Source organism: Roseburia sp. AF20-18LB (assembly GCF_003461185.1).
In the GTDB taxonomy this organism is placed as follows: domain Bacteria; phylum Bacillota; class Clostridia; order Lachnospirales; family Lachnospiraceae; genus Roseburia_C; species Roseburia_C amylophila.
The window spans coordinates 1-57,671 of the sequence record NZ_QTWP01000004.1 but is presented as its reverse complement, the minus strand read 5'-3'; the positions used below and the strand labels follow the sequence as shown (position 1 = coordinate 57,671).

Below are 57,671 nucleotides of genomic sequence, written 5' to 3'. Positions count from 1 at the left end.
GAAGCTTAAGAAAGTAAAGCCAAAAAAGGAAAAGTTAAAGAAAGAAAAGGTAAGAAAACCGAAGAAAGAACGGATTAAGAAGGAAAGACCGGCAAAACAGACGGAAAGAAAGCCACAGCCGAAGAAAACAGGCAACAGTAGAAAGGCTGCGAAGGATAAGGGAATGGGGCTTCGTGGCATTCAGGTAAAATTAATCGGGGCATTTATGATTCCGGTTGTCCTGTTTGTTATCATCGGTTTTATGATTTATTCAAAGTGCAGTACTACCTTGAATAGTACATACGAGGCTTCTGCAAATACCAGTGTTGGTACATTGGAAGAGTATCTCGGACTTGGTTTTGAGAATATTGAACTGATGGCAACACGTCTTTCTATTAATTCTGCAATTACAAGTTATTATACAGGTTCAGAAGTAAAGTCAGAGTCTATGCTGATGGATGCAAAGGTTGCATTGAGCAATGAATCTACTGCAGACAAATTCATCGATCATATTATAGTTTGTGCGAAGAGTGGAACAGCATGCAGTGAAAAGGGTGCAATCCGTGGAGATGTATATAATGCGTTTGTTGAGTCGGAAGAAGGAAAGAATGTAGAGTCTGAGATTGGCATGGGAAGTATGTGGATCAGCAGCCATCCAGCCATTGATGAAGTCACCGGATATGACAGTGATGAGTATGCATTATCTCTTGTTACCGTTCTTAAGAATAATAGCAATAAATCTGTTGGATATATCATCATTGATGTTAAGACAAGCTTTATCCAGGATATATTAGACAATGCACAGATTAGTGATAACAGCATCAAGGGCTTTGTATTAGAGGATGGAAGCCAGGTGTTAAGTGGAGATAGTGATATAAAATTTACAGATACGGACTTTTATCAGGAAGCATTAACAGGAGAAAATCTGCAGGGTTCTAAAGAAGTGTCTTATGAGGGCGCAGATTATCTGTTTACATACAGCAGGATTGAAGGTACGAATATGCTGGTATGTGCCATGGTTCCGCAGAAAGAGATTATGGCAGGTGCACAGGCGATTCTCAGATATACGTTAATTGCCGTAGCAATATGTGCAGTTATTGCAATCATGGTAGGTTCCGTTCTTGCAAGCGGAATTTCCAAAGCAATCCGTAAGGTTAACCGTGTCTTAAAGAAGACCTCCGATGGAGATTTGACCGGACAGATTAGCATGAAGCGTAAGGATGAGTTTAATGTGTTGTCATCCAGCATTACCAATATGATTGGCAGTATGAAGGATCTGATTCTCAAGATGACCAATGTCAGTGGTCATGTTTCTGATTCGGCAGTCCAGGTAGGAACCAACTCCGAAGTTTTATTGGAAGTAACAAAGGATATCACGGAAGCAGTGGATTATATCAACAGTGGTATTTCCCAGCAGGCACAGGATACGGAAAGCTGCCTGGAGCAGATGAATGGTCTGGCAGAAAGAATCAATGTTGTACATGAGAATACTGATGAAATCAGCGAAATTGCCCAGGAAGCCCAGGGAGCAATTGAAAATGGTATGGTTATCGTAGCAAACCTGGGTGAAAAAGTTCAGGGTACAACGGAAGTAACAGAGACCATCATCCGGGAAATCAGAGAACTGAACAAAGAATCTATTGCAATTAACAGCATCATCGGAACAATCAATGAGATTGCAGAACAGACTAATCTTTTGTCCTTAAATGCATCAATTGAGGCGGCGAGAGCCGGTGAAGCAGGAAGAGGATTTGCAGTAGTTTCTGAAGAAATCCGTAAACTGGCAGAACAGTCCGGAAATGCGGGTAATCAGATTGGTGAGATTATCAATCATATTCAGGAACGTCTGGCAGCTACCATCGAGACAGCTGGACTTGCAGGCGAGAGCGTTGCATTCCAGACAGAAGCATTGAATAATACCGTTGATGTATTTAAGAATATCAGTCAGCAGGTAAGCAAGCTGGCAGAGGATGTTGAGAAGATTACCCAGAGTGTGGGTGGCATCGAACAGGCAAAAGAAGATACCATGAATGCCATCGAAAGTATTTCAACGACCTCTAACCAGACAGAATCTGCATCTGAAGAACTTGCCCGTAGTACAGAGAAACAGTTACAGGCAGTAGAAGTATTAAATGATGCGGTAAAACGGCTTCAGATGGATGCAGAGGATCTGGATACATCAGTAAGTATCTTCAAGGTACAGTAAGGAATATAATTTGGCAGTCAGGTTTCTGGCTGCCGTTTTTTTCGCAAAGAATCCGTAAGAAGCTGCCAGTGACAGGTTCTGTAGGGCGAGCTTGATATTATGGCATAGAATACATATAATAAAAGTCAGAGTATTTCAAAAGTTTGAGAAATCTAAGAAGTTGAGATAGAAAAGAGGAGAAATAAATATGCAGACAGGAAAAGCAATTTCAGTTCCGGCAATTCTGAAAGTCGGAAATGGCACGTTAAATCAACTGGGAAGTTATTTAAAGGGAGAAGGCTTAAAGCAGGTAGTCATTTTTCTTGGAAATGGTTTGATTGATATGTTTGGTGAGACTGTAATGGAATCACTGAAAAAAGAAGAAATTACAGTATTGGAGTATAGCGAACTGGATACCGTTGATATTGATGATATTATAACGCTTGCATTTTCCATGCCGAATAAAACGCAGGCAGTTATTTCAATTGGTGGCGGAAAAGTAATCGATGCCGGAAAATATGCCGCATTTTTAAGAAATATTCCATTTATCAGCGTGCCGACCTCCAGCTCCAGTGATGGATTTTCTAGTGCCAGCGCCTCCCTTTTGGTGCATGGCAAGAGAACTTCGGTTCCGGCAAAACTGGCTTATGGCATTGTGGTGGATACGCAGATTATCCGCACGGCACCAGAGAAATTTATTTATTCCGGTATCGGAGATATGATTTCAAAAATCACAGCATTATATGATTGGATTTATGAGGAAAAATGTGGTTACTCTACGGTAAATGATTTTGCGGTTATGATAGCGAAGAAAGCGGTGAACAGTTTTGTCCGGACTCCATATCAGAGCATCAAAGATGAATTGTTTTTAAAAGAACTGGTGGATTCTCTAGCCATGAGCGGAATTGCCAATGAAATAGCCGGAAGCAGCGCACCGACCAGTGGAAGCGAGCATTTGATTTCCCACGCACTGGACAAATTATTGGAAGTGCCACAGTTACACGGTATTCAGGTCGGTATTGCAACCTATATCATGAGCAAGGTGCACAATCACAGATATGTGCGGGTACAGACCGTATTGGAAGAGACCGGATTTTTTGATTTTGCAGCAACACTTCAGATGAAAAAGAGCGATTTCCTTGCGGCAATTGATTTGGCACCGTCTATTAAGCCATTCCGTCACACTTACCTTCACGAAGAAAAATACCGGGAAGAAGCAAAACGCCTGGTGAGAGAAGATGAAATCTTAAATCGTATATTGGTTGACTGACATTCATAAGGAACTGCCGGGCATCCGTAAGAAGCTGCCGGTGTATGTATAAAAGAAACAAGTTTTGCCATACTAAGAGAAAAATATTATATTATTTAGGAAGGTTTTAGCATGGCAAAAAGTGAATCAGAAAAAGATATGCGGCAAAAAAATGAAAATCTGAATAAAACAGTACAGGAGCAGGATGTTGCGGAAAGAAACCAGGCATATAACGAATATGTAAAGCAGGTAACACCAACGCATAATCTTGCCCTGAAAATGTTAAAAGCATTTGTGACCGGCGGAATTATTTGTTGTATTGGCCAGGTGATTTTAAATATTGCACAGAACGCAGGACTGGATAAAGATACTTCCGGTGGCTGGTGCAGTATGATCCTTGTCCTCATGAGCGTAATTCTTACCGGTCTTAATATTTATCCATCAATTGCAAAATTTGGCGGGGCAGGAGCCCTCGTTCCAATTACCGGATTTGCCAATTCAGTGGCGGCTCCTGCCATCGAATTCAAAAAGGAAGGTCAGGTCTTTGGTATTGGCTGCAAAATTTTTACCATTGCGGGTCCGGTAATCCTTTATGGAATCTTTACAAGCTGGCTACTTGGGGTCATATACTGGATATATCAGCTGATAGCGAGGTAAATTGGGCAAAATCGTTCAAAAACAAGAGAATTTTGCCCAAAAGAAGTAGAAAAGCAAGACTTTATCAAGGAAGAGGAGTCGTGTCCCGCGGTAAATTGGGCAAAATCGTTGAGGAACAAGAGAATTTTGCCCAAAAGGAGAAGAAAAGAGAGACTTCACCAAGGAAGAGGAGCCGTGCCCGGAGGCAGATTGGGCAAAATCATTGTGAAACAAGAGAATTTTGCCCAAAAGGAGAAGAAAAACAAATTCACAAAGTCAGCTTCCCGCTAATTCCCAAAATAGTAATGAATTAATTGCTCGGCATAAGCAGAATCAAAGGGATGCTCACTTGTTTCATAAGTAGTAATTAATTGAATGGATGGGATAATGTTATGTGCGGTGTAAAGCTGAAGCTTGGAAAAGACATTCTTTCGATAAGAAGGAAAATCCATCAGACCAAAATGCTCCCAGTAATAAAATGCTCCTGTTTTAGGATGACGAAGCGTGAAATCAGGGTGCAGGGTAGTTTTGCCTAAACACAGTGCACATTCATAACGAAAAGGAATACGGTTATGTGAGAGCAGTGTTGCAATCAGTGCTTCTGATTTGGAACGGACCATCAGACCGGAAGCAGATTTGTGAATCCGTTGTTCCGGGTATTTGATATTGTATTCAAAATCAGCATTCATCCATTGATTTAATTCTGTGGAAATGGGTTGGAGGACAGTGTGAAATAATTCACAATAGGGAGAAGATTCTTGAAAAAGAGTTTCAATTTTAGAAGGATGTGAGGCAAGGGTGTCAATACAGGTGCGGATTGTCTGTCGCTCAAAAGAGAGGGACTGCAGTTTTAGTTCTAAATATTTTTTCCGGGCCATGACTTGAGCAAAATTTTTCTCTTTCTTGGGAATATAAAACTGTTGGGATAGAAGTTGATGATACCACTTGGTATAGTTGCCATTGTGGGTACAATAAAGAGTGCCGGGTGGCAGAGTGGAAAGTTCATCCTGAATGGCAGAGATTTGCTCCGTAAGATTCTTATAATGAGATAATAGTTTATTATAGATGTCAGTTTCTCCTTTCTCAAAAAGTTCAATGGAAATATTGAAAAATGTTGAAATTAATTGCTGCCATGGATTTATTACAGCATAACCGTAGATAGAAGTAAAGAAAAGAAACATGAAAAATTTCTGAAAAATACATAAAATGCCAGAACCTGGACATGCTAATCACAAAAAGGAGTGATGACATGTCTGAGGTAAAGGGAAAACAGAGTCTTCGCTTTGCGAAGACTCCTTTTATTTTAAATTCGGCATCAGTGGTCGGAAAGAAAGAAGGAGAAGGACCACTGGGAGAGTATTTTGATGTGATTGGAAATGATGACAAATTTGGATGTGAGTCATGGGAGGAAGCAGAAAGTACCTTGCAGAAGGAAGCAGCAACCCTGGCATTGGGAAAATCTGGGCTTACGCCGGAAGAAATCCGTTATATTTTTGCAGGAGACCTGTTGGGTCAGACTATAGCAACATCCTTTGGACTTCTCGACTTTGAAATTCCGCTGTTTGGTGTGTATGGAGCCTGCTCTACGGCAGGGGAATCCATGTCACTTGGAGCAATGTGCGTGGCGGCAGGATTTGCAGAAAATGTCCTGACGATTACATCCAGTCATTTTGCCAGCGCGGAGAAACAGTTCCGATTTCCGCTGGAATATGGGAATCAGCGTCCCATGTCGGCTACCTGGACGGTTACCGGAAGTGGTGCCTATGTATTGTCCACCCAACGGACTCATGTAAAAATCAGTGGAATCACCACCGGAAAAATTGTGGACTATGGAATTCATGATTCCTTAAATATGGGAGCAGCGATGGCTCCGGCAGCAGCAGATACCATAGCAGCACATTTTACGGATTTTGGAAGCAAGCCGGAAGAATATGACCGTATTATAACAGGGGATTTAGGAACTGTCGGACAGGAAATCCTATTTGATTTGCTAAAGAAAAAGGGCTATGACATCGAGAACAATCATTCAGATTGCGGAATCGAAATTTTTGATGCAAAAGAACAGGATACGGATGCCGGCGGAAGCGGCTGTGGCTGCAGTGCTTCTGTTTTATCTGCTTATTATCTGCCGAAGATTATTTCAGGGGAATGGAAAAAGGTGTTATTTGTGCCAACCGGAGCATTGCTTTCCACAGTAAGTTATAACGAAGGGAAAAATGTACCGGGAATTGCCCATGGAGTAATGCTTGAGTATGTGCCGTAACAAAAGCCTGGTAGATAATAAAAAGTAATAATAGTTTTGATAAGAATGATGGAAGAAAGGAAAAGAACACATGGATTATGTGAATGCATTCTGGGTAGGAGGCCTGATATGTGCCCTCTGCCAGATTTTAATGGAAAAGACGAAAATGCAGCCGGGACGGATTATGGTGCTATTGGTATGTTCCGGAGCTGTTTTGGGAGCAATCGGTGTATATCCGTCTTTCGTGGAATTTGCAGGAGCGGGAGCATCGGTGCCATTGTTAGGCTTTGGCAATACGCTGTTTAAGGGAATTAAGGAAGCAGTTGATGCCAATGGATTTATCGGAATCTTCATGGGTGGATTTACGGCAACGGCGGTAGGAATCTCTGCTGCATTGGTATTTGCCTATCTGGCATCCCTGATATTTGAACCAAAGATGAGAAAGTAGAAAATCCACACAGAAGATGCATAGAAAAGGATAGGTTGGAAACAATAAACTTGAAATCAATAAAAAGGAGATATTGAACATGAAGAAATTAAGAAAACTGGTGTTGACCATGATGGTAATGTGCCTCTTTGGCAGTATGGCAGCCTGTGGTAATAGAAATGGAAATGAGGAAAATACCACGGAAAACGGAGCAGGAAGTAACAATACCACCAATAAGAATGACACAGACAATAAGAATAACACAAATGACAAGAATAACGGTACCACAGATAACGACAAGGATAATCGTGACAATACCACAAACAATGGAGATAATGGCGACGGTGTGGTAAATGATGTGACAGATGGAGTAGTAGATGGCGCAGAAGATATTGTAGATGGTGTAGATGATGCAGTAGATGATGCCGGAACCGGAATTAAAGATGCTGTGGATGATGCGACAACCGGAACCAATGGAAATGGTAATAATAATGCAAAAACAGCAAGATAGTTTTGAATAAAGATTTTTAAATGCCAAAAAAAAGGATTGAAAACTCAATGAAAAGTTTTCAATCCTGTTTGGTATAATATGAGTACCACGATGGCTCATATAAAATTGTTTCTCTTGGTGAAAAACTTATTTGTCATCAATACTGTAGTTTGGTGCTTCTTTTGTGATATGAATGTCATGTGGATGACTTTCCTTTAAGGAAGCAGCAGTAATCTTAACGAAACGGCCTCTTTCCTGTAATTCTGGAATAGTAGGACATCCGCAGTAACCCATACCGGAACGGATACCACCGATTAACTGGAATACGGTATCTTCAAGACTTCCCTTGTAAGCCACACGTCCTTCAACACCTTCCGGAACAAGTTTCTTAGCACCTTCCTGGAAGTAACGGTCTTTGCTTCCATTTTCCATAGCTGCAAGAGAACCCATACCACGGTAAACTTTGTATTTTCTTCCCTGATATAATTCGAAGGTTCCAGGAGCTTCGTCACATCCTGCGAACATACTTCCCATCATACATACATTACCACCGGCAGCTAAAGCCTTGGTCATGTCTCCGGAGTACTTGATACCACCATCGGCGATGATTGGAATACCATATTCTTTTGCAACTGCAAAGGCATCCATGACAGCAGTAATCTGAGGAACACCGATACCTGCAACCACACGGGTAGTACAGATAGAACCAGGTCCGATACCAACCTTAACAGCATCAGCACCAGCTTCAATTAAAGACCTGGTTGCTTCACCGGTTGCTACGTTACCTGCGATAACCTGAAGATCAGGATAAGCAGCTTTGATTTTCTTAACTGCATTTAAGATATTTAAGGAATGTCCATGTGCGGAATCTACAACGATTACATCGACATGGGATTTTACCAGTGCATCGATACGGTCCATCATGTTAGCAGTAATACCAACAGCAGCACCACAAAGCAGTCTGCCTTGGTCATCCTTTGCGGATAATGGATATTTAATCTGTTTTTCAATATCTTTGATTGTGATAAGGCCTTTTAAGTGAAAATCTTTATCTACAATTGGAAGCTTTTCTTTTCTTGCCTTAGCGAGAATTTTTTTCGCTTCGTCTAATGTGATTCCTTCCGGAGCAGTAATAAGACCTTCGGAAGTCATGCTTTCTTTAATTTTCTTTGTATAATCTGTTTCGAATTTCAAATCACGATTAGTGATGATGCCGACTAATTTTCCGTTTTCTGTAATAGGAACTCCGGAAATGCGGAAGTTGTGCATTAGATCTTCTGCGTCAGCTAATGTATGATCTGGGGATAAGAAAAATGGGTCTGTGATAACTCCATTTTCGGAACGTTTTACCTTGTCCACTTCCTCCGCCTGAGCCTCGATAGACATGTTTTTGTGGATGATTCCGATACCACCCTGTCTTGCCATAGCGATTGCCATACGATGTTCAGTTACTGTGTCCATTCCAGCACTCATCATTGGAATGTTCAATTTGATTTTCTTAGTCAGGTAAGTGGTAAGATCAATCATATTAGGAGTAACTTCCGAATATGCAGGAACCAGCAAAACATCATCAAATGTAATTCCTTCACCGATAATTTTACCCATTTTCTCGTTTCCTCTCTTTCTTATTAAAAAGTGTGTAATATAATAAAGCCTTTAATTTCTCAATTCTAGCAAAAAAATAATATACTGTCAATTGTTAAAACAACTATTCCATTTTATATAAAAATATGTTATTCTTTTAAACGGACAACGGGGTCAACCAAGGGTGAACGTTGTCCTTTTTTCAAACAGAGGGGGAAAAAGGATGGAATTTCGACCGTGCATAGACATCCATAATGGCAAGGTCAAGCAGATTGTGGGCGGAAGCCTTAAAGATGAAGGAAATCAGGCAAAAGAGAATTTTGTGGCGGAACAGGATGCCGCTTATTTTGCAGAATTTTATAAAAAAGATAAGATTCGTGGCGGACATATCATTCTGCTGAATCCGTCAGACAGTTCTTATTATAAAGAAACGAAACGTCAGGCACTGCTTGCACTTCACACATATCCGGGCGGTATGCAGGTTGGCGGCGGCATTCATGCAGAGAATGCCAAAGAATTTATCGAGGCAGGAGCCAGTCATGTAATTGTGACATCCTATGTATTTAAGGATGGAAAAGTAAATTATAATAATCTGGAAAAAATTCTTGCAGCAGTAGGAAAAGAGCACCTGGTTCTGGATTTGAGCTGCCGGAAAAAAGATGGCGACTACTATATAGTGACAGACCGCTGGCAGAAATTTACCGAAGAGAAAATCACGCCGGAGTTATTAGATAAATTAAAGGAATATGCGGATGAATTTTTAGTACATGCAGTAGATGTAGAGGGAAAAGCATCCGGCATTGAAGTCCCACTGGCAGAAATGTTAGGAGACTGGGGCAGAATTCCAATTACATATGCCGGAGGAGTCGGCAGTTTTGAAGATTTAAAGCAGTTAAAAGAACATGGAAAAGGCAGGCTTAATGTGACGATAGGCAGTGCATTAGACTTGTTTGGCGGCAGAATGGCATATAAAGAGGTTCTGCAGTATATAAATCAAGTATAAGGAAAAGGAGAGCGGCAGTATGAAGTATACAAAACAGGATATTATCCGTATGGCAGATGAAGAAGATGTGGAATTTATCCGGCTTCAGTTTACGGATATGTTTGGAACCTTAAAAAATGTGGCAATTACACGAAGTCAGTTAGAGAAGGCACTGAATAATCAGTGTATGTTTGACGGCTCATCCATAGAAGGCTTTGTCCGGATTGAGGAGTCCGATATGTATCTCTACCCGGATTTAGACACATTTACTATTTTCCCATGGAGACCACAGCAGGGAAAAGTTGCAAGAATTATCTGTGACGTTTATTGTGCAGACGGAACACCTTTCGAAGGAGACCCAAGATACGTATTGCGGAAAGAGATTGCGCGTGCAGCAAAGATGGGCTATACCTTTGAGGTAGGACCGGAGTGTGAATTTTTCTTATTCCATACCGATGACAATGGTCAGCCCACAACCATTTCCCATGAGAAAGCAGGATACTTTGACTTAGGACCGGTAGACTTAGGTGAAAATGCAAGACGTGATATGGTGCTGACCTTAGAGGATATGGGATTTGAAATCGAGGCATCCCATCATGAAGTAGCACCGGCACAGCATGAAATTGATTTCCGTTATGATGAAGCATTGGCAACAGCCGATAAGATTATGACTTTTAAACTGGCAGTTAAGACCATTGCAAAGCGTCATGGCTTATTTGCAAGCTTTATGCCAAAGCCAAAATATGGAATCAACGGTTCCGGCATGCATATTAATATGTCACTTTCCCGGAATGGAAAAAATATATTTGATGACCCATCCGGTGAACTTGGTTTGAGCAAAGAAGCATATTATTTCATTGGCGGAATAATGAAACATATGAAAGGTATGTCCGCTATCACCAACCCACTGATAAATTCTTATAAGAGACTGGTTCCGGGCTATGAAGCACCGATTTACATTGCATGGTCTGCAACGAACCGCAGTCCGCTGATTCGTATTCCGGCATCCAGAGGAGCAGGAACCAGGGTGGAATTAAGATGTCCGGATCCGGCAGCCAATCCATATCTGGCATTGGCAGTATGCCTTGCAGCAGGCTTAGATGGAATTGAAAATAAGTTTATGCCGCCGGAAGAGGTAAGAGAAAATGTATTTGAAATGAGACTTTCCAGGAAAGTGGAAAAGGGTATTGAATCACTTCCGGGAGATTTAATGGAAGCAATCGAAGAGTTCGAACACGATGATTATATCAAAGGGGTTTTAGGACCACATATTACAGAGAAATATGCAGAAGCCAAGAAGGCTGAGTGGGCGGACTACAGAGCCCAGGTGACACAGTGGGAGATTGATGAGTATCTGTATAAGATTTAGTTGATGTAAGAAAATGCTACAGGAGATAAGAACTTGATTAATGTTATTGTTGCATTCCCTAAGATAGAAAACGCTAAAAGTATAAAAAATATACTTGTGCGCAGTGGATTTCATGTAGATGCAGCAGTCACAACAGGGGCTCAGGCATTGCAGTATGCGAATTCGTTAGATGGAGGTATATTGGTCTGCAGTCCAAGATTTGTGGACATGATGTATACTGAACTGCATGAATATATTCCTGCTACATTTCAGATGCTTCTCGTTGCTTCGCCGGATATCTGCAATGAGCACGAAGTTGCTGATATTATGTGCCTTTCCATGCCGCTTAAGGTGCACGAACTGATACAGACGGTAGAGACCATGTCTTATACTATTACCAGAATGCGTAAGAAACGGCGTATGGAACCGAAGGTACGGAGCGAAGAGGAAAAACGCATGTTACAGGATGCCAAAGAACTTCTGATGGTACGGAATAACATGAGTGAAGAAGAAGCACACCGGTATATCCAGAAACGGAGTATGGATAATGGAACCGGACTCATCGAGACGGCACAGATGATTTTGAGCCTTATGCATGCATAAGTATGAAAAATAGGTTAAATATAGTAGATTATTTAGAGAGAAGAAAAGGAGATATTATGTATCAGATTAATGAAAACTACCAGAAATTACCAGGAAGCTATTTATTCAGTACCATTGCCAAAAAGGTAAATGCATTTACCCAGGCAAATCCGGATAAGAACATCATCCGTCTTGGAATCGGGGATGTTACCCAGCCAATCGCTCCGGCAATTATTGAGGCTTTACATAAGGCTGTTGATGAGATGGCAGATCCTGCAACCTTCCATGGATATGCACCGGATTTGGGATATGATTTCCTGCGTAATGCTATTGTAAAAAATGATTATCAGGCAAGAGGATGTGCAATCGAAGCAGATGAAATTTTCGTATCCGATGGAGCAAAGAGTGATTCTGGAAATATTCAGGAATTATTCGGACCGGATGTAAGAATTGCTGTATGTGACCCGGTATACCCGGTATATGTGGATTCTAATGTTATGGCTGGAAGAACCGGTACATATAACCCGGATACCCAGATGTGGAGCAATGTAATTTATATGCCATGTACCAGAGAAAATAATTTCGTGCCGGAATTCCCGAAGGAGACACCAGATGTAATTTATCTGTGCCTGCCAAATAACCCGACAGGAACAACCATTACCAAAGCACAGTTACAGGAATGGGTTGATTATGCAAATAAAGAAGGTGCATTGATCATTTATGATGGCGCTTATGAAGCATATATTTCAGAAGCAGATGTTGCTCATACCATTTACGAATGTGAAGGCGCACAGACCTGTGCCATCGAGATTAAGAGCTTCTCAAAGAATGCAGGATTTACCGGAGTACGTCTTGGATATACTGTAGTACCAAAGGATTTGAAATGCAATGGCGTATCTTTACATGATATGTGGGCAAGACGTCACGGCACCAAATTCAACGGCGCACCTTATATCGTACAGCGTGCCGGTGAAGCAGTATATTCCGAAGCTGGAAAAGCACAGTTAAAAGAACAGGTTGCATATTACATGAAAAATGCAAGCGTAATTAAGAGCGGTCTGAAAGAAGCAGGCTTCGAAGTATTCGGTGGTGTAAATGCACCATATATCTGGTTAAAGACACCGGAGCAGATGACATCCTGGGATTTCTTTGATTATCTCTTAGAGAATGCCAATGTAGTAGGAACACCGGGATCCGGATTCGGACCAAGTGGAGAAGGATACTTCAGACTGACAGCATTCGGAACATATGAGAATTCAGTTGCAGCATTAGAGAGAATTAAGGCATTATAAGTCAGTATCATAAGGAAATACGAAAATATGGAAATATGGAAGGGACAGTGATTTTAATTGCTGTCCCTTTTTGGCATCCGATATAACAGGCAATACGGACATTTTGACAATGAGAAAAGAGAATATGTAATTGACCGGGTGGATTTGCCGGCATCCTGGACAAACTACCTTGGCGTAAAAGATACCTGTGTGGTCGTAAATCATACAGCGGGGGCTATATGTTTTACAAGACACCGGAGTATCATCGTGTAACAAGATTCCGGGCGAATGGAGTTCCAATGGATCGTCCGGGACATTATGTATATATCCGCGATGAAGAAGACGGAGATTACTGGAGTGTTTCCTGGCAGCCGGTTGGCAAATCACTGGATGAAGCAAAATATACCTGCCGTCATGGAATGAGTTATTCCAAATACAGCTGTGATTACAAAGGAATTGCAGCAGAGCAGACCTTAGTTGTTAAGATAAAATTTTACCCGAAGATGTACGATTGGCACATGAAATGACAGAAAGGTTAAAAATTTTATCAAAGTATTCTTTTCCCAAAAAACCTTCTTACGGAAGTAATAAATGCGACAAACGGAAACATTATTTTAGCATCAACCATATTTGGAAACACACCAAAGGTTGCAGAAAAGAACTATTATGTAGGAACAAATTTAGCGGTTGCAAAACAGGCATTAAATGAAAGACATTTTCTTAACCAAAAATAGCGAAAATCTGGTTAAGAAAGTAAGAATTTAAGAATTAGAAAAATGCTGTAAACCCGCATAAATCAAGGCTTACAGCATCCCCAAAAATTAGAGCGATAGACGGGGCTCGAACCCGCGGTCTCGACCTTGGCAAGGTCGCGCGTTACCAACTACGCCACTATCGCATTTGTGCTGAACACGAAACTTACTATACTATAAGAAAAAGGGTTTGTCAAGTGTAATATTAGAAAAGTTTTCACATAAAATACAATAAGCAAGAAAGCAGGAGGACTCCCTTGAGTGCAAAGACAAAGATTGTAGTGCTTCATATGAAGGAACTGATTTACACAGGAATTTTTGCGGTACTTGGAATATTACTGGTATTATTGTTGGTCTATATGTTTTCTCCGGATAAAGATGAGGAGAGTCGGGAGACCATGAAATATGTGGCAGGGGTATATACGTCTTCCATCATATTTAATGATAAAACCGTGGATGTGGAGGTTGTGGTGGATGAGAATAAAATCAATTCCATTTCGCTGGTAAATCTCGATGAAACTGTAACCGCAATGTATCCGTTGATGCAGCCGGCGCTGGATAATTTGAAAGAACAGATATATGAAAATCAGTCAACGGATAATCTCAGCTATTCCGATGATAACCAGTATACGTCCATGGTGCTGATTCACGCCATTGATGATGCCCTGGAAAAAGCAGCGGCTGCCCCGGAGACAGAGGCGGAGTAACAGTATAAAATGATACGACAGAAATAGCAAAAGGAAAACAAGAAAAAGGCTTGTCAGTGCCGGGACCAAAAAGCTATAATAATGGAATGGAGAATACAATACAATATGAACTGACACCAAAAAAAGTAAAGAATATTATCATCCGGGTAAAAGCCAATGGCGTAGTAGCAGTAACGATGCCCTATCGCATGAGCAAAAAGAAAGTGGATGCATTTGTGCAGAGCAAGGCGGAGTGGATCCGCATGATGCAAAAGAAGCTTGCAAATCAGCAGAGGATAGATGTGGATGCATTGGAGTGGAACCGGCAGAAAGAGCAGTATTTAAGAGATATACTGCTGAGGGAGTATGAACTGTTTCGGGCTTATCATATTTCTATGCCAACGGTCAGATTCCGCAGCATGACCAGCCGCTATGGAAGCTGCTGCAAGGTAAAGGCATCCATTACTTTGAATAAAGTACTGGCAGACCTTCCGTTAGAATGCGCAGAATATGTTGCTGCTCATGAACTGGCACACCTGGTAGAAGCAAATCACAGCAGACGATTTTATCAGGTGCTGGATACTGTGATGTCAGATCATAGAATACGAGAAAAAAGGTTGAGAGAATATGCGTTATTCCATGGAAAACGCGAGCATGAAGGTGGAAGTTGAGTCTCTTGGGGCAGAACTGAAATCTGTGCTTGGAAAGAAAAGTAACATTGAGTACATGTGGTGCAGCAATCCGGAGTATTACAAACGGAGTGCACCAAATCTGTTTCCGATTGTTGGAAGCTTAAAAGACGGAGTCTATCATTATCAGGGAAAGACTTATGAGATGGAATTAATCTATCATATGAATGGCAACAGACTGGAAATCATATGGAACATTAAGAATACCGGCAAGGAAAAAATGTGTATTTCCCGGAAGCTCCGTTATTTGGACTCTGGTCAGCAGAGAAGAAGAATGCACCATATGCAGCCATTGAACCTTGGTTTGGAAGATGCGATAAAGAGGATTTTAACGGAAGTTTGGAAGAAAGGGAATGGGGACATGCGTTAGCACAGGGTGCATGCTTTCAGGCAGCATACACCATAGAAATTGCAGGAGAAGATTAATTTTCATGCATTTTCTTATCTTCCGCTAAGAGTTCTTCATGAAGTGCAATGGAATCCCAGTTGATATTGTGCTCCGTGAGAACGGCTTTCAGACCGATTCTGGTAAGATGAAGCTTTTTAAATTCCACCAGGAAACGGTCTAAAAGAGCATTATCAAAGCCTTTGAATACCAGCATTTCGTCGGTGAAACCATCGCCGGTATAGACCTCTTCTTTCAAAGGGAAGCCATCAATCCCTGCGAGGGCACCTAAAGTCTGGTTATATTGTTCTTTGGTGATAATACGGATTTTTATTTTTAACCGAAGGCAGAGCATTTTTAATGTTCTGCCTTTGCTGTTTTCTAAATTGTAAAATAATAAAACTGGATGCATAGGGAAAACTCCTTTCTTAAAGAGGTAGAAAATATCTGCCATTCAGCCATAAAGTATAAGGTTTCCGGGGGAAAATGGCAAGTATAAAAGATTGCATTTTTATATATTTTTTATTATAATGAAAAATCATAGTTAAAAGTGGGATAAAACGCAAAAAAGTTGGTGTGAATTATGGCAGATATTACAACAGAAGAATTAGAAGAATTAGAAAATGAAGTGGTGTCTAAGGATGACAACATAAAGACCATGCAGGAATTCGTCAGTCCGGAGAGCCTGTATCAGGAGCTGATTGCCAGCGTGAAGAAATATCACCCATCGACAGATATTTCTTTGATTGAAAAGGCATATAAGACAGCGGATACGGCACATAAGGGACAGGTACGAAAATCCGGTGAAGCATATATCATTCATCCGTTGTGTGTGGCAATTATTTTAGCGGAGCTGGAGCTGGATAAAGAGACTATCGTAGCCGGACTGCTTCATGATGTCGTAGAGGATACCGTCATGACAGTAGAGGAAATTGCTTCAGAGTTTTCAGAAGAGATTGCCCTTTTGGTGGATGGCGTTACAAAGCTGGGTCAGTTATCTTATGATGCGGATAAAGTCGAGGTTCAGGCAGAGAACTTAAGAAAAATGTTCCTTGCCATGGCAAAGGATATCCGTGTTATCTTAATCAAGCTGGCAGACCGGCTGCACAATATGCGTACGTTAAAATATATGACACCGGAGAAGCAGAAGGAAAAAGCAAGAGAGACCATGGACATCTATGCGCCGATTGCACAGCGTCTTGGTATTTCTAAAATTAAAATCGAATTAGATGACCTTTCCTTAAAGTATCTGGAGCCGGAAGCATATTACGATCTGGTAGAAAAGGTTGCACTTCGTAAGAGTGTCCGTGATGATTATGTGCAGAGCCTTGTAAAAGAAGTGAGTAAACATATTGAAAATGCAGGAATCAAGGCACAGATTGATGGAAGAGCAAAGCATTTCTTTTCCATTTATAAGAAAATGGTCAATCAGCATAAGACCTTAGACCAGATTTATGATTTATTTGCCATAAGAATTATCGTGGATAATGTCAAGGACTGCTATGCAGCACTGGGTGTCATCCATGAGATGTATAAACCAATCCCGGGACGTTTTAAAGATTATATCGCTATGCCAAAGCCGAATATGTATCAGTCCCTCCACACCACACTGATTGGACCGACCGGACAGCCGTTTGAGATTCAGATTCGTACCTTTGAGATGCACCGTACCGCAGAATATGGTATCGCTGCCCACTGGAAATATAAGGAAGCTGCCAATAACGGCGGCACAGTGGCTACCACCAAATCAGAGGAAGAGAAGTTAAGCTGGCTGCGCCAGATTTTGGAATGGCAGAAAGACATGTCAGATAATAAAGAGTTCATGAGCCTGTTAAAGAGTGATTTGAACCTCTTTTCCGATACCGTATTCTGTTTTACTCCGTCCGGAGATGTAAAGAATCTGCCAACGGGTTCCACACCGGTAGACTTTGCGTACAGTATCCACTCGGCAGTTGGAAATAAGATGATTGGAGCTAAGGTAAATGGTAAATTAGTTCCAATTGATTACGAGATTCAGAACGGTGACCGTATTGAGATTATCACGTCCCAGAATTCCAAGGGACCGAGCCGTGACTGGTTAAATATTGTTAAGAGTACACAGGCGAAAAATAAGATTAACCAGTGGTTCCGGAGTGAGTTAAAAGAAGAAAATATCGTGAAGGGCAAGGAACTGATTGCCCAGTATTGTAAGGCAAAATCCATTAATCTTACGGATATTAACAAACCGGAATATCAGAGTAAGGTTATGCGGAAATATGGATTCCATGACTGGGATTCCGCACTGGCAACCTTAGGACACGGCGGACTGAAAGAAGGCCAGGTCGTGAATAAGATGCTGGAGGAGTACCGGAAAGACCACCCAATCCAGCTTACCGATGAGGATGTATTGAACAATGTGTCTTCCGAGAATAAGGATAAGGCAGTTCCACAGAAATCCAAGAGTGGTATCATTGTAAAAGGACTTTATGATGTGGCAGTGCATTTTTCCAAATGCTGCAGCCCGGTGCCGGGAGATGAAATTGTAGGATTTGTCACAAGAGGCCGTGGTGTATCTATTCATCGTACCGATTGCATTAATATCATGAACCTTTCCGAGTTGGAAAAAGTGCGTCTGATTGATGCAGAGTGGCAGCAGGGTGCAGAGCATGGTGACAATGGACTTTATCTTGCTGAGATTAAAATATTTGGTAATAACCGTACCGGACTTTTAGTAGATATTACCAGAATTTTCACCGAACGGGAAATTGATATCAGTTCCATTAATTCCAAGACCAGCAAACAGGGTGTTGCGACCATTTCTATTTCCTTTAATACCAAAGGCAAAGAGGAATTGAGCAGCTTAATAGAAAAAATCCGTCAGGTAGAGAGCGTGATTGATATTGAACGTACTACCGGCTGATAAAATATTAGCAGAATAAATTGCTGATTTATGAAGCATTCAAAGACAGTTATTATTATAGAAGAGGAAAATTATGACAGAACAGACAGAAGTATTACGATATATTGTGGGACCAGTCTGCACCAACTGCTATCTTCTGGTAAATCATAAGACAGGAGAACTTCTTGTGGTAGACCCGGGAGACCAGGCACAGTTGATTGAAAAGCAGATTGAGAAAACCGGAGCGAAACCGGTGGCAATCCTTCTGACCCATGGACATTTTGACCATGCAGGAGCAGCAGAAGCGCTTGCAGATAAATACCAGATTTCCATTTATGCCCATGAGGCAGAGAGGGAGACCTTGGAAGACCCGGGACTTAACCTTTGCGGGATGATAGGAGAGCATAAGGTCTATCGTGCAGATGTTTTCGTAAAAGACGAAGAAGTATTAAATCTTGCAGGATTTTCCATCCGTGTATTTTTTACACCGGGGCATACCATTGGCGGATGCTGCTATTATATTGCAGATGAGAAGATTCTTTTCAGCGGAGATACGCTGTTTCAGGAATCTGTGGGAAGAACCGATTTCCCAAGAGGAAGTGCATCGGATTTAATCCGGGCAATCAGAGAAAAACTGATGCCGCTGCCGGATGATGTGACCGTGTATACCGGACATGACGAAAGCACTTTAATAGGCTATGAGCGGATGCATAATCCGTATTTATAAGGACGAATCATGATAACAGTATTATTAGATAAAGCAGAATTTGAATATGATATCCATTCGCTGGTGAAGGCATTTTATCCGAAGGAAGAGGTATATGTTTCCACGAAGGATAAGGAGAAAAAAGAAGAGCCGGTACATTATCACATGGATGTACAGTTTGCACCGGAAGAAATCATTTTTTCCTGGAAAAAGGTAGAGCCTTCAGAAGAAAATGAAAATCAGACCGGAATTACAAAACGAGTAGCAGTAGATGATACAAACCGCAAGGAGACAAAGAACAGCCTGAAACGGACGCTGTATCAGCTGCTGTCAGAATATACCGGAGTGGAACTTCCGTGGGGAAATCTTACCGGTATCCGCCCGACCAAGATTCCGATGGCACTTTTAGAAGAGGGTAAGAGCGAGGAAGAAATTGCCCGCTATATGAAGGAAACGTATTTTACCTCCGATGAGAAGATAAAGCTCAGTATTGAAATTGCAGAGCGGGAGTTGGAACTTTTACACAAATTAGACTACGAAGAAGGCTACAGCCTTTATATTGGAATTCCATTCTGTCCGACCACATGTCTTTACTGTTCTTTTACGTCCTATTCCCTGGCAGCCTGGAAGAAGCGTATGGATGAATATCTGGATGCACTGGAAAAGGAACTGGATTATACAGCGGTCAAATTTGCACATAAGAAATTAAACAGCATTTATATCGGTGGTGGAACACCGACCACATTAAATCCGAAACAGTTAGACAGATTGATTCGAAAAATTAAATGTAGTTTTGATTTATCTGATTTAGTGGAATTTACAGTGGAAGCCGGAAGACCGGACAGTATTACAAAAGAGAAGCTTATGGTGCTTCGCAATCATGATATCAGCAGAATTTCCATTAATCCACAGACCATGAAACAGGAGACACTGGATCTGATTGGACGGCATCATACCGTGCAGCAGACAATAGACAGCTTTTATCTGGCAAGAGAACTTGGATTTGATAATATCAATATGGATTTAATCGTAGGACTTCCGGGAGAGAGTCTTTCAGATGTGGCAGATACCATGGAAGTCATCCGGAAGCTTGCGCCGGATAATCTGACGGTTCACTCACTTGCCATCAAGCGTGCAGCAAGGCTGAATATACAAAGAGAGCGTTATCAGGATTTTGAAATTGTCAATACCGCAGACCATATTGCACTGACTTCCAAAGTAGCAGAAGAAATGGGCCTTTCTCCATATTATTTATACCGCCAGAAGAATATGGCAGGCAATTTTGAAAACGTCGGCTACGCAGCACCGGGAAAAGCCGGTGTATACAATGTTCTTATTATGGAAGAGAAACAGAGTATTGTAGCCTGTGGTGCTGGTGCATCCACGAAACGTGTCTGGGTACAGCCAAATCCCGATGGCACACACCGGATTGAACGTGCCGAGAATGTCAAGGATGTGGCACAGTATATCGCAAGAATTGATGAGATGATAGAGCGCAAGAGCAGGCTCTTTACGAAGGAATAAAAGCGGTTGACATATCAGAACACGAAAAATATAATAGTTCTGTATGAATACAAATATATAATAAGAAAAATAGATAAAATGCTTATCTCGGAAAATGGAGGAAATTTCATGGCATTGAGTAAGAAGCCGGTTACAGGCATGAAGGATATTTTACCGGAGGAGATGCAGATTCGTGATTATGTGCAGAATGTAATCAAAGAGACCTACCGGAGTTTTGGATTTACACCAATTGAAACTCCTTGTATGGAGAATATTGCAAACCTCACCAGCAAACAGGGTGGAGAAAATGAAAAACTCATTTTCAAAGTATTAAAACGTGGTGAAAAGCTGAACTTAGAGACAGCAGAAAAAGAAGAAGATGTAGTGGATTTTGGTATGCGTTACGACCTTACCGTTCCGCTGGTAAGATTCTATTCCAATAACAGTAACCAGCTCCCATCCCCGTTTAAGGCATTACAGATGGGAAATGTGTGGCGTGCTGACCGTCCTCAGAGAGGGCGTTATCGTCAGTTCATGCAGTGCGATATTGACATTTTAGGAGAGCCGTCCAATCTGGCAGAGATTGAGCTGATTCTTGCAACAACTACAACCCTCGGCAGGATTGGATTTAAGAATTTTGAAATCCGAATCAATGAACGCCGTATTTTAAAAGCAATGGCAGCTTACAGCGGATTTCCGGAAGAAAGCTACGACCTTGTATTTATCATCTTAGACAAGATGGACAAGATTGGGTTGGACGGAGTCGCAGAAGAACTGAAAAAGGAAGGCTTTGCAGAAGAAGCGGTCGATAAGTACTTATCCTTATTTGAAAAAGCAGAAGGTACCGAAAACGGACTGGTTACCTTATGTGATACATTAATTGAAGCAGGATTCTTAGAGGAAGAAGTAAAGCAGAATCTGACAGAGATTATCGACAGCGTAGAAGCAACCAAAGCAGCAGACTTTAAAATGGTATTTGACCCGACTTTAGTGCGTGGCATGGGTTATTATACAGGAACTATTTTTGAAATAGCTATGCCGGAGTTCGGCGGAAGCTGTGGCGGAGGTGGTCGTTATGATAAGATGGTTGGAAGATTTACCGGCAACGATGTACCTGCTTGTGGATTTTCCATCGGTTTTGAAAGAATCATTCTTTTGCTCTTAGAGAGCGGATTTAAGATTCCGGGACAGGCAGCGAAGAAGGCATATCTCATCGAAAAGGGATATCCGGCAGATAAGCTGCAGGAGGTAATTGCACAGGCTCAGAAGGAACGTTCCGAAGGAACCCAGGTATTAGTGGTTCGTATGAATAAGAACAAGAAGTTCCAGAAGGAGAAGCTTACGGCAGAGGGTTATGAAGAATTTGTAGAGTTTTTTAACAGATAGTCTGTTTTTCTGCAAGAAGCAGAAAATGGAATGATTTTGATAAAATTTTTAGGAGGATAAAAAAATGTCAGAATCCATGCAGGGATTACACAGAACCCATAGATGTACAGAAGTATCCAATGCCAATATTGGAGAAAAAGTTACCGTCATGGGCTGGGTACAGAAAAGAAGAAATTTAGGAAGTCTTATATTCATAGATTTAAGAGACCGTTCCGGAATTCTGCAGCTTGTATTCGACGAGCCAAAGGTAGGAAGCGAAGGCTTTGCCAAAGCAGGAACACTGCGTAGCGAGTTTGTTATTGCAGTCGAAGGAACCGTGCAGAAGCGTTCTGCAGCAGTTAATGAGAATTTAAAGACCGGTGATATTGAGGTAATTGCTGAGAGTATCCGTATTCTTTCAGAATCACAGACACCGCCATTTCAGATTGAAGAGAACAGCCAGACCAAAGATGAGATTCGTTTAAAATATCGTTATCTTGATTTACGTAGACCGGATATCCAGCGTAACCTGATGCTGCGTAGTAAAGTAGCATATCTGATGCGTGATTTTATGGCAAAAGAAGGTTTCTTAGAGATTGAGACACCGGTTCTTTGTAAGTCTACACCGGAAGGTGCAAGAGATTATCTGGTGCCAAGCCGTATACATCCGGGCAGCTTTTATGCATTGCCGCAGTCACCACAGCTTTTCAAACAGCTTCTGATGGCATCCGGATATGACCGTTATTTCCAGATTGCAAAATGTTTCCGTGATGAGGATTTACGTGCAGACCGTCAGCCGGAATTTACCCAGGCAGATATGGAGCTTTCTTTTGTAGATATTGATGATGTATTAGATGTCAATGAGCGTCTGTTAAAATACATTTTCAAAGAAGCCATCGGTGTAGATGTAGAACTTCCACTTAAGAGAATGCCTTGGCAGGAAGCAATGGATCGTTTTGGTTCTGATAAGCCGGATACCCGTTTTGGAATGGAATTAAAGGATGTATCTGATATTGTAAAAGATTGCGGTTTTGGTGTATTTACCAGTGCGTTAGAGCAGGGCGGTTCTGTCCGTGGTATCAATGCAGAAGGACAGGGCGCAATGCCAAGAAAGAAGATTGACAAGCTGGTAGAGTTTGCAAAAGGCTATGGAGCAAAAGGACTTGCTTATCTTTCTGTACAGGAAGATGGCAGCTATAAATCATCCTTTGCAAAATTCATGACAGAAGAGGAATTGAAGAATCTGGTAGCAGCAATGGACGGAAAGCCGGGAGACCTGCTTTTATTTGCAGCAGACAAGAATAAAATTGTATGGAATGTATTAGGTGCACTTCGTCTTGAAATTGCCAAAGAATTAGACCTCTTAGACCCGAACCAGTATAATTTCCTCTGGATTACAGAGTTCCCATTGTTGGAGTGGTCAGACGAAGAGAATCGTTATATGGCAATGCATCATCCGTTTACCATGCCAATGGAAGAGGACTGGGATAAGATTGATACAGATCCAGGTGCAGTACGTGCCAAAGCATATGACATCGTATTAAATGGTACCGAGTTAGGCGGTGGTTCTGTCCGTATCCACCAGAGTGATATTCAGGAGAAAATGTTTGAGGTTCTTGGCTTTACAAAAGAGAGAGCACATGAGCAGTTTGGATTCCTTCTGGATGCATTCTCCTATGGTGTACCACCACACGCAGGACTGGCTTATGGTCTTGACCGTCTGGTTATGCATATGGTACATGCAGATTCTATCCGTGATGTCATCGCATTCCCGAAAGTAAAGGATGCATCCGACCTTATGTCCAATGCCCCGGATATCGTAGATGAGAAGCAGTTAGAGGAACTGTGCATCAAAGTGGATGAGAAAGAAGTAGAAGAAAAAGAGGCAGAAGAAGCTGCAGAAAAATAAAGAAACAGATAAAGCATGTTTCTCACATAAATAAAAGAGTTATTTATCACAGAATTTTAAACCGTGGTACAATAACTCTTTTTTGATTTACGCGAGTAGCGAGAAAAAATCTGAGAGAAAAGAAAGAGCCAGGCTTGCCTGAGCGAATTTCTTTTCTCAGCAGATTTTGGCGAGCACCGCGATAACTCGAGAAACTCGCAAAGCGTGTTTCTCGTAGTTGTCAGACATTTTGCCAGACATCCGTAAGAAGCTGCTTTGACCGCTTTGTATCTGCCGGTGTTTTATCGATATTCACCCATATAGAACAATGCAATCGTTCCAGGACCGGAATGTGCACCGATGGTTGAACCGACATAATTGATTAAGAAGCTGTCGATGCCAAAACGTTCTTTTACAAGATTTGCAACAAACTGTGCATCTTCTAAAGCATCACCATGGCTGATAAATACGATATCATTCTGGTCACGGTAGGAGCCCATCTGCTTTTCCATATTGTCAACCAGGGTAATCAGGGATTTTTTACGTCCACGAACCTTGGAAACCATAATAAGATGACCTTCATCATCTACATGAAGCACCGGCTTTAAGTTAATCATGGTACCAAGAACCGCAGCGGTTTTAGAAACACGTCCGCCTCTGTGAAGGTGGAACAAATCATCTACCGTAAAGTTATGTACCAGATGTAGTTTATTTTCCTCCAGCCATTTTACGGTTTCTTCTAAAGTGGCACCATTTTCTTTCATCTGGACAGCTTTGTGAACCAGAAGTCCCTCGCCCATGGAAGCACAGAGAGAGTCTACGACAACGACTTTATGTGGGAAATTATCTTCTCCCATTTCACTTGCAGCAATTTTCGTACTGGAGTAGCTGCCGCTGAGTCCGCTGGAAAAGGCAATGTGAAGAATATCACAGTCATTTTCTGTGGCAATTTTTGTAAAGATTTCGCGGGCAGTTTCCGGGTTGACCTGAGAGGTGGTAGGCAGAGAGCCGGCGCGCATCTTTGCATAGAATTCTTTGACATCCATTGGATGTTCCCAGTCATAGGTTTTGCCGTCTATAGTATAAGTGAGTGACAGCATGCCAAGATTATGTTCTGCTACATAATCTGCCGGCAAATCTGCGGTAGTGTCGGTGGTAATAATAAATTTATTCATGTGTCCTCCTGTATTTCTTATATAAAATTGTGGCATAAAATCATACCTTTTTTATTATAGCATAATGAAAAATGAAAATGTAAAATTTTTATAAAAATGAAAAAATATCTTTACAAAAAAAGAAAAAGCAGGTATGATTAGAGCCATCTTATTTATCTTTTTTTATCCGGGAGTTTCCTCCCAAATATTCCAAACAGTGAAACGAAATTCAGTATGGAAAGGGGTTTTCTTATTTGAAAGAAATTTTTGAACAGTATGGTGGGGTAATTATAACAGTAGTTGCGATTGCAGCATTAGCAGCACTTGTGACAGCAATTATGGGAAATGGAACCAGTGGTCCCGTTTATGATGCATTTAAGAACTTAATTGATAACTTTGGAAATAACATCGGAACACCATAGGAGGGGGATGACTTGGACAGACAGGAACTGGGTATCCGGATGGAGCCGGATTATTTTGGTCCCCTTTGGCGTTATGTCCGGAATGATAAGATTACAGATATTGACTATAACGGAAACCAGTTGTGGATTACAGATGTAGAAAATGAACGATATCTGATTCGAAGCCATGGAATTACAGAGAAGTTTGTAGAGCAGTTTTCCCATCGGATTGCCAATGAAGTGAGCAAGCCTTTTAACAAGAAAAATAATTTGTTGGAGGCGGAGACCGACACGTTGCGTATCAGTATTGTGCATGAATCTGTTGCCATATCCGGCAGGAGCATCTGCATCCGTAAATCAATGCCAATGCTGCGTATGCAGGTAAAAAGGATGGTGGAGGATGAGTATGTAGCTGTTCCGGTACTGGAATTGCTGACCAATTGTGTGGCTGCAAAAATGAATTTTGTCTTTTGCGGAGAACCGGGGGCGGGAAAGACAGAATGTGCAAAATTTTTCTCGCAGTTTATTCCGGCAGGAGAGCGTGTCATTACGATAGAGGATAATCCAGAATGGCATTACAGTCAGATTAATCCCGGAAAAGATTGTGTGGAACTGCGAATTAATCCGGATTTTGATTATACCAAAGCCATTAAGACATGTCTCAGACAGAACCCATCCTGGATTATGTTATCGGAGGCACGTTCTACGGAAGTAAAGTCTTTACTGGAATGCTGGTCTACCGGAATCCGTGGATTTACCACGCTTCATACGGATGATGTGCGTAAAATTCCGGACCGTATTTTGAATATGATGGAGAGCCGTATGGATGCAGACCGCATGGAAAATGATGTATACAGCTATGTTGATGTTGGAATTCTGCTGCGGAAGAAAATGAGTGCAGAAGGAAAATTGTACCGTTATATAGATCAGGTCTGCTTCTTTGTAAGAGAAGAAGGAAGAAATGAAATACATATGCAGGTGGTGGATGGCAATCTTATGGTGAGAGAACTTCCAAAAGGGCTGATTGCGCGTATGGAGCGGCATGGAATTTCCGAGCCATTTGATAATCCGATGATACAACATCGTCTGGAAGGAGAAGAATATGAAAAAGAATGAGCGTTTCGTTGCCTATGGAGGCTGTTATGGATTATTGCTGCTGGCAGCATTTTTATTACAGCTTAAGTGGCAGGGATATATCTGCTGCAGTATTGTATTTGTTCTTGTTATGTGGCGTATGGATAAAGTGTTGAAGGAAGAAAAGAAGCAACAGACCCGTCTGCAGGAAGCAGAATTGTATATGGAGCAGATGCTGTATGCATTTTTGCAGAATCCGAAAATCTTATCTGCACTGGAGACAGTTTGTGCATTGTTTGAACCGGGAGCCATGCGAAAACAGATAGAAACTGCAATCTTTCATTTACGAAAAGAATATGACAGCAATATGAAAGAAGAGTTAGATGCGATTGAGCAGCAGTATGAAAATCGCAGAATGAAAGAGATTCATGCGTATTTTCTGATGGTAGAACAGTATGGCGGAGCATACGAGACAACGGTGGAATTGCTTTTGGAGGATTTGCAGAAGTGGATGGAACGGGTCAGACTGCATCAGCAGGACTGTAAGAAATATCGAAGAAATGTATTCTTAGCGGTGGGTTTATCCATTCTGGTATGTGCAATAACGAATCATTTGCTGCCAAAAGATATTGAATTATCGCAACTTTTGGTTTGCCAGATTGCATCAATTCTTTTTCTGTCCCTGGATATGCTGATTTGCTTCCGGGCAATGAAGCGTACCTGTCGCAACTGGTTGAAGGAAAGGGAATCTTATGGAGAAGGGGATGAAAAGAAATATCGTTATGTGCAGTCCCATAAAGGAGTGCGCAGTAATTTCTACCGGAAGTATCTGAGAAAGAAAATGGAAACGGAATTTCCGCAGTGGTTAATGGACATTTCTTTATTGCTTCAGACTGAAAATGTGCAGGTGGCATTCTATCGTATCCGGCCGCAGACACCGGAGGTTCTAAGACCGGCAGTGGATGATATGCTGGAAGAACTTTCACAGAATCCGGAGAGTCTGGAACCATATCTTAATTTTTTAAAAGATTATGATTTACCGGATGTGCATTCTGCTATGCGGATGTTGTATGCATTATCCAACGGCGGATATGGAAACAGTGAAAAGCAGTTAAGTCAGATTTTAAAACGGAATCAGGAACTTTTAGATAAGGCAGAAAGAGAACAAAATCAGGATTCACTGGCTGGATTATATGCATTGTTTTTAGCCCCGGCATTGACTGGAGCAGGAAAAATGATGATTGATATGACGGCATTTCTGGTGGTATTTTTAGCAAGCGTACATAGATAGGGGATTAGATGGAACAGGTAATAAAAACATATCTTGGAATATTTCTGATGATGCTGCTGTCAACAGTTGGAATAGGTATTGTTGCAGCAGAAGCGCAGATTTGTCAGGCAAGAAATTTTAAATCGGATGTGGTAGTGGAACTGGAAAACAGCAATTATAACCGGGAAGTAATAAATGCCTGTATAAAGCAGGCTGATGAATTGGGCTATCAGCTGCAGGTTAATTTATATGAGGATTCCGGAGCTATAACTGTATGTGAAAATGGAAACGTGCCGCCCGTGGAAAAGGAGGTAACCATGGCGGAAGTGATATTGCATTACGCATACCGGATGGGACCATTTCACAGTAAAACGGAGCATAGTATCCGGGGATTTGGAAGGTAGATTTATGAGAAAAATTATGGAGGATTATGGACAGGCAATCATCTATGCAGTACTTGGAAGTGGTTGTATCGGAGTGTTGTGGTATTTGCTTGGTTATGTCCGGTAAGGGGATAAAAATGCATTTTTTTATGGAAGAATATGGTGGACTTGTGATAGCGGTTCTGGCAGTCATTGTTATGACAGGAATTTTATTTGGACTGTTTTCACAGGGAGGTTATCTTTATGAAATGATAAGCAGGGCACAGGGGGCATTGGGGTAAAACAAATGAAAACATTATGGAAAGAATATGGACAGACAGTAATTACTGTATTAGTGGCGGCAATGTTACTGATATTATGCTTATGGGGATTTCGCATAATTGGAAGTGGGATGGAACGTCCGGCAGCCGGTGCAGATGTTGGAAATAATATGGACGGAAAAATGTTAAAAGATATTCATAGCCGTCAGGTTCCGGTGATTATCTATGAAGATCATCGCATCTTAACGATTGCAGATAAGATAGCGTTATCAGAACTGTTTCACGCAGTGGATGCAGATGGAAAGGAACTTAAGATTGAGATAACTGATATCAGAAATCAGGCAGGAAAAACAGTAGAAGATATTTATGAAAAGGCAGGAATCTATGAAATAGAGGTGCGGGCAGAAGATGCATATGAAAAGCAGACGGTTTCCCGTTTCCGGATTCCGGTAAATGGAGGCGGTGTATGAAACATATGGTATTGGGGGTATTATCTGGAGGAATTGTTGTTTTATTTGTGGTAGTTCTGCTGACCATGCAGCATAAAAATGTACGAAAAGAAGAATTAGAACAGAGTCTTACCGAAGCAATGGAAACAACATTGCAGATGGTACAGGCGGATGCAGGCAGAGATTATACTTCCGAAGATATGAGGACATTACTGATTCGAAATCTGGTTCCACAGATGAATTCCAATTCAGAATTAACCGTTCGGATGCTTGCAGCAGATGCAGAAAAAGGATTACTTTCTGTGGAAGTGGAAGAGTATTTTTCGTATCCGGGTGGGAAAATGGGCAGTATAAAGTGCTGCCGTACAATTCTTACAGATGACGATGGGGATGGCGAAGAAACGGAGAAAGGGGAAAAAGAAGTGGCAATGCAGACGGTAATCTTTTATCGCTCCAGGGAAGAAATGGAACAGGGAAAATCTTATTATAAGAAACTGGAAATACAAAAGGGGGATTACTGTACTTCTCCGGCAGAACCGGTTTGTGATGATTTGAAAAAGAAGTTTTTAGAGTGGCGGGACAGCAAGGATTATCTCGCGGATTTTACACAGTGTGTAGAAGAAAATCAGACATATTATGCAGTATTTGAATAGGGGGTAAGCATGAAAAAGAAGGTGCGAAAGGGAGTATGCCGTTTCCTTTGCGGATGCATGATTCTTTTTATGAGTCCGTGCAGTATTCAGATGATAAGTGCGGAAACGGTAGAAGAAACTGAGGTGGCAGAATCTGAAAAAGCAGAAGTATTAGAAGCAGAAGTATTAGAAACAGAAGTATTAGAAGCAGAAGTATTAGAAACAGAAGTATTAGAAACAGAAGAAACCAAGCAGTTGGAAGAAATGCCGGATGAATTGACTTCATCTGTTTACGGAAGTGCGCAGACCTGGTATCCGGAAACTTCCGGGTATTTCATATTGATAGTTCGTGACAATGCAGGTGGAAGAACAGCTCGTTACCGGATTGACTGTAATATAGGGGAACGTCATTCCAATGGGATTAATTATCGAATCTATTATAAAATGTATCTGATTGGGGGAGACGAGCTTGGCATTACATTAGAAGATAGGGAATATTATACCAGACATGATAATGCAACTTCTGAAATAGGAGCAAGGGAATATCATCTTCCGGTTACGTTTCGTCTGCCGGAGCTGGGGCATCATTTTGAAGGAGTGTCTACCAGCAACTGCTATCAGACATACTTTGAGAGTATGGAAGAGGAAACCTGTAGTTTTGTGGTGGACACCAACGGATGTGGAATGACACCCTGGGGAGATGATGGCGCATGGCATAATGATAATATCGAAGTAAATTATCTCGAAAATCGTTATACCATTCATTATGATGGAAATGGGGCTACCAGCGGAACTGTTGCTTCTCAACCGGATGTGCTGTATGGAAAACAGATTCAATTACAGCAGAATCAGTATAAGAAAGAGTATACAGTAACCTTGGATGGAAATGGTGGAACATCTGAGGCAGAGAAACTTACCGCGGAAAGCACCTTTGCCGGGTGGGAAGATCATAACAGTTTTTATTATAACGGAATAGAATTTCCGTGGTATGCATTTGATGCCCCCTGCTATGCAAAAGCAAATCAGGATTTACTGGAAAGTTTCGGGTTTAATAAGGCAGCATTAGTAAAACATTTCTATCAGTATGTGATACAGGGCAGGGAACGAAGAATATCCAGTCCATATTTTCGATTGACGGATTATATGAAATATGGAGGGGAAGATTTAAAACAGGCATTTGGCAGCCGGCGTGAGTCATATTTATTACATTGGATAAATCATGGATATAATGAGCATAGAGAGGGAATAGGCACAATCGGTGTGCCGGAAGCGTTATCGGAACTTTCTGTATACGAAGATAAGGCACAGGTATTAAATTTATCTTCAAAGCATAAGGGAGAGGTTCTATTAAAGGCACAATGGAAGGATGCAGAAGTAATACTTCCATCTGCAAAGCGCAGTGGGTATGCGTTTGCCGGCTGGGCAGACAGGAAAGATGCTAAAGAGCCGGTATATAATTCAGGAGATAAGGTAGTGGTAACGGAGAATCAGACCTTTTATGCCATCTGGAAGAAATCAAAGCCACCGGTTATAGAGCGGACGATATCGATTCAGAATGGAACGGATGGATTCTATACATATGTCTTTGTGCGGGATGGCGGAGATGGAATTAAAAAGACTGCTTTTGCGGTGTGGAGTGAAAACCAGGGTCAGGATGATTTGACGGCAGAATGGCAGATGTCAGAATTAGGAGAAAAAGGGGACTATTTTATAGAGGGGCAAAACTACAATTACCGTTATTATACCTCTGCTGTAAAACATAAGAATGAATATGGAAGGCATCTGATTTCAATTTATGCATATGACAGTCTGGATGGCTATGCAACAGCAGATACGGATTTTTGCTATTGCTTTCCAATCATTTTTGATGGAAATGGAGGCCTGATCGATGGAGAAGAGACAAAGCAGGAGAGCCGATATTATGGGACACCCTATGGAGAAATGCCAGACGCCGTGCGGGAGAACTTCCTTTTCTTAGGATGGAGCACAGAGCCGGATACAGAACAGGACAAAGAGGAAGATAAAAAGCCGGATGTAATATGGCAGGAAAAAGAACTTATCGGGGAAGAAGATGTTTTTTGCCATGCAGGGGAACAGAGATTATATGCACAGTGGGATGAGAGTCCTGTTATTGAGGCAAAAGATCAGTATTATAGTTTGACGGATGCAAGAAGCGGCAGGATTACAGAGGAAATACTTTTGCAGCAGGCATGTGCAAAGGACAGAGAAAACAGCTCAGAAGATAATCCGGAAGGTATCTTAGAGAGCGGAGTAGATGAAGAGAAGAATACTGTTTTTTGCGTGGAAGATTATACGGAAGAAGAGTGGAAGAACTTTGCGCATGAAGGAACCACCACGATTACTTATTATGCAAAAGATGCAGTTGGCAATGTCAGCAGAAAACAGGTTACCGTTTATCTGGTGGATACTACCTCGCAACAGGTGGAGGACAAAGAAAAAACGTTTCGATTTATCAGTGAAAAATATCTTGATACCATAACACAGGATTCTATTTGGAGGAGAGAAGAAAATTACAGACAGTTAGAAGAGGCATTGCAAAGGAATACGGCTTTAGAAGTCTGGAATTTATCACATCAACAGATGAATGAGATGAAAGAATATGAATTGCAGCATAATACTGGGAAAATGACGGAAATAGAGCGTTTTCGGAACAAATTTATCCATTGTATCGGTGAATATGCCGAAATTTAGAAAGAAAGAAGAAATTGGTTGCACAATAAAAATGACTTATGGTATAGTTGGAGAAAAGTGAAAGGAGTTATGAAAAATTGAATCCAAAGAAAAAAATATTGATTTTATCAGGCTGTCTGCTTACAGTGGCAGCTGTAGTTGGTGGTACATTTTTCGTACAGAAGAGCAGTAATCATGTTTTAAACAAAACATCCATAGGAAAATTCCACGAAGCAGAGGAGCATACTGCAACAGGAGTTGTGGTATGTAAGACGGAAGCATTGCAGGAGGTATTTCAGCAGAAGAAAGAAGAGGTTCTGTTGGCAAAGCAGGAAGTGCCGGATGAATCCGAGGGAAAGAATGAGAAAACCGATAAAAAGGGAACACAGGAAGTGACACCGGGAAAGGAACCAACAGAGCCGGCATCAACTGCAGGAGGGCCGGCCCCTTCAGCTCAGAAAAACGCAACGACATCCGGGGGACAGGAACCTGTCGGTGGAATTCCAGCAGCACCATCAGATGCACCATCGGAAACTCCGGCAGCACCATCAGAGACACCGTCGGAAACTCCGGCAGCACCATCAGATACACCGCCAGAAACTCCGGCAACGACACCGACAGAACAGCCGGCAGAGGAAACAAAACCAGCAAATCCATGCCCGTATCCGCTTTGGACTGTGATGAGTTTTGATGATGGAACTATGGGATATTACTGGCCGATGGATTATGATATTGCAGATGCAGTAAGAGTGGACAAGGAATTGTATGAATTACATTATACCAGACTGGTAAGTACAACTTTTGTGGGAAATTATGATGGCGCATATCATGTAAGATTAAGTAAATTCAGTTATCATATTCCGTATGCAGATGACTGATGATAGAAAAAGAAAGGTATATCGAAAACTCCCTAAGGAGTTTTCAGATATACCTTTTCGATTCTGTTCTTATCCATTTTTTCAACCCGGAGCAGGATTCCATTTTCTGTGGTAATGGATTCTCCCTCGTCCGGAAGATGGTCTAAATGTTCTAAGATATAGCCGCCAATGGAATCATAATCTTCTGACTCTAAATGAATCCCCAGTTTTTCGCACATATCATAAAGGTTCATGGAACCATTGACCAGGTATTCTTTTTCACTTAAAGCAGTAATATCAGCTTCTTCATTGGCATCATATTCGTCATGAATTTCGCCTACAATTTCCTCTAATAAATCCTCTAAAGTAACAAGACCGGCAGTTGCACCATATTCATCTAATACGATAGCAATGTTGAGGGAAGAAGCCTGCATTTCTTTTAATAATTCAGCAGTGTTCTTATGCTCATATGTAAAGAACGGTTCCCTCATAATAGAGCGGATGGAAAAATTCGTCCGGTCATCATAGAGCAATAAATCCTTTACATTTAAAATACCAATGACATTGTCCGTGGTATCTTCATATACTGGTAATCTTGTATATTTGGCTTCCCGGAAAATCTCTAATAATTTTTCGTAGCTGGCATTGACATCTACGAAAGTCATATCTATGCGGGGAACCATAATTTCTTTTGCTTCAGAATCAGTTAAATCGAACACATTATTAATCATATTGCGTTCTTCATTCTCAATAACACCGGATTCGTGACTGACATTTACGATAGTACGAAGCTCGGCTTCTGTCATGGTCTGCTTCTTGGCATCAGGATTAATATGCAGGAGCTTTAAGAAGCCATGGGAAAGCATATTAATAATAAAGATGACAGGAGTAAGAACCTTCATAAGAAAGCTGACAACTCCGGAGTACGCCAATGCCAGTTTTTCGGAATGTATGGTAGCAATTGTTTTTGGAGTGATTTCACCGAAAATCAGAATCAAAACAGTTAAAATTCCAGTTGATATTCCGGCAGCAACACTTCCGAAAATGCGGATGGCAAGTGCTGTAGAAATAGCAGAGGCGGATAAGTTTACAATATTATTCCCGATTAAAATAGCGCTTAACATCTTAGATGAATGATCCGTGATAGCAAGCACGCGCTTTGCCCTTACATTTCCTTCATCTGCCAAGGTCCGCATCTTAATCCGGTTAACGGTTACAAGGGCGGTTTCAGCAGAAGAAAAGAATGCTGATAAAAGAATCAGTATGACAAGACTTACTAATTGGATGATATCTGTTCCACTCAAATTAGTCCACCTGCAGATTGGAATAGTAATCCGTAAGAGCACTTAAATCTACCTCTGTATAGGATACCGGTTTATTTGCTTCATGATTTTTATAAATGGAGAAGCCTGCCCAGCCTATGATAAGTGCAATGACAACAACGGTAGCGGTATAACCCAGATAACGCTTGCATTTCTCCTGTTTCATTATTTTTTTACGATTTTTCTTTTGTTCTTTATAACGGTCAACTTTTTCCTGACTCATAAGAAATCTCCTTGCAATTTTTTTAATAATAATGGTATTATACACCATATAGGAATAAAATTGAACAAAAAATTCAAAAACTAATAGAAAACTAATAGAAAACAAAAAAATAGAAGAAGGAAAGAAAAATGAAGCTGGGAATAATTTTTGATATGGATGGAACTCTGTGGGATTCTACAGTCGGTGTGGCAGAATCCTGGAATGAAATATTAAAACAGGAAAAAGTGAACCGTACACCTCTGACTGTAGAGGATTTTCGTGGAATCATGGGAAAAACAATGGATGTTATTGCAGCAAAATTTTTCCCGGATATGCCGGAAAAAGAACGGATGGAACTTTTAGATAAATGTGGCGAATATGAAAATGAATATCTGTCCGGGCATGGTGCAGTGTTATATCCGGGTGTGGAAGAAACCTTTGCAAAGCTGAAGGAAAAATATGAACTTTATATCGTAAGCAATTGTCAGAGCGGATATATCGAGGCTTTTCTTTCTTATTATAATTTAGGAAAATATATTTCGGATATAGAATGCTATGGAAATAATGAAAAACAGAAAGAAGATAATATAGCCCTGGTAGTATCCCGGAATGCACTTACCGATGCAGTGTATGTGGGAGATATCCAGAGCGATTACGAATCCAGCAAAAAGGCAGGAGTCGCTTTTATCCATGCAGCATATGGATTTGGCACAATTGATGATGAAGTACCGGAAATTGAAAATTTGTCACAGCTTCCGGAAGTGGTAGAAAAAGTATTTGCTGGAAAATAATTAAAATAGAAAACAGGAAACGAATGTAGAAATAAGAGAAAAAGAGTCTTGGTTGTTTGAAAAGAACGAAGCAAGGCTCTTTTTTTGCTTTACAGGAAATTGCTTTCCTGTAAAGTAAAAAACGCTCCGCGAGGATGCGCACTGCGGCGTATAAGGTAGATGTCGCAAGCGACCGCCGCAGGCGCGGGAATGTGCCAAGGCACATTCTTTTTTCTTGCCCGGCATTCGTAAAAGGCTGCCAGTGACAGGTTTTATAGGTTGACAAATAATATTATATGATATATAGTATTGAATATAAAATAGTAATGTATTAATAATAATATTATATTTATGAAAATCTGGAGGGAGTGATTGCATGGTATTTAATACAGGCGCGGCACTTCTGGATGCAATTGTTTTAGCTGTAGTATCAAAGGATGAGGAAGGTACTTATGGTTATAAGATTACGCAGGATGTGCGGAAAGCCATTGAAGTGTCAGAATCAACGCTGTATCCGGTGTTGCGAAGATTGCAGAAGGACGGTTGTCTGGAAGTATACGACAGAGAATGTGGGGGCAGAAATCGAAGGTATTATAAGATAACTGGGAATGGAAATGAAAGATTAACATATTATCGGAAGGAATGGGAAAATTATTCTTCGAAAATAACAGAATTATTTTCCGGAGAGGAGAAGATATGAACAGACAGGAGTTTATGAGAAGGCTGGAGCAGTTATTAGAAGGAATTCCGGAAGAGGAAAAACGGGAAGCAATTGCATACTATACCAGTTACTTTGAAGATGCAGGAGAAGAAAATGAAGAGAAGATAATCCGGGAATTAGAATCTCCGGAAAAAGTGGCAGCAACCATCCGGGCAGATTTCCCAGGATGCAATAATAGTGAGACAGCATCTTCCGGTAATCAGCAGAATTATAACGGTGCAAGCCAGAGTATGGGACAGCAGAATTATAACGGTGCAAGCCAGAATATGGGGCAGCAGAATTATAACGGAACGATCCAGAAGGAAGACAATACTACAAGAAATATTTTGCTGATTATTCTGCTGGTGATTACTTCACCAATCTGGGGAAGTATTTTAGTGGCAATTGGTGGAACTTTATTGGGAATTACCGGAGGACTATTTGGAATTGCAGTCGGCTGTGTGATCGGTGGAATAGCGGTAGCAGGTGTAGCAATTACAATTCTGGTAACAGGCACAATTTCCCTAGGTCTTATTTCTATGGCAGCCGGACTTCTGATGCTTGCAATCGGATTATGCGCAGCCGGACTTCTGGTTTTGGTATGTGGAAAGTTTCTCCCATGGTTGGCAAAAGGAATTGCAAACTTATGGCAGTCATTATTTAAGAAGAAAGGGGGCGCTTGCGCATGAAAAAAGCATTAAAAATTATTTTTGGTATTGCATTAGGCTGTTTTCTTTTAGGCTGCGTGGTATTAGGAATTGGAATTGCAACCGGTGGAACCATGCGGGAATTTGTAGAAGCAGTGCAAAATAATAAATTTGCATTTCATTGGGATATAACTGACTGGGAAGGACAGGATAAAGGAACAGCCAGTACAGAAGAGACTGCATTTGCACCGGAAGATGTGAAATCACTTGATATCGATATGGATGCAGGAATGTTGAAAGTAGTCAAAGGAAAAGGCAAAGAGATTAAGGTAATAACAACTTCTAAAAATGCTGAGGTAGAGACTGCATTGGAAGATGGAACTTTAATAATCAGCGAAAACTTCCATGCAGCATATTGGGGCGATGGAGTGCATCGTTTACAGGTGGTTATTGAAGTGCCGGAACAGCTTGAGTTAGAGGAACTTTCAGTTGAAGTCGGAGCAGGAGATATTGATATAAAAGAAGGACTGTTGACGACAGCATATGCAAGCTTTGATGTGGATGCCGGAAATCTTGATTTTGCCGGTGAAGTAAAAGGTGATTTAGACGCCAATTGTAATGTGGGAAACATGGAATTGAAATTAACCGGTGAGCAGCAGGATTACAATTACAGTTTAAGCTGTGGTGTTGGTTCTATAAAAGCAGGAGATATTTCTGTTGCCGGACTTGGCAGAGATGATGAAATCGATAATGGTGCAGATTATGATATGGATATAAACTGTGACGTGGGAAATGTTGATGTAATTTTTGAAAAACGATGAGAAACACGCTTTGCGGGCTGCCAGCATAAAAATGATAGCAGATAATGTGAAAAGACATTGCCTGCTATCATTTTTTATAAAATTATTTACTTGGAAACCCACTCATTTACATCATTGATTTTACTTAAAACCGGGAGCAGAATCAGGCAGAGAATAATGCCGACAACACCCTGGACGATATTGAATGGAATACCTGCAGCAGAAGAAGCAATTCCGGTAGCAAGAGCAGCGGAGGAGAAAGAACCGCTGGCAAATGCAGCAAGACCTGCTTCAAACAGGAAGTAGCCAAGTACCATAAGAGCCTCACCTACGATACCGCCGATAACAACGCGGACACTGCGGTTAGCTTTGGAAGAAATGTTAAGCCGCAGTTTGTGGAACAGAAGTCCGGCGATGCATGCGGTCAGAGCCTTGATGATTAAAGTGGCAGGAGCCCAGGTCATATAGCCGGAGAAAATATCAGCAAACATGGAGCCGATACCAGCGGCAAGTGCACCAATTCCAGGTCCTAAGATAATACCACATAGGAGTACCAGTCCGTCTCCTAAATGAATATATCCAAAAGTTGGTGTAGGAATCTTAATAATCATAGTTGCAATGCAGGTAAATGCAGCAAGCAAGGCCGCAGTAACCATTTTCTTTGTATTTTTCATAATAAAGTAAATCCTTTCTTTGGTATATGATCTGCAAATCGTTTTCCCTATCATATGTAAAATGTGGTTTGATTAAAATATCCAGATATAACAAATATGACCATGCCAGTTTAAAGGCAAAAGGAGTATACAAATTTTTACGATTGCCGAAATGCTCATTCATTGGTAAAATAGTCACGGAAACATGACTACAAAAAAGGAGATAAAATAATGAAGAAAGAAGTTCGGATTGCATTATATATAGTTTCTATAGTGTGTGTGATTCTGCTGGGTGCAGCAATGATATATGCAGCCCATCACGGTGGAAGCATCCGCCAGAAGGACAGCCGGCAGACTGCCGCAACAGCAGGGACAGAAGCGGCAGAAGACAGCAAGGATAAAAATGGAGAATCCGATTTAAAGACCAGTGATAAAACTGACGGTAAAAATGATGCGGAAGCCGGAAAGGATGCAGCTTCTGAAGATGCAGATAAGAATACGGAAAAAAATGAAGAAACAACAGATGTAACAGAAGATACAACACTGATGTTTACCGGAGACGTACTTTTTGCCAATTCTTTTAAAACAAACTATGATGCCGGAGGCATAGACGCTGTCATAGATAATGACATGAAAGAACTGCTTGTAAATGCAGATATTACCATGGTAAATGAAGAATTTCCGTTTAGTAACCGGGGTACCCAGATGGAGGACAAGCAGTATACCTTCCGCACAGACCCATCCTATGCAGCCGCATTAAAGGAAATGGGCGTGGACGTGGTCACTTTGGCAAATAATCATATCCTCGATTATGGAAGGGAAGCATTGAGTGATACTTTTACAACATTAGATGGACAGGGCATTTTATATGCCGGAGCAGGAGACAGCGTAGAGCGGGCGCAGGAAGTGCAGGTAATAGAAGTAAATGGGAAAAAGTATGGATTTCTTGCAGCATCCCGTGTACTTCCGGTTGCTGGCTGGAATGTAGAAAGCGCAGTACCGGGAGTCCTTTCTACTTATGATGAAACGCGGTTTGTCAATGCCATTGCCGAAGCACGCAGTCAGTGTGATGTGCTGGTGGTTTATGTCCACTGGGGCTTGGAACATCAGGAAAAACCTGAGGCATATCAGAGAACGCTGGCACAGAAATATATCGAAGCCGGTGCAGATGTAGTGTTTGGTGCACATTCCCATTGTCTGCAGGGCATTGAATATATCGACGGAAAGCCGGTGTTTTACAGCCTTGGCAATTTTGTTTTTGGCAGCAGCATTGAGTGCACCATGGCAGTGGAAATGGTAGTGGATAAGGATGGTGCAATTTCTTATAAGCTGGTGGGAGCAAAGGCAGAAAATGGAAAGACCAGACAGATGAATGAATTAGAACAGCAGCAGTTGAATGACTATATCAACAGCATTTCCTTTGGCGTAACGGTGCAGGATGACGGAACCGTAACACCACAATAAGAGACAGCAGAGTATGAAACAGTATTGGTACAATAAGCTGAAAAGAAGTGCATAAAAATACAGGATTGCGATAGAGTAGTAATAAAAGAAATTGCCGGGAGATGGAATGAACAGTTCGAAACGGGAAAACTTACTGAATCTGGCACTGGATGCAACGGAAGAGGAAAGACTGCAGTCCTTAAACTTAAATGTAGGATATCAGGAAGAAACGGACACATGGGAAGTCATTGTAAAATATACCGGAAGTCTCAGAAAATTAGAGGAGATATTTCCGGATATTGAAGTTACAGAACTGAGCAATGAATATGCAGTTATCCGGCTGCCGGAGGCTTTGATGGATGCGGTAACAGACCGGACAGAAATTGAATATATGGAAAAACCAAAGAGGCTCTTTTTCTCTGTACAGCAGGGAATCAGAGCCTCCTGCATTACGTCCCTTTATACAAGAAAAATGGGGTTAGGGGGAAAGGAATTGAGTGGGAAAGGTGTGATAACGGCATTTTTAGATAGTGGCATCGATTACAGACACCCGGATTTTAGAAAGGAAGATGGAAGCAGCCGGATTCTGGCAATCTGGGATCAGACCATTGCAGGAAATCCACCGGCGGGATTCCGGCTTGGAACGGAATACGACCGGGACGTAATCAATGAAGCATTGCAGCAGGAGGATATACAGGAGGGGTACCGTATCTGCCCCAGCCGGGATTTATCCGGGCACGGAACCCATGTGGCAGGAATCGCAGCGGGAAATGGAAGATCATCCAATGAAAGAAACCGGGGCGTGGCATATGAAAGTGATTTGCTGGTGGTAAAGCTTGGCACACCGGGAAAAAATTCTTTTCCAAGGACAACAGAGCTGATGCTTGGAATGGATTATATTCTCCGGAAAGCACTGGAACTTAAGCAGCCGGTGGCAGTAAATATAAGCTTTGGCAATACCTATGGTTCCCATGATGGAACCTCTCTTCTTGAAACCTATTTATCTGATATGGCAAATTACTGGAAATCGGTTCTGGTGATTGGCACCGGAAATGAAGGCAGTGCCAGAGGGCATACCTCCGGGCAGCTTGTAATGGGAAGAGAACAGGAAGTGGAATTTGCAGTAGGAGAATATGAGCCTGCGTTAAGCTTACAAATCTGGAAATCCTATGCGGATATTTTTTCCATCCGGATGACACATCCCAGTGGGAAAACGGTGGGGATTATCCGGCAGCTGCAGGGCCCCCAGAGATTTACTATCGAAGGAACGCAGATTTTATTATATTTTGGAGAACCAAGCCCTTTCAGTCCTTTTCAGGAAATCTATTTTGATTTTCTTCCGGTGGAAAATTATATCGACAGCGGAATCTATAAAATAACGCTGATACCGGAAAAGATTGTAACCGGGGCCTATAATATGTGGCTGCCTTCCCTTGCGGTCATCGGAGAAGCAACCGGATTTTTATATCCCACAGAAGAGACAACGCTTACAATTCCATCCACTGCCTATAAGGTAATTTCGGTGGGGGCCTATGATGCAAGATATAATCAGGTGGCAGCCTTTTCCGGGAGAGGGTTCACCAGAGAGACCAATCAGGTGAAACCGGACATCTGTGCGCCAGGGGTGGACATTGAATCCTGTGCACCAGGCGGCGGTTATACCGTACGAAGCGGAACTTCAATGGCAACGCCATTTGTAACCGGGACGGCAGCACTTTTTATGCAATGGGGAATTGTAGAGAAACATGATGCTTTTTTATATGGGGAAAAAATAAAAGCATATCTCATCCGGGGAGCAAGACCACTGCCGGGATATTCCTTTTTCCCAAATCCAAGGCTGGGCTGGGGTGTATTGTGTGCAGCGGACAGTCTGCCATCGGATGCTGGATGAATACGGTTGTACTTTTATGACACTTTTCTGAATAAATATTGTAAAAAACGATAATTTGATGTACAATTAAAAAATGCAGGAAGGAATGTATAGACAGAAAAATATATATTTTTTGGAGGGGCTATGCAGGAGAAGAATACGCTGGATGAATTGTTTAAAGGGAAAAAAGGATTTGCGGAATGTTACCAGACTCTGCAGTTATTAAGTGAAAGTACCGATGATTATTTATTTCTGGCAGATTTAAAAGAGGGTAAATTTTATTTCGCCAGCAATGATATATCAAAGAGATATGCATTGCGCATGGATGAAAACAACAGCTGCGGCATAGATGACTGGAAAGATATTGTATATGAAAGAGACTTAAACCAGTGGGTTAATGATATGGAATCTATCTGCTCTGGAAAAAGCCTGATACATGATTTGGAATACCGGCTGGTAGACAGAAACAGCAATCTGGTCTGGATCAGCTGTCGTGGGAAAGCTGAACTGGATGAGACCGGGATTCCTTATGTAATGGTGGGAAGAACATCAGATACTGTCCTTTTGGGAAAGACAGATTCACTTACCGGACTTTTTAATAGTACTAAATTAATGGAACATCTGGATGAAATGCTGAACAGCAGAAAAGAAGGTGTTTTACTTGTTCTTGGTGTGGATAATTTTAAAAATATCAATACGAAATATGGAAGAGGCCATGGTAATTTTATTTTAAAGAGGATTGCGGCTCTTCTGGAAAATAGTATTGATGAAAACATAAAAATTTATCGTCTGGATGGTGACCGGTTTGCAGTTAATTTTGTGGGATATGATATGGAGGCTGTGCGTGAGGTATACCAGAATATACAGATGAAGATGATGGAGAACTGTACCTTTTCAGCAGGTGCAGTCTGCTATCCGATGTCCGGAATCAAGGATGCCAATACACTGTTTAACTATGCGGAAAGTTCTCTGGACCGTGCCAAGAAGAGCGGTAAGAACCGGTTGATTCTTTTCTCAGCAGAAGATTATGAGAAACAGTTGTCGGTTATTGACTTAACAGAAGAAATCAGAAAGAGTATCCGCAACCAGTGTGATGGATTTTATCTTCTCTTCCAGCCACAGATTGGGATGAGTAATTATGAAGTAGTGGGAGCAGAGGCACTGCTCCGTTTCCGCTCAAAATATCATGGGGTAGTGTCACCAAATCTTTTTATTGGAATATTAGAGCAGAGCGGAATGATTGTGCAGGTGGGAAAATGGGTATTAAAGGAAGCCATTGCCCAGTGTGCAAAGTGGCGGCGTTATAATCCGGAATTCCGTATGAGTATTAATCTTTCTTATATACAGTTACAGCAGCCGGATTTAAGCCAGTACATTTATGATTTATTAGAACAGGAAGGAATTCCCGGAGAAGCTATTATTCTGGAACTGACAGAAAGCATGCAGTTACAGGATTATACCAAATACAATCAGTTATTTTATCAGTGGGGCAAGCGTGGTATACAGATTTCCATGGATGATTTTGGAACCGGATATTCCAGCTTAAGTTATCTTAAGAGTCTGGCAATTGATGAGATTAAAATTGACCGCTGCTTTGTCAGCCGGATTAATATGAGTGCATACAATTACCGGCTTCTTCGTAATATTTTGGAACTGGCAAGAAGTGCACAGATCCGGGTAGTATGTGAAGGGGTAGAAACACCGGAGGAATTACAGACACTTGCAGAGCTTGCACCTGAAGTTTTACAGGGGTTCTATTTCAGTAAACCGATTGAAGAAGAGCTGTTTGAAAAACAGTATATTTTTGGACATGTAGAGGAAGAACGGTGGCAGGAAGATTGTGGGAATAGCACAGTGATTCTGCCGGAAGCAGGAGATGGTACCGATTATAAAGCAATATTAGACCAGTTAGAAGAGATGGTCTATGTCATAGATGCGGAAAGCTATGAGTTATATTATATGAACTCTGCCGGACAACGAATCAGCGGCGTCAGTGATTATGCCGGCAAGAAATGTTATCAGGTATTAGAGGGCAGGGAAGAACCGTGCCCAGATTGTAATATGGCAAAATTAAAGCATAAGAAGTTTTTGACCAGATATGCAAATAATGAATTCTTAGGAACCCAGATGTTGATGAAGGATAAATTAGTAAACTGGGGCAATAAGGCAGCACGCCTTCAGATAGGTATTGACATGAATACCATCAATATTTCCATGAGCAGGCTGGAAGAACAGTTAGAAGTGGAAAAGGGCATTGTGAAAGCCTTGGAAGAGGCGAAAGAAAAAGAAAATGAAGCTGATATCATCAGTGAACTTCTTCATCATACCGGGGAATTTTATCAGGCAGACCGCTGCTATATCTTTTTATATTCCAAAGAGGCAGATAGCTGGAGCAATGTCTGTGAGTGGTGTGAAAATGAGATTCAGAGCCAGCAGCTTTACCTCGCATCAGTACCGGGTGACCGGGTAAAACTGGTGATTGGCAGTCTGAAGGAAGACAGACCGGTTATTATCAAAGATGTGGATATGTATCGGGAGTCAGCACCGGATTTGTGGAAAATATTAGTGCATCAGGAAATACGCAGGCTGATGCTTCTTCCATTGTTAAATGAAGGTCATTTATTTGGATTTATTGGTGTGGATAATCCGAAATACCGCCCAAATGATAAGACTTTTCTTGCCAGAATACGTCCTTTTATTTCAAATATACTGATTCGTGACGGAATGATGGATGTAAAGAGTGAAATGATAGCCCGTATGACGGGTATGCTGAAGGAAGAAAATATATTACAGTCTGTAAAACTGGGACTGTGGACGCTGGAACTGGATACGGTCAATGGAAAGAACCGTCTGTATGTGGATAAGAGCATGCGCAGCATTCTGGGCATAGACGACATTATGAACAGCGAGGAATATTTCAGGTTCTGGTATGATAACATCAGTGATGGTTATTACGATTATGTACAGAATGCATTACATGATATTATTACAACCGGAAAGATTATTGAGATGGAATATACCTGGAATCATCCGGAACGTGGAAAAGTGACAGTACGCTGTGTTGGAGTGCTTGGTCATCAGGAAAATGGTGTCTATACATTAAAAGGATATCATCGTATCAATAATGATATGATTCGGAAAAAATTTTTAAAGAGTCAGGAATATGAACGTATGGAGTATAATGAGAAGAAACATACCATTTATTTCCATACAAATCGTTCTATGTTAAAGGGAAATCAGCTAAAAGAGGTTGGATTTCCGGAAAGCTGGGAGGATGGAATGGTACATCCCCATTTCCGGGATGTATTTCATGCAGCGTTTACCGGTGTAGAATATAGAAAAGAGGATCAGGTATTAGAAATTCTTTTAAAAAACAAGCAGGATGAGTTTGAATGGTTCCGTCTGGATATCTGTAAAATCGGAGACCAGAAACAGGATGAAAATTTGAGGATAGTTACTATTTATCAGATTGAAGATCATCAGAATATCCAGTTAAAATATTTACAGAGAGAGGACTTTTATCAGGCAATGCTGTCGGAGACCGTGGCATATGCTGAGGTAGACCTGAGTAATGGTAAGATTCAAAGCAGTGGTGGACTCTGGAAAGATTACGTAGCAGAGGGCGAGCGGGAAGCATTAAATTATATGAAGGTTTTCAACCGTCATATTGATGAACTGGTATTAGAGGAAGACCAGTTTGGATGCTATGATGTATTAGAGCAGGAAAAGATGGTTTATAATTATAACAGTGGAACGGCTACTGTGAATTATCAGCTTCGCAGAAGGATGGCAAGAGGAAGTTACCACTGGATGGAGCTTACCGTACATGTATTTCAGGAGCAGGTAACAGAAAATATGTATGCACTGCTGTATCTTAAGGATATAGATGGACAGAAACGCCGTCAGCAGGAACAGGAGCGTGCAGCCAATACCGATCCGTTGACGAACGTACTGAACCGGCGGATATTTGAACAATATACCAGCCATTATGTATTAGAAGAAGCAAAGAAAGGGGAAGTGTGTGCACTTCTTATATTGGATATTGATAATTTTAAACAGATTAACGATACCAAGGGACATCCATATGGAGATAAAGTATTGCGTACTTTTGTGGATACCATTCATGAAAGCTTCCGCTGTACCGATTATATAGGAAGACTTGGTGGGGATGAATTTGTAGTATTGTTTAAAGGATTTGGCTCAAAGAAAACATTGGATAAGAGACTGGCACGGATGCAGGAACAGCTGCGGGAGAAGCTTCCGACTCCGGTATCCTGCAGTGTTGGAATCACCCTGATTAGAAAAGACAGCTATAACTATGAAGACAGTATCAGGCAGGCAGATAAAGCTTTGTATACAGCGAAGCATAAAGGAAAGGATACCTGTTGTTACTGGGAAGAGTCAGAAAAATAGGCATTGACGGAGACAAAAGGTATATGTTATGATGATGGCGTATCAGGGAGTAGTTCGCACCGGATAGCCGGTGTTGTATTTTTCGTCATCACGTTATCTGAAGAGGGATAACCGGAATATACACTGCAGAGGAACGAGACTTTTACCGTATTATTTTGATGCGGTAAAAGTGCTCGTTCCTTTTTTGCTTTACAGGAAATTGCTTTCCTGTAAAGTAAAAAACGCTCCGCGAGGATGCACACTGCGGCGTATAAGGTAGATGCCGCAAGCGACCGCCGCAGGCGCGGGAATGTGCCAAGGCACATTCTTTGTTGCGCATGGTTGATACCCGGTAACATAAAAAGCAGGAGGTTAAGCGTATATGAAAGCATATTGGAATTGTACGAAAGAGCAGTTGGAAGAAATGTTTGGCTTTCGGGAAAAAGGATTAACAGAAGAAGAAGTAGAAAGAATACGAAAAGAGACAGGCGAGAACCGGCTGAGCGAGGGCAGACATAAGAGTCTGCTGCAGGTGTTTTTAAGTCAGTTTTGTGACTTGATGGTCATAATCCTGATTATTGCAGCAATTATTTCCATGTTTTCCGGAAATGTTGAGAGCACTATCGTAATTTTTCTGGTATTACTTATGAATGCTGTTCTTGGTACGATACAGTATAGGAAGGCAGAAAAATCACTGGATAGTTTGAAGGATTTGGCGGCACCAGCGGCCCGGGTTATCCGGGATGGAAAACGTCAGGAGATTGCATCCAAAGAGATTGTGCCCGGGGATTATGTAATCTTAGAAGCAGGGGACATGATTGTGGCAGACGGAAGAATTCTTCGCAATTATTCCCTGCAGGTCAATGAAGGCTCACTGACAGGAGAGTCTGTCAATGTAGAAAAGAATGAAGAAGTATTGCCGGAAGAAGTACCGTTGGCAGACCGGAAAAATATGGTATTTTCCGGAAGCTTTGTAACATATGGAAGAGCGGAGGTACTTGTAACAGCAACAGGAATGGAAACGGAATTAGGAAAGATTGCCGGGTTGATGAATCAGACGAAGGAGCGGAAGACTCCGCTTCAGATAAGTCTTGATTCTTTCAGCAAAAAGCTGGCAATACTGATTATGGCAATCTGTGCACTGGTCTTTTGTCTTGGCATTTACCGGAAGATGCCGGTCATTGATGCCATGATGTTTGCTGTTGCACTGGCAGTAGCGGCAATACCGGAAGCATTAGGCTCCATTGTTACAATTGTGCAGGCAATGGGAAGCAGGAGAATGGCAAAGGAGCACGCCATTGTCAAAGAATTAAAAGCTGTGGAAAGCTTAGGCTGTGTATCGGTAATCTGCTCCGATAAGACGGGAACACTGACACAGAATAAGATGCATGTGGAAGAGGTTTATCTGAATGGTATGACTTGTAAACCGGATGAGATGACCTTGGAGTCCAGCCTGCAAAGGCTTTTTTTATACAATGCTATTTTAAATAATGATGCCAGCATAACGGATGGAAAAGTACTGGGAGATCCGACAGAATCTGCCCTGTTGGAAATGTTCCACGAAGTCCGCCTGAATCGGGACAGAACGGAAAATGTAGGGCAGCTTACCATACAGGAAGAAACGATTCGAAATATGATTCCGAGATTAGAAGAAATTCCATTTGATTCTGAACGGAAATGCATGAGCAGTAAATACCGGCTGCATGGCGAAGAAGAAATTATTTTTACAAAAGGAGCAGTAGATGTCCTTTTAAACCGTTGCATAAATGTGGCATATGAAGAAGAGATAAGACCGATGGATAATGTAGAAATCGCAAAAATCCAGAAGCAGAATCAGCATTTTTCTGAAAATGGACTCAGGGTACTGGCATTTGCATGTAAGAAGTCCGGGGGAGAACTGACGGTGGAAAAGGAAAATGGACTTACCTTTTTAGGATTAGCTGCCATGGCAGACCCGCCAAGGGAAGAATCCATACAGGCAGTAGCAGATACGAAGCGGGCGGGAATCCGTACCGTAATGATTACCGGAGATCACAAAATCACAGCCGTTGCGATTGCAAAGCGTATTGGAATCTATGAAGAGGGGAACCTGGCATTAACCGGAACAGAGCTGGATGCCTGCCCGGAAAAAGAACTGGAAGAAAAGATTGATAAAATATCTGTTTATGCGAGAGTGTCACCGGAGCATAAGATACGGATTGTAAAAGCCTGGCAGAAGAGGAGCAATATCGTTTCCATGACCGGAGACGGTGTAAATGATGCACCGGCATTAAAGCAGGCAGACATCGGAGTAGCCATGGGAATAACCGGAACGGAAGTGGCAAAGGATGCGGCAGCCATGATATTAACAGATGATAACTTTGCTACGATTATTAAAGCAGTAACGAACGGAAGAAACATTTACCGCAATATAAAAAATGCTATTTTATTTTTACTTTCCGGCAACATGGCAGGAATTTTATCTGTATTGTATACATCCCTTTTGGGGCTTCCGGTTCCATTTGCTCCGGTGCATTTACTGTTTATTAACCTGCTGACAGATTCCCTTCCGGCAATTGCCATTGGCATGGAACCGCAGGATGCAAGTTTGTTGGAAGAAAAACCAAGGCAGACATCGGAAGGAATTTTATCTGGAGAGACATTCCGGCGAATTATGCTGCAGGGCTTATGCATTGCGGCATCCACCATGGCAGCATTTTATATCGGAAATGGAAAAGGTGCGGCAATGGCATCCACTATGGCATTTGCAACACTGACATTGGCGCGTCTTTTCCATGGATTTAACTGTCGTGGAAACAAGAGCATTTTTGCATTGGGCTTTACCGGAAATCCATGCAGTATCCTTGCATTTGTGTCTGGAAGCGTGCTGCTGGGACTGGTGCTTTTTGTACCGCCGCTGCGGGGGGTATTTTCAGTAGAATCATTGTCCTGTCCTGCTGTGATTGAGATTATTCTGCTGGCAGCACTTCCGACTGTTGTCATCCAGATGGTCAGAGGAGTGAGAGAGTTAAAAAAATAAGCCAAATTTGCGCCGGTTGCCAGCCGAAATCAAACACAATATCGAAATTCTTATGTGCCCTTGCAGATTCCAGTTCGCATCCGCTTCCGACGGACAGATGGGGTGAGCAGTCAAAGCAGCGGAAAGACAATTTATTATCAGAAAAAACACTTTCAAGAACGATAACGCATTTCATCAAAAACTTCTTCCCGGACACCGGCGCAAATTCATGCTTGTATTTTTCTCTCTGTCCTTAGCCCATCTGGCTGCATCAACTCTTGACGGAAGCTGTCCTGCGACATATACTAAGCTTAATCACAGGGTAAGGAATGAGACAGATGTATCGGAAAAAGATAATCAGGCATTTGGCACTGCTGTGGAGCATCCTGTTTCTGGTAGCCATTGCAGGCGCATCCACCAGAACAGAACAGGTTTCTCCGGCAGAGAAAGAAGCCTTTGCAGTAAATTACATAGAATTAAAGAATGCACGTCTTTTAGATACTCCGGATAAGATGTTATCCAGAGAGGAGCAGATGCAGAATACAGGCATTGCGGCATTGACACTAGGCTGCAGCGGTAGACTGGCGAACCATAGGAGAAATATTGGAATGATGTTCTGGCTGCTGTTGGTGGTACTGCCACAGCTTTTTATGGGACGCATTCAGAGGAACCGGAAGAAGCATGGCGATAATGTACTAAGGAGCCTGATGTTAGCAAGGTTTGAGCGGAAGGCGGACGGAAAGAAGGAAGCATTGGCACCCGCATATTAAATACATAAAATAATAATATGCGAGGTGTAAGAAATGAATATTTTTATCTGGATTATGATAATCTTAGGTGGTGGAGTAGGAATTCTTTCCTGTGCTTATCTGGTACTGGCAATGCCGGTACTTCTGGTATGGAAGATTTGCCGGAAGGTAAAATATCACATTGGATTATTTGATTAGAAGATAAAGAAAAAGAAAAGAGGATTCTGGAATCTGGCGGCAGGTCAGAAAACAGAGTCCTTTTTTTACTTTACAGGAAATTGCTTTCCTGCAAAGTAAAAAACGCTCCGCGAGGATGTGCACTGCGGCGTATAAGGTAGATGTCGCAAGCGACCGCCGCAGGCGCGAGAATGTGCCAAGGCACATTCTTTGTTATGCATTTTCTAAAATTTTTATGAAAACCATGATATTTTTCGAAAGTGAGATGTAAAAATGTTCAAAATAAGGTAATATAAAAAACAGAGTGAGAAAGAAAAAGTAAAATAGAAAAATAAAAAATGGAAAACGAGAGAATATCATATGCTTCAGATTCAACACATTTATAAGGAATATAAGACCGGAAGTCTGGTGCAGAAGGCACTGGATGATGTCAGCTTAAATTTAAGGGATAATGAGTTCGTGGCAATCCTCGGGCCGAGTGGTTCGGGAAAGACCACATTGCTTAATATAATTGGAGGACTCGACCGTTATGATAGCGGAGATTTGATTATCAATGGAATATCCACGAAGAAATACAAGGACAGGGATTGGGATTCTTACCGGAACCATACCATTGGTTTTGTGTTTCAAAGTTATAATCTGATTCCCCATCAGACGGTGCTTGCAAATGTGGAACTGGCATTGACCATTTCCGGTATCGGTAAGGCAGAGCGGAAGAAACGAGCCGTTGCGGCATTAGAGCAGGTGGGACTGGGAAACCAGTTACACAAGAAGTCAAGCCAGATGTCCGGTGGACAGATGCAGCGTGTAGCCATTGCAAGAGCTTTGGTCAATGACCCGGATATTCTGCTGGCAGATGAACCGACGGGAGCATTAGACAGTGACACCAGTGTGCAGGTCATGGATTTGCTGAAGGAAGTGGCAAAAGACCGGCTGGTAGTTATGGTAACCCATAACCCGGAATTAGCAGAGCAGTATGCTACCAGAATTGTTAGATTAAGTGATGGAAAAATTCGTGCTGACTCCAATCCTTATGAAGTGGATGAGGCAATGTTGAAGGAACCGGAGCATAAAAACATGGGAAAATCCTCCATGTCATTTCTTACGGCATTGTCCTTAAGCTTTAATAATTTAAAAACGAAAAAGGCAAGAACCCTGCTGACTTCCTTTGCAGGCTCTATTGGAATTATCGGCATTGCACTGATATTATCTCTTTCTACCGGTGTAAATAAATACATCAAAAATGTAGAGGAAGAGACCTTATCCGAGTATCCGCTGCAGATTCAGAGTACGGGATTCAGTCTGGCATCCATGAGTCTTGGAATGGCAGATTCTGAAAAGAATACGGAAAGTGATGACGGAAATGCCAAAACAGATAAAGAAAATTCCGGGGATAAAGTAAAAGTCATTAAGATGGTAACCAATATGTTTTCCACGATGGCATCTAATGACCTGGAGGCTTTGAAAAAGTATCTTGATGAAGGCGACAGTGGAATTGAGCAGTATACTACAGCGGTGGAGTATACTTATAATATCAGTCCGCAGATTTTTAAGGAAAATGAAGACGGGATACGTCAGGTAAACCCTGACAAATCTTTTGATGCAGTAGGTCTTGGAACTGCATCTGGTTCCAATAGTCTGATGTCATCCATGATGAGCACGGATGTTTTTTATGAGATGCCGGAAAGCAGCAGGTTATATGAAAAGCAGTATGATATCAAGGAAGGACGCTGGCCGGAAAATTATAATGAGTGTGTGGTGGTGCTTACTTCCAATGGCGGAATCAGTGACTTTTTACTATATACCTTAGGACTTCGTGACCCGCTGGAATTAGACGAGATGATACAGCAGTTTGCCAGTGAGGAAAATATCGAGACGCCATCTGATTTTGGAACTTATACTTATAAAGATCTGGTAGGAATCCGGTTTAAGCTGGTGAACAGTACAGATTATTATACTTATGATGAAGAGTATCAGGTCTGGAAGGATAAGTCGGACAATGAAGATTTTATGAAACAACTGGTGGCAGATGGCGAAGACCTTACGATTGTAGGTGTGGTGCAGCCGGCAGAGGGAAGTAATGCCGCATCCTTAAGTGCAGGAATTGCATATCCAAAATCCCTGACAAAGCATGTGGCAGAGGAAGCAGCAAAGAGTGAGATTGTAAAGCAGCAGCTTGCAAATCCGTCAGTAAATGTCTTTACCAATGAAGCATTTGGCGAAACAGACGAAGAAAACGGATTTGATATGCAGTCGCTGTTTACCGTAGACAGTGAAGCTCTGGAAAAAGCCTTTTCCTTTGATGAAAGTGCCTTAAGCGGGTTGGAAAATTCTATGGGGGATATGGGAAGTGCCGATTTGTCCGAAGCATTTTCCATGGATGCTTCTTCCATGGGTCAGTCAATTTCTGCGGAAGAAATGCAGGCAATTGCAGGCAGTCTCTTAGAGGGCTACCAGCAGTATGCAAAGGATAATCCGCAGGCAGATTATTCGAATCTGTCCCAGTATTTTATGAACTATTTAAATACGGAAGAAGCCCGGAAAATTTTATCCGATAATATCAAAGAGATTATTACAGCAAATGGCATGGTAACTATTACACCGGAGCAGATACAGAGCCTCATCCAGCAGATTATGGGTGGATATCAGCAGTATGTCATAGACCATGGTTATACCGACCCGGAGAAATTTGATGAGTACTTAGCAGAATATTTGCAGACAGAGGAAGCCCAGGGAATCATAACAGCGTGGGCATCTGAGATATTTACAGGTAGTGGAAATATTGAGATTACGCAGGAGCAGATGCAGAAATTGTCTTCTGAATTATTTGCAGGTTATCAGACTTATGCACAGAATAATGGATTACCTGACCCGGCAAAATTGGGAGATTCTTTTGCGGCATATCTGAATACAGCAGATGGTCAGCAGAGAATTGCAGCCGGACTTTCGAATGTTATGAATGTGGACGCAGTACAGCAGCAGATGATGACGGCAATACAGCAGTATATGCAGCAGGCAGTGACACAGATGGGAAACAAGCTGCAAAGTGCCATGGCATCCGGCATGCAGGTGGATGAAGAAGCATTTTTAAATGCATTTCAGATTAATATGAATGAGGATGAGCTGACAGAGCTTTTGATGTCTATGGGTTCTGCAACCGGAACAACCTATGAGAATAACTTAAAGAAATTAGGCTATGTGGATTTTGCAGTGCCAAGCGGAATTAATATTTATCCGAAGGATTTTGAAAGCAAGGAGCATGTGGTAGAAATTTTAGATGCATACAATAACCGCATGGAAAAGGAAGGCAGGGACGAGCAGGTGATAACCTATACCGATATGGTAGGAACGCTGATGTCTTCCGTAACCGATATTGTGGATATTATCACATATGTACTGATTGCATTTGTGGCAATTTCGCTGGTGGTATCTTCAATTATGATTGGTGTCATTACTTATATCAGTGTGTTAGAGCGAAGAAAAGAAATCGGAATCCTAAGAGCCATCGGAGCATCGAAGCGGAATGTTTCCCAGGTATTTAATGCAGAGACCTTTATTATCGGACTGTGTGCCGGACTGATTGGAATCGGATTTACGCTGCTTCTGATTATTCCGGTCAATGCGATTATCCATAATCTTGCAAATACAACCGATGTAAGTGCGGTGCTTCCGGTAGTTCCGGCACTGGTGCTGATTTTACTCAGTATCCTTTTGACACTTCTGGGTGGTCTGATCCCATCAAAGAAAGCATCGAAGAGTGACCCGGTAACAGCACTCCGGACAGAATAATGAGATTGACATTTTTTGAAAAACATTTATAATAAGTAGCAAAGCTACCTAAAAGGAGTGAAATTATGGCAGTGAAGATGCCGCTTGGACTTCGGATTGCAATTATAGACCGGGCATTCCGTCGCAAAATGGATGAATGGGCAGAAGAAATCGGAATTACTGCCGTCCAGCTTCGGGTATTAGGAGAAGTCAGTCTGATGGAAGATAATGGAGTGGAAGAAGTAAATCAGAAGGACTTAGAACATATCGAGCAGGTGACACATCCGACAATGACGGGAATTATAAAAAGGCTTGAGGCAAGAGGATTTTTAATCTGTGCACCAAGTGAGAATGACCGGCGTTATAAGAAAATATCCTGTACGGAGAAATCCCGTGGAATTCATAAGGAGATTGCGAAGAAGGAAGCACTGGTTGTAAAAGAAATGTGTAAGGATTTTACACCGGAGCAGATGGAAACATTTCTGCAAATGACAGAGATGATGTTACAGAATATTTCCTAAGCATAAAATAAAAGTGAAATCGGAAGAGGAGGAAGTTACCGTGTAAATTTTCTTTTCTGATTTCACTTTCGTTTTGAACTAATAGGTAGCTTTGCGACTTAATAAAAAATGGAGGTAATGATTATGCCAATGCATAAGAGAGAAAGTTTGATTTATACGGTGTTAATGTGTTTTACCATGGTGTTATGGATGAGTATGTATAATGTAGCACTGCATATGGGAACACTGAATATGGAAGTAATAAGAGAAGGCTGGCTGGGATTCCCACTGGCATATGTATGCGCAATGTGTCTGGATTGGTTTCTGGTATCTAAAATTGCAAAGGGATTTGCATTTCGTTTTCTGGTAAAACCGGAAAGCAGCACAATGAAAAAAGTGATTGCAGTTTCCTGCTGTATGGTAGTTCCGATGGTAATTTTCATGTCCTTATACGGTGGACTGGAAGCCTGCGTAAAAAGCGGAGCATGGAATATGCTTCCGATTATCTGGCTTACCAATATTCCAAAGAATTTTATTATGGCACTGCCGTTTCAGCTTCTGATTGCAGGTCCGTTGGTAAGAAAGATTTTCCGGACAGCATTTCCGGTTGGAACCGTATTATTAGAAGCAGAAAGTGGAAATCCTGTATGAGAATTCCTCTTGTAAAATCCAAACATATGTGCTAATATAAAACAAGAACAAATGTTCTTGAAAGGCATTGATATGAATGGAAATAAAATCTATTTATGTATTGATTTAAAATCTTTTTATGCATCGGTGGAGTGCGTGGAACGGGGATGGGATCCGCTGACTGCCAGGCTGGTGGTCGCAGACCCGGAACGCTCAGAGAAAACCATCTGTCTTGCCGTATCACCGGCGTTAAAGCAGATGGGAGTTCCCAACCGGTGTCGTGTCTTTCAGATTCCCAAAGAAATTCCATATAAGATGGCACCACCCCGTATGCAGCTATATATTGATTATGCAGCGGAAATCTATGGCGTATATTTAAAATATATTGCAAAAGAAGATATTCAGGTCTATTCCATTGATGAAGCATTTTTGGATGTGACGGATTATCTGCATCTCTACCAGATGACAGCAGTGGAACTGGGCAGGACAATCATGCAGGATATTTTAGATACCACGAAGATTCCGGCTGCCTGTGGTGTAGGAACCAATCTCTATTTAGCGAAGGTTGCTTTAGATATTATGGCAAAGCATGAGACAGACCGGATTGCCTATCTGGATGAAGCACGCTACCGGGAGAAACTCTGGAAACATAAACCGCTGACTGATTTCTGGCGGGTGGGGCGTGGAACGGTAGAGCGTCTATCGAATATGGGCATCTGCACAATGGAAGAGATTGCCCATGCCAGAGAGTCTTTATTATATAAGTCTTTTGGCATAGATGCAGAGCTGTTAATTGATCACGCATGGGGAAGAGAACCGGTAACGATAGCGGACATCAAGGCATATCGGCCGAAGAATACATCCTTTTCCAGCGGTCAGGTGCTGCCGCGGGATTATGAGTACGAGGAAGGTGTACTGGTGGTAAAAGAGATGGCAGATTTATTGTGCCTTGACCTGGTAGACCAGGGCCTTGTAACATCCCATATCAGTCTGGTAATCGGTTACAGCAATCAGAAATGCTTTGAACCGGCGAAGGGAAGCACAACGTTGCGCAGTGCAACCAGCTCCAACCGCCGGCTGCTGTCTTATGTAGAGCAGCTTTATCGGAGAATTGTAAGACCGGGAGCATATATCCGGCGGATTACATTGACTTATACCGGCGTAATGGCAGAAGATTATCAGCAATTTGATTTGTTTTCAGACCCGGAAGAGACAGAGAAGGATGTGAAGGCACAGCGTGCAGCAATCTCCATCAAGCAGCGCTACGGCAGGAATGCTATTTTAAAGGGAATGAATTTGGAAGAGAGTGCAACGACAATAGAACGAAACGGTCAGATTGGAGGGCATAAGAGTGGCGTATAGAAGAGACACCATGGGAGCCGGACAGCAGGAAAACGCATCCGGCTGGAATGAGAGAGAGAATCTGAGAAGAGAGAAAATGGACATCGAAGACCGTGCCAAGCAGTTTATGCCCTTCGATGCCCTGAAGGGCTTTAAGGAAGCACTGCGGAAGAAGGAAAAAGAGAAAGGGTATTGATTTTTTTGACAAAATGATATAAATATATATCTGTAGCATTGTATAGATACAGGGAGTAGATTCCACAAAACAGCTAGGAAGCTGAATCGGAATGCTGAGGGAGGAAAAGAAAGAATGATTCGAATCATGCTTGTAGAAAGTGATAAACTTTTGTGCAAGGAATATGCATTAGAAATAGCCCGGGATGAAGAATTTGCATTGGTAGCGGTAACGGGGCGGCAGAGTGATGCAATCAATATTCTGACAGAACAGGAAGTAGATGCAGTAATTGTAAATTTGGAGTTAGAAGAAGGTGACGGAATCCATCTCATTATAGAGATGAAACGGAAGTTAAAGAAACATCCGGAAATTATCGTAACAACAAATTATGGTTCGGAGCATTTTCTGCATAGCATCAATAAGTTAGATATAGATTTGGTTTATAAGAAAAATAACGAATTATTTTCACCAAAGAAAATTATTGAAATAATTAAGCTGACCGCACCAACGACTGCAGATGGAGAAAGCGAATATCATAATGGAAGAAAGGTAATCTATACGGAACAGGAAGAAACCGAAATTCAGTATGTACTGGCATGGGGTGAACTGATAAAAAGCGGTTTTGAGCCGGACCGAAAAGGAACCAAATATCTTGCAAGAGCAATTGGGATTCTGTTGGCTGTTCCCAATGGTACGTCAATCCAGATAACGAATGATGTTTATCTGCAGGTTGCACAAGTATATCAGACATCAGTAAGTGGTGTGGAAAAATCAATTCGAAACGTAATAGAACGGGTATGGTCAAGGCCAGATAAGGAGATATCATACCTCAAGAATCCAGAATGGAGAGGCTCAATACAGAACAAACCATCGAATACAGAGTATATTCAGTGTGTGGTCAGACGATTGAGGAATGTTTTACATTAAATAAATACTTACAAAATAGAAGAAATTTGAATTTCTAAGGAGATTCAGATTTCTTTTTTTACTTTACAGGAAATTGCTTTCCTGTAAAGTAAAAAACGCTCCGCGAGGATGCGCACTGCGGCGTATAAGGTAGATGTCGCAAGCGACCGCCGCAGGCGCGAGAATGTGTCAAGGCACATTCTTTGTTCTTTATGCGAGAAACTCGCAAAGTGTGCTTTTCGTAGTTGCCTTGCATTGTAAGAAATTGTGGTTATAGTTATTGGTAAAAATGCACAACCAATTCGTACTTCGTACATGAGCGTAACCGGTTTTTTATATATAATTCGACTTAAAAAATTTTTGGCTCGACCTTGAATCTGCTGGAAAGCGGTAAAGAAAATTTTGAGAAAAACAGCATAAAACAAGGAATTTGGAAGAAAAAATAATAAAAATAAGAGTGGCATAAAAGTCGAATATAGGGTGCTGAAAAGTCGAATTTCAGACAAAAATAAGTCGAATATTTTTCCTTGAAAGTCGAATGTAAAAGGGGAAAAATAGATAACAGACAGGATAAAAACAGAATAATAAAAGTGGAGAAAGTTATGGGATTTCAGGTAAAGTATGAAGAAA

The 57,671-nt window shown here is 41.6% G+C and carries 50 protein-coding genes, 1 tRNA gene and 1 pseudogene (1 of these 52 running past the window's edge); 44 read left to right on the top strand and 8 right to left on the bottom strand.

All coding sequences use genetic code 11. The features are described from left to right. From DWX65_RS15185 to DWX65_RS09265, 3 genes are all read left to right on the top strand, one after another. Positions 1 to 2,185 carry the 3' portion of a methyl-accepting chemotaxis protein gene (locus DWX65_RS15185; RefSeq protein WP_118173325.1) on the top strand. Its footprint begins 35 nt before the window's first position, so only the last 2,185 of its 2,220 coding nucleotides appear in the window; the start codon falls outside the window, past its left edge; the stop codon is at positions 2,183 to 2,185. A gap of 187 nt (positions 2,186 to 2,372) precedes the next feature. Then, the gene (locus DWX65_RS09270) at positions 2,373 to 3,434 is read left to right on the top strand and encodes an iron-containing alcohol dehydrogenase family protein (protein ID WP_117841808.1); all 1,062 of its coding nucleotides are present in this window, start codon (positions 2,373 to 2,375) and stop codon (positions 3,432 to 3,434) included. 111 nt (positions 3,435 to 3,545) lie between these two features. Further along, positions 3,546 to 4,070: a SpoVA/SpoVAEb family sporulation membrane protein gene (locus tag DWX65_RS09265; protein ID WP_117841809.1), complete on the top strand. Its 525-nt coding sequence runs from the start codon at positions 3,546 to 3,548 to the stop codon at positions 4,068 to 4,070. Between the two features lie 266 nt (positions 4,071 to 4,336). Here DWX65_RS09265 and DWX65_RS09255 read toward each other — a convergent pair whose 3' ends face one another. Continuing rightward, positions 4,337 to 5,230 carry an ATPase gene (locus DWX65_RS09255; RefSeq protein WP_118173323.1) on the bottom strand — a complete coding sequence of 298 codons (894 nt, stop codon included), beginning with the start codon at positions 5,228 to 5,230 and terminating at the stop codon, positions 4,337 to 4,339. Between the two features lie 68 nt (positions 5,231 to 5,298). On the opposite strand from DWX65_RS09255, the gene spoVAD reads away from it, so the two are divergent. From spoVAD to DWX65_RS09240, 3 genes are all read left to right on the top strand, one after another. Continuing rightward, complete coding sequence (spoVAD, locus tag DWX65_RS09250; protein ID WP_117698952.1) at positions 5,299 to 6,312, top strand: stage V sporulation protein AD; 1,014 nt, start codon at positions 5,299 to 5,301, stop codon at positions 6,310 to 6,312. A 70-nt stretch (positions 6,313 to 6,382) separates the two neighbouring features. After that, a complete protein-coding gene (gene spoVAE / locus DWX65_RS09245; RefSeq protein WP_118173322.1) occupies positions 6,383 to 6,739 on the top strand; it encodes a stage V sporulation protein AE in 357 nt (118 codons plus the stop codon). Between the two features lie 79 nt (positions 6,740 to 6,818). Then, on the top strand, positions 6,819 to 7,229 hold the full coding sequence (locus tag DWX65_RS09240; protein WP_199535044.1) for a hypothetical protein: 411 nt from the start codon (positions 6,819 to 6,821) through the stop codon (positions 7,227 to 7,229). A 126-nt stretch (positions 7,230 to 7,355) separates the two neighbouring features. Here the strand turns inward: DWX65_RS09240 and guaB are convergent, their stop codons facing one another. Beyond that, a complete protein-coding gene (gene guaB / locus DWX65_RS09235; RefSeq protein WP_022244357.1) occupies positions 7,356 to 8,813 on the bottom strand; it encodes an IMP dehydrogenase in 1,458 nt (485 codons plus the stop codon). A gap of 202 nt (positions 8,814 to 9,015) precedes the next feature. Here guaB and hisA point away from each other — a divergent pair, with 202 nt between their 5' ends. The 5 genes and pseudogenes from hisA to DWX65_RS09210 all read left to right on the top strand — a co-directional run. After that, positions 9,016 to 9,795, top strand: a complete 780-nt coding sequence (gene hisA / locus DWX65_RS09230) for a phosphoribosylformimino-5-aminoimidazole carboxamide ribotide isomerase (protein ID WP_022244358.1) — start codon at positions 9,016 to 9,018, stop codon at positions 9,793 to 9,795. A gap of 19 nt (positions 9,796 to 9,814) precedes the next feature. Further along, the gene (glnA, locus tag DWX65_RS09225; RefSeq protein WP_118173321.1) at positions 9,815 to 11,143 is read left to right on the top strand and encodes a type I glutamate--ammonia ligase; all 1,329 of its coding nucleotides are present in this window, start codon (positions 9,815 to 9,817) and stop codon (positions 11,141 to 11,143) included. A 33-nt stretch (positions 11,144 to 11,176) separates the two neighbouring features. Further along, positions 11,177 to 11,725 carry an ANTAR domain-containing response regulator gene (locus tag DWX65_RS09220; protein WP_117698948.1) on the top strand — a complete coding sequence of 183 codons (549 nt, stop codon included), beginning with the start codon at positions 11,177 to 11,179 and terminating at the stop codon, positions 11,723 to 11,725. A gap of 56 nt (positions 11,726 to 11,781) precedes the next feature. Further along, positions 11,782 to 12,996, top strand: coding sequence for an LL-diaminopimelate aminotransferase (locus DWX65_RS09215; protein WP_117841815.1), 1,215 nt, complete (start codon positions 11,782 to 11,784; stop codon positions 12,994 to 12,996). Between the two features lie 75 nt (positions 12,997 to 13,071). Next, positions 13,072 to 13,487 (top strand): annotated as a pseudogene (locus DWX65_RS09210) (GH36-type glycosyl hydrolase domain-containing protein); the annotation flags it as partial. 313 nt (positions 13,488 to 13,800) lie between these two features. On the opposite strand, the gene DWX65_RS09205 reads toward DWX65_RS09210, so the two are convergent. Further along, positions 13,801 to 13,873, bottom strand: a tRNA-Gly gene (locus DWX65_RS09205). Positions 13,874 to 13,984: 111 nt separating this feature from the next. Between DWX65_RS09205 and DWX65_RS09200 the strand changes: the two genes are divergently transcribed. The 3 genes from DWX65_RS09200 (at position 13,985) to DWX65_RS09190 (ending at position 15,472) form a co-directional block, all read left to right on the top strand. Next, positions 13,985 to 14,434: a hypothetical protein gene (locus DWX65_RS09200; RefSeq protein ID WP_022244363.1), complete on the top strand. Its 450-nt coding sequence runs from the start codon at positions 13,985 to 13,987 to the stop codon at positions 14,432 to 14,434. Positions 14,435 to 14,520: 86 nt separating this feature from the next. After that, complete coding sequence (locus DWX65_RS09195) at positions 14,521 to 15,084, top strand: M48 family metallopeptidase (protein ID WP_147339157.1); 564 nt, start codon at positions 14,521 to 14,523, stop codon at positions 15,082 to 15,084. Then, positions 15,068 to 15,472 (top strand): hypothetical protein, encoded by a 405-nt coding sequence (locus DWX65_RS09190; RefSeq protein ID WP_242997848.1) that lies wholly within the window; start codon positions 15,068 to 15,070, stop codon positions 15,470 to 15,472. Before DWX65_RS09195 ends, DWX65_RS09190 begins: the two co-directional genes overlap by 17 nt. 52 nt (positions 15,473 to 15,524) lie before the next feature. On the opposite strand, the gene DWX65_RS09185 is transcribed toward DWX65_RS09190, so the two are convergent. Further along, positions 15,525 to 15,899 carry a DUF3783 domain-containing protein gene (locus DWX65_RS09185; RefSeq protein WP_158552127.1) on the bottom strand — a complete coding sequence of 125 codons (375 nt, stop codon included), beginning with the start codon at positions 15,897 to 15,899 and terminating at the stop codon, positions 15,525 to 15,527. 171 nt (positions 15,900 to 16,070) lie between these two features. On the opposite strand from DWX65_RS09185, the gene DWX65_RS09180 reads away from it, so the two are divergent. From DWX65_RS09180 to aspS, 5 genes are all read left to right on the top strand, one after another. Continuing rightward, positions 16,071 to 18,386, top strand: a complete 2,316-nt coding sequence (locus DWX65_RS09180) for a RelA/SpoT family protein (protein ID WP_117699158.1) — start codon at positions 16,071 to 16,073, stop codon at positions 18,384 to 18,386. 73 nt (positions 18,387 to 18,459) lie between these two features. Beyond that, complete coding sequence (locus DWX65_RS09175) at positions 18,460 to 19,092, top strand: MBL fold metallo-hydrolase (protein WP_117841818.1); 633 nt, start codon at positions 18,460 to 18,462, stop codon at positions 19,090 to 19,092. A gap of 9 nt (positions 19,093 to 19,101) precedes the next feature. Continuing rightward, on the top strand, positions 19,102 to 20,595 hold the full coding sequence (gene hemZ, locus DWX65_RS09170) for a coproporphyrinogen dehydrogenase HemZ (protein WP_118173318.1): 1,494 nt from the start codon (positions 19,102 to 19,104) through the stop codon (positions 20,593 to 20,595). A 108-nt stretch (positions 20,596 to 20,703) separates the two neighbouring features. Then, positions 20,704 to 21,960 carry a histidine--tRNA ligase gene (gene hisS / locus DWX65_RS09165; RefSeq protein WP_118173317.1) on the top strand — a complete coding sequence of 419 codons (1,257 nt, stop codon included), beginning with the start codon at positions 20,704 to 20,706 and terminating at the stop codon, positions 21,958 to 21,960. A 64-nt stretch (positions 21,961 to 22,024) separates the two neighbouring features. Next, on the top strand, positions 22,025 to 23,848 hold the full coding sequence (gene aspS / locus DWX65_RS09160) for an aspartate--tRNA ligase (RefSeq protein ID WP_117699154.1): 1,824 nt from the start codon (positions 22,025 to 22,027) through the stop codon (positions 23,846 to 23,848). A gap of 281 nt (positions 23,849 to 24,129) precedes the next feature. Here aspS and DWX65_RS09155 read toward each other — a convergent pair whose 3' ends face one another. Next, complete coding sequence (locus tag DWX65_RS09155; RefSeq protein WP_117699153.1) at positions 24,130 to 25,002, bottom strand: DegV family protein; 873 nt, start codon at positions 25,000 to 25,002, stop codon at positions 24,130 to 24,132. A 233-nt stretch (positions 25,003 to 25,235) separates the two neighbouring features. Here DWX65_RS09155 and DWX65_RS15180 point away from each other — a divergent pair, with 233 nt between their 5' ends. The 9 genes from DWX65_RS15180 to DWX65_RS09115 all read left to right on the top strand — a co-directional run bounded on the left by DWX65_RS15180 (position 25,236) and on the right by DWX65_RS09115 (position 33,019). Then, complete coding sequence (locus DWX65_RS15180; protein WP_022244373.1) at positions 25,236 to 25,403, top strand: hypothetical protein; 168 nt, start codon at positions 25,236 to 25,238, stop codon at positions 25,401 to 25,403. Between the two features lie 12 nt (positions 25,404 to 25,415). Then, positions 25,416 to 26,498, top strand: coding sequence for an ATPase, T2SS/T4P/T4SS family (locus tag DWX65_RS09150; RefSeq protein ID WP_330414792.1), 1,083 nt, complete (start codon positions 25,416 to 25,418; stop codon positions 26,496 to 26,498). After that, positions 26,485 to 27,747: a hypothetical protein gene (locus DWX65_RS09145; RefSeq protein ID WP_117947673.1), complete on the top strand. Its 1,263-nt coding sequence runs from the start codon at positions 26,485 to 26,487 to the stop codon at positions 27,745 to 27,747. Before DWX65_RS09150 ends, DWX65_RS09145 begins: the two co-directional genes overlap by 14 nt. A gap of 8 nt (positions 27,748 to 27,755) precedes the next feature. Next, positions 27,756 to 28,130: a hypothetical protein gene (locus DWX65_RS09140; RefSeq protein ID WP_117698834.1), complete on the top strand. Its 375-nt coding sequence runs from the start codon at positions 27,756 to 27,758 to the stop codon at positions 28,128 to 28,130. A 116-nt stretch (positions 28,131 to 28,246) separates the two neighbouring features. Beyond that, positions 28,247 to 28,390, top strand: coding sequence for a hypothetical protein (locus DWX65_RS14985; protein ID WP_156454680.1), 144 nt, complete (start codon positions 28,247 to 28,249; stop codon positions 28,388 to 28,390). A gap of 5 nt (positions 28,391 to 28,395) precedes the next feature. Then, positions 28,396 to 28,839, top strand: coding sequence for a hypothetical protein (locus tag DWX65_RS09135; RefSeq protein WP_118173316.1), 444 nt, complete (start codon positions 28,396 to 28,398; stop codon positions 28,837 to 28,839). Next, positions 28,836 to 29,471 carry a hypothetical protein gene (locus DWX65_RS09130; protein ID WP_118173315.1) on the top strand — a complete coding sequence of 212 codons (636 nt, stop codon included), beginning with the start codon at positions 28,836 to 28,838 and terminating at the stop codon, positions 29,469 to 29,471. The genes DWX65_RS09135 and DWX65_RS09130 overlap by 4 nt, the downstream gene beginning before the upstream one ends. 9 nt (positions 29,472 to 29,480) lie before the next feature. Next, a complete protein-coding gene (locus DWX65_RS09120; RefSeq protein ID WP_158564723.1) occupies positions 29,481 to 32,162 on the top strand; it encodes an InlB B-repeat-containing protein in 2,682 nt (893 codons plus the stop codon). A gap of 77 nt (positions 32,163 to 32,239) precedes the next feature. Then, the gene (locus DWX65_RS09115) at positions 32,240 to 33,019 is read left to right on the top strand and encodes a hypothetical protein (protein WP_118173312.1); all 780 of its coding nucleotides are present in this window, start codon (positions 32,240 to 32,242) and stop codon (positions 33,017 to 33,019) included. A 32-nt stretch (positions 33,020 to 33,051) separates the two neighbouring features. On the opposite strand, the gene DWX65_RS09110 is transcribed toward DWX65_RS09115, so the two are convergent. Both DWX65_RS09110 and DWX65_RS09105 read right to left on the bottom strand, forming a co-directional pair. Continuing rightward, on the bottom strand, positions 33,052 to 34,302 hold the full coding sequence (locus DWX65_RS09110) for an HlyC/CorC family transporter (RefSeq protein ID WP_117698829.1): 1,251 nt from the start codon (positions 34,300 to 34,302) through the stop codon (positions 33,052 to 33,054). Position 34,303: 1 nt separating this feature from the next. Continuing rightward, complete coding sequence (locus tag DWX65_RS09105) at positions 34,304 to 34,543, bottom strand: hypothetical protein (protein WP_022244383.1); 240 nt, start codon at positions 34,541 to 34,543, stop codon at positions 34,304 to 34,306. A 128-nt stretch (positions 34,544 to 34,671) separates the two neighbouring features. Between DWX65_RS09105 and DWX65_RS09100 the strand changes: the two genes are divergently transcribed. From DWX65_RS09100 to DWX65_RS09085, 4 genes are all read left to right on the top strand, one after another. Further along, positions 34,672 to 35,313, top strand: coding sequence for an HAD family hydrolase (locus DWX65_RS09100; RefSeq protein WP_118173311.1), 642 nt, complete (start codon positions 34,672 to 34,674; stop codon positions 35,311 to 35,313). A gap of 355 nt (positions 35,314 to 35,668) precedes the next feature. Next, on the top strand, positions 35,669 to 35,992 hold the full coding sequence (locus DWX65_RS09095; protein ID WP_022244385.1) for a PadR family transcriptional regulator: 324 nt from the start codon (positions 35,669 to 35,671) through the stop codon (positions 35,990 to 35,992). Further along, a complete protein-coding gene (locus tag DWX65_RS09090; RefSeq protein WP_158564722.1) occupies positions 35,989 to 36,681 on the top strand; it encodes a DUF1700 domain-containing protein in 693 nt (230 codons plus the stop codon). Before DWX65_RS09095 ends, DWX65_RS09090 begins: the two co-directional genes overlap by 4 nt. Beyond that, positions 36,678 to 37,460, top strand: coding sequence for a DUF4097 family beta strand repeat-containing protein (locus tag DWX65_RS09085; RefSeq protein ID WP_118173309.1), 783 nt, complete (start codon positions 36,678 to 36,680; stop codon positions 37,458 to 37,460). The genes DWX65_RS09090 and DWX65_RS09085 overlap by 4 nt, the downstream gene beginning before the upstream one ends. Positions 37,461 to 37,546: 86 nt before the next feature. Here the strand turns inward: DWX65_RS09085 and DWX65_RS09080 are convergent, their stop codons facing one another. Beyond that, the gene (locus tag DWX65_RS09080) at positions 37,547 to 38,113 is read right to left on the bottom strand and encodes an ECF transporter S component (RefSeq protein ID WP_022244388.1); all 567 of its coding nucleotides are present in this window, start codon (positions 38,111 to 38,113) and stop codon (positions 37,547 to 37,549) included. Between the two features lie 210 nt (positions 38,114 to 38,323). Between DWX65_RS09080 and DWX65_RS09075 the strand changes: the two genes are divergently transcribed. The 12 genes from DWX65_RS09075 to DWX65_RS09030 all read left to right on the top strand — a co-directional run bounded on the left by DWX65_RS09075 (position 38,324) and on the right by DWX65_RS09030 (position 57,062). Further along, on the top strand, positions 38,324 to 39,556 hold the full coding sequence (locus DWX65_RS09075; protein WP_118173308.1) for a CapA family protein: 1,233 nt from the start codon (positions 38,324 to 38,326) through the stop codon (positions 39,554 to 39,556). 106 nt (positions 39,557 to 39,662) lie between these two features. Next, the gene (locus tag DWX65_RS09070) at positions 39,663 to 41,426 is read left to right on the top strand and encodes a S8 family peptidase (RefSeq protein WP_118173307.1); all 1,764 of its coding nucleotides are present in this window, start codon (positions 39,663 to 39,665) and stop codon (positions 41,424 to 41,426) included. Between the two features lie 123 nt (positions 41,427 to 41,549). After that, positions 41,550 to 45,818 carry an EAL domain-containing protein gene (locus DWX65_RS09065; RefSeq protein WP_118173306.1) on the top strand — a complete coding sequence of 1,423 codons (4,269 nt, stop codon included), beginning with the start codon at positions 41,550 to 41,552 and terminating at the stop codon, positions 45,816 to 45,818. A 361-nt stretch (positions 45,819 to 46,179) separates the two neighbouring features. Further along, positions 46,180 to 48,816 (top strand): cation-translocating P-type ATPase, encoded by a 2,637-nt coding sequence (locus tag DWX65_RS09060; RefSeq protein WP_118173305.1) that lies wholly within the window; start codon positions 46,180 to 46,182, stop codon positions 48,814 to 48,816. Positions 48,817 to 49,124: 308 nt separating this feature from the next. Continuing rightward, a complete protein-coding gene (locus tag DWX65_RS09055; RefSeq protein ID WP_147339156.1) occupies positions 49,125 to 49,565 on the top strand; it encodes a hypothetical protein in 441 nt (146 codons plus the stop codon). Between the two features lie 33 nt (positions 49,566 to 49,598). Beyond that, a complete protein-coding gene (locus tag DWX65_RS15175) occupies positions 49,599 to 49,742 on the top strand; it encodes a hypothetical protein (RefSeq protein ID WP_197420839.1) in 144 nt (47 codons plus the stop codon). A gap of 339 nt (positions 49,743 to 50,081) precedes the next feature. Continuing rightward, positions 50,082 to 53,510, top strand: a complete 3,429-nt coding sequence (locus DWX65_RS09050; RefSeq protein WP_118173304.1) for an ABC transporter ATP-binding protein/permease — start codon at positions 50,082 to 50,084, stop codon at positions 53,508 to 53,510. A gap of 65 nt (positions 53,511 to 53,575) precedes the next feature. Next, a complete protein-coding gene (locus DWX65_RS09045) occupies positions 53,576 to 54,010 on the top strand; it encodes a MarR family winged helix-turn-helix transcriptional regulator (protein ID WP_118173303.1) in 435 nt (144 codons plus the stop codon). A 123-nt stretch (positions 54,011 to 54,133) separates the two neighbouring features. Further along, on the top strand, positions 54,134 to 54,640 hold the full coding sequence (locus tag DWX65_RS09040; RefSeq protein ID WP_118173302.1) for a DUF2798 domain-containing protein: 507 nt from the start codon (positions 54,134 to 54,136) through the stop codon (positions 54,638 to 54,640). A 72-nt stretch (positions 54,641 to 54,712) separates the two neighbouring features. Further along, complete coding sequence (locus DWX65_RS09035; protein WP_118173368.1) at positions 54,713 to 55,981, top strand: Y-family DNA polymerase; 1,269 nt, start codon at positions 54,713 to 54,715, stop codon at positions 55,979 to 55,981. Beyond that, on the top strand, positions 55,971 to 56,156 hold the full coding sequence (locus DWX65_RS14840) for a hypothetical protein (protein ID WP_147326048.1): 186 nt from the start codon (positions 55,971 to 55,973) through the stop codon (positions 56,154 to 56,156). The genes DWX65_RS09035 and DWX65_RS14840 overlap by 11 nt, the downstream gene beginning before the upstream one ends. A 114-nt stretch (positions 56,157 to 56,270) precedes the next feature. Further along, positions 56,271 to 57,062, top strand: coding sequence for a sporulation initiation factor Spo0A C-terminal domain-containing protein (locus tag DWX65_RS09030; protein WP_118173301.1), 792 nt, complete (start codon positions 56,271 to 56,273; stop codon positions 57,060 to 57,062). Positions 57,063 to 57,671 lie beyond the last annotated feature (609 nt).

Coding starts and splice junctions, on each gene's coding strand:
- DWX65_RS09030 (WP_118173301.1), top strand. CDS start 56,271: ATGATTCGAATCATGCTTGTAGAAAGTGATAAACTTTTGTGCAAGGAA.
- DWX65_RS09105 (WP_022244383.1), bottom strand. CDS start 34,543: ATGAGTCAGGAAAAAGTTGACCGTTATAAAGAACAAAAGAAAAATCGT.
- spoVAE (WP_118173322.1), top strand. CDS start 6,383: ATGGATTATGTGAATGCATTCTGGGTAGGAGGCCTGATATGTGCCCTC.
- DWX65_RS09185 (WP_158552127.1), bottom strand. CDS start 15,899: ATGCATCCAGTTTTATTATTTTACAATTTAGAAAACAGCAAAGGCAGA.
- DWX65_RS09060 (WP_118173305.1), top strand. CDS start 46,180: ATGAAAGCATATTGGAATTGTACGAAAGAGCAGTTGGAAGAAATGTTT.
- hemZ (WP_118173318.1), top strand. CDS start 19,102: ATGATAACAGTATTATTAGATAAAGCAGAATTTGAATATGATATCCAT.
- DWX65_RS09140 (WP_117698834.1), top strand. CDS start 27,756: ATGGAACAGGTAATAAAAACATATCTTGGAATATTTCTGATGATGCTG.
- DWX65_RS09135 (WP_118173316.1), top strand. CDS start 28,396: ATGAAAACATTATGGAAAGAATATGGACAGACAGTAATTACTGTATTA.
- DWX65_RS09175 (WP_117841818.1), top strand. CDS start 18,460: ATGACAGAACAGACAGAAGTATTACGATATATTGTGGGACCAGTCTGC.
- DWX65_RS09190 (WP_242997848.1), top strand. CDS start 15,068: ATGAAGGTGGAAGTTGAGTCTCTTGGGGCAGAACTGAAATCTGTGCTT.
- DWX65_RS09215 (WP_117841815.1), top strand. CDS start 11,782: ATGTATCAGATTAATGAAAACTACCAGAAATTACCAGGAAGCTATTTA.
- DWX65_RS14985 (WP_156454680.1), top strand. CDS start 28,247: ATGCATTTTTTTATGGAAGAATATGGTGGACTTGTGATAGCGGTTCTG.
- DWX65_RS09080 (WP_022244388.1), bottom strand. CDS start 38,113: ATGAAAAATACAAAGAAAATGGTTACTGCGGCCTTGCTTGCTGCATTT.
- DWX65_RS09035 (WP_118173368.1), top strand. CDS start 54,713: ATGAATGGAAATAAAATCTATTTATGTATTGATTTAAAATCTTTTTAT.
- DWX65_RS09075 (WP_118173308.1), top strand. CDS start 38,324: ATGAAGAAAGAAGTTCGGATTGCATTATATATAGTTTCTATAGTGTGT.
- DWX65_RS09045 (WP_118173303.1), top strand. CDS start 53,576: ATGGCAGTGAAGATGCCGCTTGGACTTCGGATTGCAATTATAGACCGG.
- hisA (WP_022244358.1), top strand. CDS start 9,016: ATGGAATTTCGACCGTGCATAGACATCCATAATGGCAAGGTCAAGCAG.
- DWX65_RS09050 (WP_118173304.1), top strand. CDS start 50,082: ATGCTTCAGATTCAACACATTTATAAGGAATATAAGACCGGAAGTCTG.
- DWX65_RS09180 (WP_117699158.1), top strand. CDS start 16,071: ATGGCAGATATTACAACAGAAGAATTAGAAGAATTAGAAAATGAAGTG.
- DWX65_RS15175 (WP_197420839.1), top strand. CDS start 49,599: ATGAATATTTTTATCTGGATTATGATAATCTTAGGTGGTGGAGTAGGA.
- DWX65_RS09270 (WP_117841808.1), top strand. CDS start 2,373: ATGCAGACAGGAAAAGCAATTTCAGTTCCGGCAATTCTGAAAGTCGGA.
- DWX65_RS09085 (WP_118173309.1), top strand. CDS start 36,678: ATGAAAAAAGCATTAAAAATTATTTTTGGTATTGCATTAGGCTGTTTT.
- DWX65_RS09055 (WP_147339156.1), top strand. CDS start 49,125: ATGAGACAGATGTATCGGAAAAAGATAATCAGGCATTTGGCACTGCTG.
- DWX65_RS09155 (WP_117699153.1), bottom strand. CDS start 25,002: ATGAATAAATTTATTATTACCACCGACACTACCGCAGATTTGCCGGCA.
- DWX65_RS09090 (WP_158564722.1), top strand. CDS start 35,989: ATGAACAGACAGGAGTTTATGAGAAGGCTGGAGCAGTTATTAGAAGGA.
- DWX65_RS09145 (WP_117947673.1), top strand. CDS start 26,485: ATGAAAAAGAATGAGCGTTTCGTTGCCTATGGAGGCTGTTATGGATTA.
- DWX65_RS09040 (WP_118173302.1), top strand. CDS start 54,134: ATGCCAATGCATAAGAGAGAAAGTTTGATTTATACGGTGTTAATGTGT.
- DWX65_RS09240 (WP_199535044.1), top strand. CDS start 6,819: ATGAAGAAATTAAGAAAACTGGTGTTGACCATGATGGTAATGTGCCTC.
- aspS (WP_117699154.1), top strand. CDS start 22,025: ATGTCAGAATCCATGCAGGGATTACACAGAACCCATAGATGTACAGAA.
- DWX65_RS09265 (WP_117841809.1), top strand. CDS start 3,546: ATGGCAAAAAGTGAATCAGAAAAAGATATGCGGCAAAAAAATGAAAAT.
- guaB (WP_022244357.1), bottom strand. CDS start 8,813: ATGGGTAAAATTATCGGTGAAGGAATTACATTTGATGATGTTTTGCTG.
- DWX65_RS09195 (WP_147339157.1), top strand. CDS start 14,521: ATGGAGAATACAATACAATATGAACTGACACCAAAAAAAGTAAAGAAT.
- DWX65_RS09100 (WP_118173311.1), top strand. CDS start 34,672: ATGAAGCTGGGAATAATTTTTGATATGGATGGAACTCTGTGGGATTCT.
- DWX65_RS09120 (WP_158564723.1), top strand. CDS start 29,481: ATGAAAAAGAAGGTGCGAAAGGGAGTATGCCGTTTCCTTTGCGGATGC.
- DWX65_RS09070 (WP_118173307.1), top strand. CDS start 39,663: ATGAACAGTTCGAAACGGGAAAACTTACTGAATCTGGCACTGGATGCA.
- spoVAD (WP_117698952.1), top strand. CDS start 5,299: ATGTCTGAGGTAAAGGGAAAACAGAGTCTTCGCTTTGCGAAGACTCCT.
- DWX65_RS09255 (WP_118173323.1), bottom strand. CDS start 5,230: ATGTTTCTTTTCTTTACTTCTATCTACGGTTATGCTGTAATAAATCCA.
- DWX65_RS09065 (WP_118173306.1), top strand. CDS start 41,550: ATGCAGGAGAAGAATACGCTGGATGAATTGTTTAAAGGGAAAAAAGGA.
- hisS (WP_118173317.1), top strand. CDS start 20,704: ATGGCATTGAGTAAGAAGCCGGTTACAGGCATGAAGGATATTTTACCG.
- glnA (WP_118173321.1), top strand. CDS start 9,815: ATGAAGTATACAAAACAGGATATTATCCGTATGGCAGATGAAGAAGAT.
- DWX65_RS09130 (WP_118173315.1), top strand. CDS start 28,836: ATGAAACATATGGTATTGGGGGTATTATCTGGAGGAATTGTTGTTTTA.
- DWX65_RS09095 (WP_022244385.1), top strand. CDS start 35,669: ATGGTATTTAATACAGGCGCGGCACTTCTGGATGCAATTGTTTTAGCT.